The 51870-nt window shown below is 41.6% G+C and carries 43 protein-coding genes (1 of these 43 cut by a window edge); 26 read left to right on the top strand and 17 right to left on the bottom strand.

What is annotated here, in order from left to right:
- Positions 1-63 precede the first annotated feature (63 nt).
- The 3 genes from V7K45_RS05160 to V7K45_RS05150 form a co-directional block, all read right to left on the bottom strand.
- Positions 64-204, bottom strand: a complete 141-nt coding sequence (locus tag V7K45_RS05160; RefSeq protein WP_335001035.1) for a hypothetical protein — start codon at positions 202-204, stop codon at positions 64-66.
- 2 nt (positions 205-206) lie between these two features.
- On the bottom strand, positions 207-5759 hold the full coding sequence (locus tag V7K45_RS05155) for a PAS domain S-box protein (protein ID WP_335001033.1): 5553 nt from the start codon (positions 5757-5759) through the stop codon (positions 207-209).
- Between the two features lie 346 nt (positions 5760-6105).
- On the bottom strand, positions 6106-8496 hold the full coding sequence (locus V7K45_RS05150) for a response regulator (protein WP_335001031.1): 2391 nt from the start codon (positions 8494-8496) through the stop codon (positions 6106-6108).
- A 160-nt stretch (positions 8497-8656) separates the two neighbouring features.
- Here V7K45_RS05150 and V7K45_RS05145 point away from each other — a divergent pair, with 160 nt between their 5' ends.
- Entirely contained in the window at positions 8657-10003 is a 1347-nt protein-coding gene (locus tag V7K45_RS05145; RefSeq protein WP_335001029.1) for a DUF58 domain-containing protein, read from the top strand.
- Between the two features lie 630 nt (positions 10004-10633).
- On the opposite strand, the gene V7K45_RS05140 is transcribed toward V7K45_RS05145, so the two are convergent.
- Positions 10634-11038: a hypothetical protein gene (locus V7K45_RS05140; RefSeq protein ID WP_335001027.1), complete on the bottom strand. Its 405-nt coding sequence runs from the start codon at positions 11036-11038 to the stop codon at positions 10634-10636.
- Between the two features lie 1084 nt (positions 11039-12122).
- Between V7K45_RS05140 and V7K45_RS05135 the strand changes: the two genes are divergently transcribed.
- The 10 genes from V7K45_RS05135 (at position 12123) to V7K45_RS05090 (ending at position 21767) form a co-directional block, all read left to right on the top strand.
- Positions 12123-12386, top strand: coding sequence for a hypothetical protein (locus V7K45_RS05135; RefSeq protein ID WP_335001025.1), 264 nt, complete (start codon positions 12123-12125; stop codon positions 12384-12386).
- 942 nt (positions 12387-13328) lie between these two features.
- A complete protein-coding gene (locus tag V7K45_RS05130) occupies positions 13329-13592 on the top strand; it encodes a hypothetical protein (protein WP_335001023.1) in 264 nt (87 codons plus the stop codon).
- Positions 13593-13670: 78 nt separating this feature from the next.
- On the top strand, positions 13671-13922 hold the full coding sequence (locus tag V7K45_RS05125; RefSeq protein ID WP_335001021.1) for a hypothetical protein: 252 nt from the start codon (positions 13671-13673) through the stop codon (positions 13920-13922).
- Positions 13923-14070: 148 nt separating this feature from the next.
- Complete coding sequence (locus V7K45_RS05120) at positions 14071-14334, top strand: hypothetical protein (protein WP_335001019.1); 264 nt, start codon at positions 14071-14073, stop codon at positions 14332-14334.
- Positions 14335-14412: 78 nt separating this feature from the next.
- Positions 14413-14664, top strand: a complete 252-nt coding sequence (locus tag V7K45_RS05115) for a hypothetical protein (protein ID WP_335001017.1) — start codon at positions 14413-14415, stop codon at positions 14662-14664.
- 716 nt (positions 14665-15380) lie between these two features.
- A complete protein-coding gene (locus tag V7K45_RS05110; RefSeq protein WP_335001015.1) occupies positions 15381-16019 on the top strand; it encodes a hypothetical protein in 639 nt (212 codons plus the stop codon).
- 99 nt (positions 16020-16118) lie between these two features.
- A complete protein-coding gene (locus V7K45_RS05105) occupies positions 16119-17480 on the top strand; it encodes an HlyD family secretion protein (RefSeq protein ID WP_335001013.1) in 1362 nt (453 codons plus the stop codon).
- Entirely contained in the window at positions 17480-19489 is a 2010-nt protein-coding gene (locus V7K45_RS05100; RefSeq protein WP_335001011.1) for an ATP-binding cassette domain-containing protein, read from the top strand. The genes V7K45_RS05105 and V7K45_RS05100 overlap by 1 nt, the downstream gene beginning before the upstream one ends.
- Positions 19490-19504: 15 nt before the next feature.
- A complete protein-coding gene (locus V7K45_RS05095) occupies positions 19505-20611 on the top strand; it encodes an ABC transporter permease (protein WP_335001009.1) in 1107 nt (368 codons plus the stop codon).
- A 37-nt stretch (positions 20612-20648) separates the two neighbouring features.
- A complete protein-coding gene (locus V7K45_RS05090; protein ID WP_335001008.1) occupies positions 20649-21767 on the top strand; it encodes an ABC transporter permease in 1119 nt (372 codons plus the stop codon).
- 57 nt (positions 21768-21824) lie between these two features.
- Here the strand turns inward: V7K45_RS05090 and V7K45_RS05085 are convergent, their stop codons facing one another.
- Both V7K45_RS05085 and V7K45_RS05080 read right to left on the bottom strand, forming a co-directional pair.
- Complete coding sequence (locus V7K45_RS05085; protein ID WP_335001006.1) at positions 21825-23258, bottom strand: AtzE family amidohydrolase; 1434 nt, start codon at positions 23256-23258, stop codon at positions 21825-21827.
- A gap of 100 nt (positions 23259-23358) precedes the next feature.
- Positions 23359-23547, bottom strand: coding sequence for a DUF4089 domain-containing protein (locus V7K45_RS05080; protein WP_335001004.1), 189 nt, complete (start codon positions 23545-23547; stop codon positions 23359-23361).
- Positions 23548-24077: 530 nt separating this feature from the next.
- Here V7K45_RS05080 and V7K45_RS05075 point away from each other — a divergent pair.
- Entirely contained in the window at positions 24078-24551 is a 474-nt protein-coding gene (locus V7K45_RS05075; protein WP_335001002.1) for a hypothetical protein, read from the top strand.
- Between the two features lie 134 nt (positions 24552-24685).
- Here V7K45_RS05075 and V7K45_RS05070 read toward each other — a convergent pair whose 3' ends face one another.
- The 3 genes from V7K45_RS05070 to V7K45_RS05060 form a co-directional block, all read right to left on the bottom strand.
- On the bottom strand, positions 24686-25879 hold the full coding sequence (locus V7K45_RS05070; RefSeq protein ID WP_335001000.1) for an MFS transporter: 1194 nt from the start codon (positions 25877-25879) through the stop codon (positions 24686-24688).
- Between the two features lie 63 nt (positions 25880-25942).
- Positions 25943-27292 (bottom strand): MATE family efflux transporter, encoded by a 1350-nt coding sequence (locus V7K45_RS05065; protein WP_335000998.1) that lies wholly within the window; start codon positions 27290-27292, stop codon positions 25943-25945.
- 139 nt (positions 27293-27431) lie between these two features.
- Positions 27432-27593, bottom strand: coding sequence for a hypothetical protein (locus tag V7K45_RS05060; protein ID WP_335000996.1), 162 nt, complete (start codon positions 27591-27593; stop codon positions 27432-27434).
- Positions 27594-27640: 47 nt separating this feature from the next.
- Between V7K45_RS05060 and V7K45_RS05055 the strand changes: the two genes are divergently transcribed.
- Complete coding sequence (locus V7K45_RS05055) at positions 27641-28138, top strand: DUF6174 domain-containing protein (protein WP_335000994.1); 498 nt, start codon at positions 27641-27643, stop codon at positions 28136-28138.
- A 41-nt stretch (positions 28139-28179) separates the two neighbouring features.
- Here the strand turns inward: V7K45_RS05055 and V7K45_RS05050 are convergent, their stop codons facing one another.
- Entirely contained in the window at positions 28180-28356 is a 177-nt protein-coding gene (locus tag V7K45_RS05050) for a hypothetical protein (RefSeq protein ID WP_335000992.1), read from the bottom strand.
- A gap of 213 nt (positions 28357-28569) precedes the next feature.
- Between V7K45_RS05050 and V7K45_RS05045 the strand changes: the two genes are divergently transcribed.
- Positions 28570-28935, top strand: a complete 366-nt coding sequence (locus V7K45_RS05045; RefSeq protein ID WP_335000990.1) for a hypothetical protein — start codon at positions 28570-28572, stop codon at positions 28933-28935.
- A gap of 273 nt (positions 28936-29208) precedes the next feature.
- Positions 29209-31800 carry a chloride channel protein gene (locus tag V7K45_RS05040; RefSeq protein ID WP_335001047.1) on the top strand — a complete coding sequence of 864 codons (2592 nt, stop codon included), beginning with the start codon at positions 29209-29211 and terminating at the stop codon, positions 31798-31800.
- Between the two features lie 70 nt (positions 31801-31870).
- Here the strand turns inward: V7K45_RS05040 and V7K45_RS05035 are convergent, their stop codons facing one another.
- Together V7K45_RS05035 and V7K45_RS05030 are read right to left on the bottom strand one after the other, a co-directional pair.
- On the bottom strand, positions 31871-32329 hold the full coding sequence (locus V7K45_RS05035) for a cupin domain-containing protein (protein WP_335000988.1): 459 nt from the start codon (positions 32327-32329) through the stop codon (positions 31871-31873).
- 160 nt (positions 32330-32489) lie between these two features.
- Positions 32490-32870, bottom strand: a complete 381-nt coding sequence (locus V7K45_RS05030; protein WP_335000986.1) for a hypothetical protein — start codon at positions 32868-32870, stop codon at positions 32490-32492.
- A 424-nt stretch (positions 32871-33294) separates the two neighbouring features.
- On the opposite strand from V7K45_RS05030, the gene V7K45_RS05025 reads away from it, so the two are divergent.
- Positions 33295-34254, top strand: a complete 960-nt coding sequence (locus tag V7K45_RS05025; RefSeq protein WP_335000984.1) for a VOC family protein — start codon at positions 33295-33297, stop codon at positions 34252-34254.
- Positions 34255-34277: 23 nt separating this feature from the next.
- Here the strand turns inward: V7K45_RS05025 and V7K45_RS05020 are convergent, their stop codons facing one another.
- A complete protein-coding gene (locus V7K45_RS05020; protein ID WP_335000982.1) occupies positions 34278-34820 on the bottom strand; it encodes a DoxX family protein in 543 nt (180 codons plus the stop codon).
- Entirely contained in the window at positions 34817-35722 is a 906-nt protein-coding gene (locus V7K45_RS05015; protein WP_335000980.1) for an SMP-30/gluconolactonase/LRE family protein, read from the bottom strand. Before V7K45_RS05015 ends, V7K45_RS05020 begins: the two co-directional genes overlap by 4 nt.
- A 586-nt stretch (positions 35723-36308) precedes the next feature.
- Here V7K45_RS05015 and V7K45_RS05010 point away from each other — a divergent pair.
- The 4 genes from V7K45_RS05010 (at position 36309) to rppB (ending at position 41275) form a co-directional block, all read left to right on the top strand.
- Positions 36309-37883, top strand: coding sequence for a GMC family oxidoreductase (locus tag V7K45_RS05010; RefSeq protein WP_335000978.1), 1575 nt, complete (start codon positions 36309-36311; stop codon positions 37881-37883).
- 32 nt (positions 37884-37915) lie between these two features.
- Positions 37916-38281: a hypothetical protein gene (locus tag V7K45_RS05005; protein WP_335000976.1), complete on the top strand. Its 366-nt coding sequence runs from the start codon at positions 37916-37918 to the stop codon at positions 38279-38281.
- A gap of 871 nt (positions 38282-39152) precedes the next feature.
- On the top strand, positions 39153-39884 hold the full coding sequence (rppA, locus tag V7K45_RS05000; RefSeq protein ID WP_335000974.1) for a two-component system response regulator RppA: 732 nt from the start codon (positions 39153-39155) through the stop codon (positions 39882-39884).
- Between the two features lie 35 nt (positions 39885-39919).
- Positions 39920-41275: a two-component system sensor histidine kinase RppB gene (gene rppB / locus V7K45_RS04995; protein ID WP_335000972.1), complete on the top strand. Its 1356-nt coding sequence runs from the start codon at positions 39920-39922 to the stop codon at positions 41273-41275.
- A gap of 117 nt (positions 41276-41392) precedes the next feature.
- On the opposite strand, the gene V7K45_RS04990 is transcribed toward rppB, so the two are convergent.
- Positions 41393-41761 carry a nuclear transport factor 2 family protein gene (locus V7K45_RS04990; protein WP_335000970.1) on the bottom strand — a complete coding sequence of 123 codons (369 nt, stop codon included), beginning with the start codon at positions 41759-41761 and terminating at the stop codon, positions 41393-41395.
- 181 nt (positions 41762-41942) lie between these two features.
- On the opposite strand from V7K45_RS04990, the gene V7K45_RS04985 reads away from it, so the two are divergent.
- The gene (locus V7K45_RS04985; RefSeq protein ID WP_335000968.1) at positions 41943-42920 is read left to right on the top strand and encodes an aromatic ring-hydroxylating dioxygenase subunit alpha; all 978 of its coding nucleotides are present in this window, start codon (positions 41943-41945) and stop codon (positions 42918-42920) included.
- Between the two features lie 344 nt (positions 42921-43264).
- Here V7K45_RS04985 and V7K45_RS04980 read toward each other — a convergent pair whose 3' ends face one another.
- A complete protein-coding gene (locus V7K45_RS04980; RefSeq protein WP_335000966.1) occupies positions 43265-44017 on the bottom strand; it encodes a TspO/MBR family protein in 753 nt (250 codons plus the stop codon).
- A 156-nt stretch (positions 44018-44173) separates the two neighbouring features.
- On the opposite strand from V7K45_RS04980, the gene V7K45_RS04975 reads away from it, so the two are divergent.
- The 5 genes from V7K45_RS04975 to V7K45_RS04955 all read left to right on the top strand — a co-directional run bounded on the left by V7K45_RS04975 (position 44174) and on the right by V7K45_RS04955 (position 51300).
- On the top strand, positions 44174-44791 hold the full coding sequence (locus V7K45_RS04975) for a hypothetical protein (protein WP_335000964.1): 618 nt from the start codon (positions 44174-44176) through the stop codon (positions 44789-44791).
- 998 nt (positions 44792-45789) lie between these two features.
- Positions 45790-46071, top strand: coding sequence for a Nif11-like leader peptide family RiPP precursor (locus V7K45_RS04970; RefSeq protein WP_335000962.1), 282 nt, complete (start codon positions 45790-45792; stop codon positions 46069-46071).
- A 238-nt stretch (positions 46072-46309) separates the two neighbouring features.
- Complete coding sequence (locus V7K45_RS04965; RefSeq protein ID WP_335000960.1) at positions 46310-46600, top strand: Nif11-like leader peptide family natural product precursor; 291 nt, start codon at positions 46310-46312, stop codon at positions 46598-46600.
- A gap of 255 nt (positions 46601-46855) precedes the next feature.
- Positions 46856-50164 (top strand): type 2 lanthipeptide synthetase LanM family protein, encoded by a 3309-nt coding sequence (locus V7K45_RS04960; protein ID WP_335000958.1) that lies wholly within the window; start codon positions 46856-46858, stop codon positions 50162-50164.
- A gap of 467 nt (positions 50165-50631) precedes the next feature.
- Positions 50632-51300, top strand: a complete 669-nt coding sequence (locus V7K45_RS04955) for an HAD family hydrolase (protein WP_335001045.1) — start codon at positions 50632-50634, stop codon at positions 51298-51300.
- 261 nt (positions 51301-51561) lie between these two features.
- Here V7K45_RS04955 and V7K45_RS04950 read toward each other — a convergent pair whose 3' ends face one another.
- Positions 51562-51870: the 3' portion of a DUF6918 family protein gene (locus tag V7K45_RS04950; protein WP_335000956.1), read on the bottom strand. Its footprint extends 129 nt past the window's final position; the window shows 309 of its 438 coding nt (coding positions 130-438); the start codon falls outside the window, past its right edge; its stop codon occupies positions 51562-51564.

Raw genomic sequence — 51870 nt, 5'->3', positions numbered from 1 at the left:
TAAAAAGCCAAAACATAGAGGTACTGGACAACGAGTTGAAGCTCCTAAATTTCATATCACTAATCAGTCTTTCAGCCTTAACTGAACCGTATTGAGTTTTGATTGGTTCGTTAGTTTCGCCTTGGCGACAACTGTGCTAATAGTCAAAGAAGAAATTGTTACCATTACGGTGACAAAAGTCAAGAATTTAATTTTGTTATTCATAATTAGATATTTTCCTCAGTTAATTCGATAATTTCATCGAAGCAGAAGTTGCGGACTAAATTTGCCAATTTTTCTGCCAAAGCAGAATGAGTTTGGGGAATTTGCTCAATGAGTTGCAAAATCCTTTCCGCATCGACTTCAACGGCTGCCTGATTCAGTTCTGTTAGCCATTGGGCAGGCATAACGGTAATTGCAGAATGAAGATCCAAGATAGTAGATTGAGTATTCTCTAGGTTTTTATCTGTTGCATCTTCACTGCTTTCTTCTGAACATATATAACGTACTTGCAAAAATTCAGCGATCTTTTCAAAAATCACTTGCTCTCGGAATGGCTTACGAACCAAGTCGTCGCAACCTGCGGCTAAGATACTTGCCTGTTGTTCTTCAAAAGCACTAGCAGTTAGAGCAATAATTACGGTACGGAAATTTGTAGTTGTATTTTTTTCCCTGGCTCTAATCTCTTTAGTGGCATCGTAGCCGTTCATAACAGGCATCCGCATATCCATCCAAATTAAGTGAGGTTGCCAGGTTTGCCAAATAGCGATCGCTTCTTGTCCATTAGTCGCAGCCTGAATTTCAAAACCAATGCTACCAAGAAGTTGCACAATTAAATCGCGGTTTTCTTTACGGTCATCTACTACGAGAATACGGTAAGATGGTTGGTCTTCCGCTAGCTTCAGTACGCGTCCCTTATTTAATTTTGGTGCAGCTTTCAAAGCTGCGGCTAAATTCACTTGAATGTCAAAGCTAAAAGTAGATCCTTGTCCAAGGCTACTCGTTAAGTGAATATCGCCTCCCAACAACCGCACAAATTGACGGCTGATAGTCAGTCCGAGTCCAGTTCCCTCCTTAGTTTGAATACCGCTTGTTGTCTGGACAAAAGGCTGAAACAGATTATTCATTTCTTCTGCTGCTATTCCCCGTCCAGTGTCTTGGATTTCAAAAAATAAGGATTGGGAATTGGGCATTGGGCATTGGGCATGATTATTCTCCTTGTCCCCTTGTCCCCTTGTCTCCTTGTCCCCACTCCCCAAGCTCACCCGCAACGTTACTCCCCCAGTTTGAGTAAACTTGACGGCGTTACCCAAAAGGTTTATGAGAACTTGGCGGAGTTTACCTTCATCTGTTTGGATGTAGCGGGGGAGATTGGGAGCCATTTCAAATTTGAGAAACAATTGCTTTGCCTGTGTCCGCACTTGAAACATCTCTTGTAGTGTTTGCAACAACAGATAAAGGTCGAAGTCTTCGGGGTTGAAAATGATTTGTCCAGCTTCAATTTTGGACATTTCCAAGACATCGTTAATCAGGTTAAGCAAGTGTTCTCCACTGCGGTTAATGGTAGCTAATGATTCACGTTGGTTTGAGTTGAGGCTAGTGTCTCGCTCCATTAATTGGGAAAAACCCAAAATTGCATTCAAAGGGGTGCGGAGTTCGTGACTCATATTAGCCAAAAAAGCACTCTTGGCTCGGTTGGCAGTTTCGGCGGCTTCTTTGGCAATTCTCAGCGCTTCTTCTGCCTGATGTCTCGCGCGACCGATCGCAATTATTTCACCTACCAGTTTTAATAGATTAATATCTTCTTGGTTCCAGGTTTTTGAGTAGTGAATCATCGCTGCACCAACAAATCCAACGACTTTGCCAGCATGAACCATTGGCACAGCTAGTATAGATTGAAACGACATACTTTCAAAAAGTTTCCGCTCAGGTAGATGCAGGGGTAAATCTTCCACACAAGAGATTTGTCGATGTCTACCACGGAGAATCGGCTCGTAGAAATAGGGGAAAACTTCCACAGGCGAACCTCTGGCAATATCAATTAATGGTGCAACATCTTCACCACACCATTCATGGATCAGGTTGAATTCACTTTTATCTTGGGAGCATTCAAAGATGCAACTGTGTTCAGCATCAATAAATTCAGCGATCGCCTGAAGTGTAAAATTAATTGCTGTTGCTAAATCTTGGTCAATAAATTGCCGAGAAATACTGCTGATTAAACTTTCGGCTTGAGTCCGACGTTGCAAGGCTGCTTCTGCTTGTTTGCGATCGCTAATATCACGAGCTACGCCGACAATCTGAAAATTACCTTGGGCATCTTGTGTGCGGACTGCATTAGAAGTTAGCCAAACCCAGCCCCGACTGCGATGTTTAGCGCGGTACTCAGTCCCAGAAATTCCCTCGCCTGTTGCCAGGATAGTTTGGGCGACTTCTTGACATTTGGGCACATCATCGGGATGAGTAAAGAATGCTAAGGAATTACCCTCCATTTCGCTGGGGGCAAATCCGGTAGTTTTCAAGATATTTGGAGAAATATAGTTGAAAATCCCATCGGGATTGATGACAAATAGCACATCGTTGGCCTTTTCAACAATAGTGCGAAACTTTAACTCGCTTTCCTGTAAGGCTGCTTCTGCTTGTTTTCGTTCCAATTCAGCACCGGCACGGGCAGCAAAGATTTTCACAATCAGTTCCCGTCCCGGATCGGGCTTCATGGGTTTAACATCTATCACTGCTAGATGTCCGATGATTTCACCGGATGAACTGGTGAGAGGAACGCCAAAAAAACTTTCGGCATTCATCCTTACTAAATCTGCATCTTCTGGGAAAGTAGTTTGTACTGCTTGCGGGTAGTGACACATATTGCCTCGCAAGGTGTGTTCGCAAGGAGTACCCTGTAAATCATATTCCAAGTTATCGTTAATAGCCCCATTACACCAAAATGCCAAAGTGCGGACTCTCGTTTTTGGCTCGTCATCAAACTCAGTCACTAGGGCATATTGAACTTGTAATACTTCGGCAAGGTAACGAACGCAAGAATTGAAAAATTCATTGCCTGTTTTCGCGGCTGTACCCTCAACAATTAAGCGTAAAGCTTGTTCTTGCTGTTTGCGTTGGCTAATATCTGTAAAAACAGAATCCAAACAGGATTCTTCGGCGTTGAGGCGAAGTGATAACAGTACCCAAACAACAGATCCATCCAAGCGTCGCAGTGCTACTTCAAAATTGCGAACTTCGCCGGACTCTTTTAACTCTGCTAACATTTGCACCCGATCTTCTGGATTGACATATAAATCAGTTGTGAAATACTTGCCAATTAAGCCAGCAGCAGAGGTAAAACCTAATATCTCAGCACCACGTTGATTAGCATCGATAATCAATCCATCTTTTTGGCAGGTACGAAAAATCCCCACTTGGGAATTTTCAAAGATGTTGCGGTATTTCATTTCACTACGACGCAAGGCTTCTTCTGCTTGCTTGCGTTCTGTGATGTCGCGTCCCACACCGGCGATCGCAACACCGCTAGGAGTGTTAATTGTGGAAGTGTTAAAGTTGAACCATCGCCAGTTACCATCTTGGTGTCGCAATCGCACTTCAATATTAGTCAGCTTTTCACCAGTTATCGCCCTTTGTAAGGCACTGGCGCTAATTGCTAAGTCTTCCGGTTTGGTAAACTCCGCTACAGAATGACCTTCGATTTCCTCTAGGCTGTAGCCCATGATTGCAGTCACATTCGGCGAGTGATAAGTAAAAATTCCCTCTGGCGAGAGGACAAATATTAGATCGTTGGCATTTTCAACAATGCTACGGAATTTTAACTCGCTTTCCTGGAGAGCTGCTTCGGCGCGTTTGCGTTCTGTGGCATCTGTGCCGACTGAAAGAATTTCGATTAAGTTTCCTTGGGCATCTAAAATGGGTTTATTCGCCCAGACGATCCAGACGCGATCGCCATTTTTGCATAAGTTCTCGTTTTCGTTAAATAGATAGTTTTCTGGATGCTCACAAATATCAACCATTAATCTCTGCAAATCGCGCCCAGAAGTTTCCGTTTCTGGAACAATTGTACCAATAACATTGCTTCCTGTAATTTCATCTATATCGAAACCAAAAAGCCTTTGACCGTAGTCATTTAAAAATATAATGTCACCATTGCCATCCCAACGCAGAATGATACAGTTTGCTGTTTGCACCAAATCGCGGTACTGTGCTTCGCTTTGGCGTAAAGCCTCCTCGGTGCGTTTGCGAGCTGTGATATCCCGCACTATTGCTAAAATATGTCGCTTGCCATTGTAAATGCAAGTCGTTCCTTTGACTTCCACATCTATTAAACTGCCATCTTTGCAGACATCGACAGCTTGTCCATAAAATTGCTCGCCAGCTCGTGTTTTCTCAACAAACTCTAGAAAAACAGAATGTGAGTCTGGGTGAATATAAGCAGATGGATGTAAAGTGAGAAATTCTTCATAAGAGTAACCGTGCATCTGACAAGCAGCCGGATTAACTTCGGCGACTTTTTCAGTCTCTATTTCAGTAATAAATAGTCCATCATTAATTGCTTCAAAAATACTGCGGTATTGTAATTCACTTTGTCGCAGTGCTGCTTCTGCCCTTTGGCGCTGGGTGATGTCGCGGAAACTCCACACTCTACCAATAATTTGTTCGCCGATGCGCTGAGGACAAGAGTAGCGCTCAAATACTCTGCCATCTTCTAGTTCTAACCAGTCGTAACTAACTAATTCTGGTTGTGAATATAATTCTCGGACTCGTTGCAAAAACCCATCAGGATCTTTTAGTTGGTTTGCCAGATACGCTAGTCGCTGAGGATGATCTGGTTCCGTCAAAAGTTCTGGTGGAATTGACCACATTTCTAAGAACTTTTGATTATAACTAGCGATCTTACTTGAGCTATCGACTACTAATATACCATCTTGAATCGATTCAAAGATAGCGCTTAACAAAGATAGAGAGTTTTCTAAAGCTACTTGGGTTTGTTTGCGTTCGCTCAGATCCCGCCCTAAAACCACCAAGGCTTTGCGTCTACCATCTTGGTGAAATAGGGGAGCTTTAATCATATCTAAACTGCTCACTGTCCCATCAGGGCGAGGAACAGCTTCTTCTACTCGATGCACACATCCCAATTGCCAAGCTCGTTCATCTGTTTTATTGCAGTTGAGCAAAGCATCGCGATAAAAATTGCTAAATTCTGCCAGTTCTGAGTCTGTTTTGCCTTGATAATCAACGCCTTGTAGCTCTAAAAATTCTAGGTTAGCCTGGTTTGACAGCAGCCATTTGCCCTCGCCGTCTTTTAAACAGATAATATCGGGTGTAGCGTTAATTAATGTCTGCAATCGTTCTTCAATCTCTTGCAAGGATTCTTGAGTTCGTTGAGTCAGCGTGATATCCCGAATCACCAGTATGGCACAGCGATCGCTAGTCAATCCGGTACAGCTACCGGAAATTTGTAATGTTATTGGCTCATCTTGCTGCAACTGATAATTTGTTGTTTCATACTCCCCATTGAGTATCTGCACATCAGGATAGCAGGATAAAGCAACTGATTGTCCTAATTGTGTGAGGGGTAGCAAGTCAGTTAACTTCGCACCGCAGACAGTAGCGTGAGGTTGATTTACTAAAGACTCAAAGCGAGAATTGCACCATTGAATGAGTCGGTCTTCTCCTACCCAGACTACAGCATCAGCGATCGCACCCAGTGTTACTTCCATCTTCTTCACAGTGGCTTGCAATTGCTTTACCTGCTCTAGCTGTTGTGTACTCATTAACGACTCCTGTTAAATATATTCCTAATGACGCTCCTGCGTCGCTAACGTAATTCGTAATTATTATGAATTAGGTACTGTACAAACTAACAATCATGTGCTATAGATGATACTAATAAATCTGTATAGTGATTGTATCGTTAGTCCCTGACTGAAATATTCGACTACAGCAAAACTACATATTCTCTTCATTTTACAAAAATGCGAACGCCGAAATAACAAATGCGACCGCCAAATCAACAAATGCGAACGCCAAATCAACAAATGAGTTCGCCAAATTAACAAATGTAGTGGCTGAAATAGCAAATGCGCTTGCAAAATAAATAAAACCCTTGCAGTATGGTAATTACAAATTACGCCCAGCGGCTACTTGGTATAAAGATTGTATCGTTAGCCCATCATTGGGGTATTCGGCTACAGTGAAATTACATATTACCTGAAAGCGATCGCCATCGAAGGCTGTGAATATTTGCTGGCGGAGAGTAGTTAAAATCTCACTAAGGCGATGGTTTACTCCTGTTTTTGTTAACCCAGAAACTCCCACGACAAATTCACCATTACCCCAATAACCTACTACTTCACCACTGCAAAATACCGATTGGAATAAACGACTCCATCTTTGCAATACCTGGTTTCCAACCTGATGACCATACTTAATATTAATTTGACGCAAATCAGTCACGCTTAAGATCGCCAAGCAAACAGATTGCTGATTTTTCTCGGCTTGAGCAATTAGGTGTTGCAAGTCGCGGTTAGACTGAAACTGATTTGCTAGTCCAGTTAAGGGATCTTTAGTAGAAAGCGACTGGAGTAAACGACTACGTTCTAAGCGATGGGTAATACGTGCCAACAGTTCTGCCCCGACAACAGGTTTAACCACATAATCATCTGCCCCAACAGCAAACACTTGTTGCACAGTTTCCATCTCTCGATGAGCAGTCAGAAACACAATCGGTAATTCCTGCCATTGGGGATCGGTACGAACTGCTCGGCAAAGTTCGATACCATTGATGTGAGGCATTTCCACATCCAAAATCAACAAATCCGGTTTAGTAGATTGCAATACTTCCCAGAAGCGTAGCGGATTCTCCAATCCTGTCATCCGCATACCCCACGGCTCTAACATTGGGCGCAGTGCTGCTAAAATCAGCGGGTCGTCATCTACTGCCAGTATATTTACTCGTAAAGAACGAGTACGCTGTAATATTTGGGACGAAACATCCCAAACTTGAGCAGCTGTCACAGGCTTGACCAAAAAACCCCGCGCCCCGTACTGAGCAAAAGTTACGCGTTCTACTAATTCATCAGTTGCAGCCAGTACCAGAACGGGTACGGGTGGAGTACGCGTTGCTAAATCCGAAAGTAGTGCCAAACTTTCTTTACGCCAGCCGATATCATCTATATTTAGCACTACTAAATCTGGTGATGTGGTTTGGAGAAAGTTTTTTGCATCCTCTAAGTTGCTGATTTGCTGCCAGCATATTCCCATGCACTCAACCAGTTGTTGCAACTGAGAACCTAGTTGCAGATTGGGGTCAATTAAGATCAATCGGGTATTAATTTCGGGTGCGATCGCAGTAGAACTTTGGTTATCTACCTTTTCCCCCATCAGGTTGATTAAATTACCCAAATCTTCAATCAGCGTCAGCAATTGCCGCTTTTCACTTACTGACAAATCACCATCTTTCCCTAAAATCTGTTCAATTTCCCGCGCTAGCAGAGTGCCATTGTCTTGCTCAAACATTCCCAAGACACCAGCTAGTTTGTGCGCCTCTCGTTCTCCCGATTTACGTAACTCCCCAGTCAGTGTTTTACCAGATAGTGCTGCCGCCAATTCTTGCAATACCGTCAACCGCTGTACCATCAACCCCTGATATTGCTTCCACAAGCCACCCATCGCTTGCTGAAACTGCTGTTCAACATCACGATTAGGAATTCGAGATTTTTCTTCCTCCCCCTGCTCCCCTGCCCCTTGGCCACTGAGCGTAGCCGTTCGCGTAGCGTCTCGTAGAGAAGTGCTACCCCTCTGCCCCTCTGCCCTCCTGCTCCCCTGCCCCTCTGCCACTCTTCCAGGATTCAGCCGATATCCCAAACCATAAACATTTTCAATCCAGTCTACTGCTCCGGCTGCTTTCAACTTTTGTCGTAAGTATTTGATGTGAGATTTTACAGTCTCCTCTTGGGGTGGATCGTCAAAAGTCCACAAATGCTCAATGATATCTCCCCGACTAAAAACACGCGATGGATTCCGTAAAAATAACTCCAGCAAACTATATTCTTTGGCTGTTAATTCCAGTAGTTTGTTGTTATATGTGACTTCGCAACTACTGGGATCTAGTCGTAATGAGCCTACTTCCAGTATAGGAGTACAGGGGCGATCGCCTCGACGGATCAGCGCTCGTATCCGTGCTTGCAGTTCTTCTAAATCTAAAGGTTTGATCAGATAATCGTCTGCACCTGCATCAAGTCCCTGAATCCGCTCTCTATTACCATCTTTCGCCGTCATCAGCAAAATCGGAGTGAAGCAACCACCAGAACGCAATCGCTGACACAATGTAATACCGTCCAGTTTCGGTAATCCGACATCTATTAATAGCAAATCGTAGTTCGTACTTTGCGTGTATTCCCAACCCATTTGTCCGTCTTGTACGACATCAACAACATAATGTTGCTTAGTCAGAGACTTCAACAAGACACTTGCTAAAATTTCTTCATCTTCGATTAGCAAGATTCTCATACACCCGTCCAAAATATAATTTGCTACTTCACCCAAAAAAAATAGTACAGTAGGTGGCTATTTTTCTACAAGCAGAAAATAAAAGATTTTAGCAAGTCTTCTTATTTCGGTTACATTGAAATTCACTTTATACTTAACTCCTAACTTCTGGCTCTAAAACATGGTTCCTTCCAAACGAGTTTATTTATTATTGGTTTTGGGTATAGCGATGTCTACGACGGGCTACGCCTACGCCCCGATTCTATCCTTATTTATCAGCATTAAAGCAACCATTACCATCACTGTACTATTTGATGCCATTATTCTCGGACTGATGGTTGCAGATGGTTTGCGGGTGCGGCGTTCTCGCGTGCAAATTACCCGCGAATTACCGTCACGATTATCTATTGGGCGAGATAATCCCGTAGTGCTAAAGGTGACATCTCCCAATACCGACGCTCAAATTGAAATCCGCGACTATTACCCAACAGGATTTGGTGTGTCTGCACCTGCACTCAGCGCCATTATTCCCAGTAACAGCACTGAGGAATTGACGTATACCGTCCACCCAACACAAAGGGGAGAGTTTCCTTGGGGGAATATTCAAGTTCGACAACTGGGGCTTTGGGGATTAGCTTGGGATGATTGGCAAATTCCTCAAAGTCTGCCAGTGAAAGTTTATCCTGATTTAGTAGGATTGCGATCGCTCACAATTCGTCTGACACTGCAATCATCTGGCTCTATGCGCCAATCTCGCAAAACTGGTATTGGTACAGAGTTTGCCGAACTGCGGAACTATCGCACTGGTGACGATTTGCGGTTTATTGATTGGAAAGCTACTGCCCGTCGGGTTGGCGCTTATGGTAATGCCATGCCACTGGTGAGGGTTTTGGAACCAGAACAGGAACAAACGTTACTGATTTTACTCGATCGCGGACGGCTAATGACGGCAAAAGTGCAGAGTTTGCAGCGATTTGACTGGGGATTGAATGCAACTTTATCCTTAGCTTTGGCAGGTTTACATCGAGGCGATCGCGTCGGCGTTGGTGTATTTGACCGCCAAATGCATACGTGGATTCCCCCAGAACGCGGTCAACATCATTTGAATCAGCTAATCGATCGCTTAACTCCAATTCAACCAGTATTATTTGAATCGGATTATTTGGGGGCGGTGACAAATGTTTTGCAGCGACAAACTCGGAGGGCGCTGGTAGTAGTGATTACCGATTTAGTTGATGTCACTGCCTCTACAGAACTCCTAGCTGCACTCTCCAAACTAGCACCCCGCTACCTTCCATCTTGCGTAACTTTGCGAGATCCACAAGTCGATCGTCTAGCACACACTTTTACAGATGATGTCGCAAGTGCCTATACCCGTGCAGTAGCACTAGATTTATTAATGCAACGACAAGTAGCTTTTGCCCAACTGAAACAAAAAGGTGTATTGGTGCTAGATGCACCAGCAAATCAAATTGCCGATCAGTTGGTTGAGCGATATCTGCAACTCAAAGCGCGAAATCAACTTTAGTAACTATCCAGATATAAAGGACTTCCGAAAAATAAATTAGACATCTCCAGAAATTAAATATGCGTTATCCATAACCCTTGTAGAGACGTGGCTGTGCTATGTCTCTACATTCTTTTTCGGAGATATCTCTGGTTAAAGATTTATCATTAATATCATGTCCGCCTGATTAGTTATGATTCGGTGCATCTGTGCAAGAAGCTGAAAACTCTTTTTCCCCCTGCCCCTCCCCGCCGGTCTATGGTGTACACACAAGTTGAATTACCCCCCTTAATCCCCCCGATGTATTAGGGGGAAACAGGAAATTTAGTCCCCTCCCCTTTATAAGGGGAGGGTTAGGGTGGGGTAAAACCTTGGTTAATCAGCTATTTCAGACTTGTGTGTACACCGTAGCCCCGCCGGCGGGGTGGGGTTCTTGGGGTTTAGTAAGTAATCAAGCAGACATGATATAACTCCCCCTTAGCAAGGAGAATAACCGGATATTTTCCCCAAGGCATTATAGGGATTAAAAGAGGTAAATCCAGGGTTTGGGCTTCATGACCAAGTATTCTAAATTCTGGTGTATATATTACTCCTGACTTTTTACAAAATGTGGACAAGGGGAATGGTTCGCGAATATTATTCGCGAACCCACTACTCATCTTTGTTGTATTTAGAAGTTTCTTGGATTAAATCTTTCAAACCTTGATTTAGAGTTTCAATTGAACGATCTAATGCTTCAATTTTGGCTCTGAGAAAAATTTGTTCTACAGCTTCTAAGTACGCTTGACTACCTGCTTTGCCTAAGTGCTTATAACGAGAAGTCTTACCATCAATCTTTGTTGGAAATATTGCCGCACTAGCCTGTAATTTATAATACCAATAGACTGACTTCCTCCCTTTAGCGAGATAGCGAACAATCCAACAGGAAGATGCAGCTACCTCCCCCGAAGCACTTATTGCTTGGATTTCTTTCTCCAGATGCTCTTTAGCTTGAACTACGCAATGTATGCGTGCATATAAATCTTCTTGGGATGACGGTTTTGAATTATTGGGCATAAAACAAAAAATATACGGTTCGCGAATAACTTATACGAACCATTCGTGGCTCTACAAAGCTTTTAAACAATTAAAATTAAACCATTAATTTCAAAATGTAATAAGCAGTACAACAAAATGTAATAAAGAGTACAAGAAAATGTAATAAAGAATACAACAAGCAAGTTTGGCACAAAGTTTCCAACTCTAACTAACTCTTCACCAATCTTGTATCCCAATCACACTATTTTTTATATATTCTAAGTATTCTCCTAGCCCAACTATTGCGCGTATTGTCCAATCAATAGTTAATTCCACATTATTTTCCGCTTTGGAGATGTACTAGCAAGCAGCAGATACATCTGTAATTTAGTTAACATCTATGATGTAATGATTTATAGTTTAGTTCAGTACAAATAAGTCATTCTTAATAATTTTGTCGATATAAATAAGTCATTCTTAATAGTTGCGTGGTAATCAGAGTCAAAAACCTATTATCAAATACATCTCTCATCCACCAAGCGATCGCTTTCTGCTTTACAGCCTAATTTTAGAACTTTGCAATATTCTTCTATCTGCTAACGATACGTATACTAACTAATAATCAAGGTAAGTATTTTGGTGTGTTATAACAGACTCGCTTGTTAATACCTGAAATCGAAAAATCATTTTATATGTTTATGGTTCGCGAATGATATTCGCGAACCACTTCTATTCTCAACATCGCGTAAAAGCCGCTAAATATTCTCCGCAGAAATGGTAATAGTTCCATAGCAATTTCTCAACTATGAATCATCTTGCTATTCTTGTCCTTATGGGCTGAAATGTATGTGTGACTGGGGTTAGACGGATATCAAAGTACTTAAAATCAGTTACAGTAAAACGCTTTTCAAACAACCTGTAAATACAAAGGGAGGTAAATAGCTTGACAGTGCAAGGGTTTGTCTGATGTAAGCAAAAAAATTATGTAAAACTACTATTTATTAATTTCTAATAGTGCTATTCTTTTTTGTGGCACGAAAAAGCAATCAAGAGATTGTACTCAGACAATAATCCTAAATAGGAAGTTAATCAAAGGTAAACAGGAAGTTAACAAGGGAGAAGTATGCTTAAAATTCGTGATTTAGACTGCCAGCAGAGTTATTTAGAATCTCTAAATGATGAGAAAGCCGAAAACTTAGTTGTGGGCGCTGGTACTACGGCTTTCATACTGACAACTGGAACGGCGGCTGTTTACGACGACACAGGAGCTAGTATAGACGCTAGTACTATTAGTACTGCTGCAATAACAGTAGACCCTTCCGGTAAAAAAATACTAACGGGTGGAACTTTAATTCAAGTAACAGTAAAACCATTCAAGAAAAACTAACACTACGTTAGCCTCAAAGACTTTTTTTCAAGTTTCGCAATAGAATATAACGGAAGTACTCTGACCGTTAGAGTATGTTTGCAAATTCAAACATACTCTAAACTCGACTTGATCCAAAATTAAAAACTCTGTTTTCTTTATCCGGCAATAACCCTGGCTTTTTGGCAAATACTTTTTCAACTTCACAGATTCTTGATGGAGTTAAAAAAGTAAAATGATTGTTACACAAAGCTTTTAGGGATAGTGTTCACTTTGCTAAAAAATGGATAAAGTCGAGCTAACTCTAGAGTCAAATAAAATAACAATTCGCTTGTTTGACATTTTGGCTTTAAGTGTTTGCTTTTGCTTTAAACATTTTTAGTTAGAGAAGAATTCAGAAGTCATAATCAATTCATTTGGGGATTCAGATCCGCAACTAATTGTTCGCATAGTGTTCCGTAGGGAAGACTACTAAATCTACGATTTGGTGGGGGTCTTAAACCCGCTTATATCAGACGTTAGCAGACTCGCTCTAAAGGTACTCTTGCAGAAAAGCAAGCTACGCGTAGCGTCTCTAAGAGTTGCTATGCCGCAGGCTTTACGCTGCGCTATCCGCTTTTTCGGTCAGAATACAAGAAGGGTATTCTGACTCCTGTCTCCTGAATTTTGTTTCGATAAATCATGGTGTGAAAAGTGCTGGTGTTCAAGATAATTCCTTTAAAAGTGAATTATCAACCCAGTTATAATTTACATATTAATTATTCTGATAATTAAAAACTAAAACAACAATTTAGGTGGCGTTATACTCCATCTAAATTGTTGTTTTTTAGCAAATATATCAAAAATAAATTTACAAAATTTAAGGAAAAAAGTGTTGCAAAACTATCTGAATTGTTGAATATTTATTGTGTTGAACTAAAGCAGTTCAAATTTCAATTAATCTCTTTTGAATAGATAGAATCTATGGCTACGATAAAAATATCTGAATTGCAGCCAGAAAGCCAATTCGAGAAACTTTCTGATGCTGATTTACGGTTAATTAATGGAGGAGGCAATGATTTCCAAGTGACTACAGGTGGAACTTCTCTTGCCACAGGTATAAATGTTGGATCGGGAAGTATTACGAACGATACTCGAGCAATTGGTACCATTCAAGCAGGGGTTGGATCGCCATCTTTCACTATTACTTTTAATGCTGATGCTTTCTCACGGTCTTTCCCTTCTTAAGAGTTGTCAGGGAAAATTTTAGAAGCATAGTAAATCAGATACGTCAACGTACTACCAAGAAAACTCAAAGAGGAAATTATGGCTAATATCAAAATCGCTGAATTACAATCTAGCTTGCTTGAAGAAGTATCAGTTATAGATTTGGACGCTGTTCATGGGGGTGCAACTGGTATTCAAGCTGTTGGAGGAAGCTCAGGAGGTGCCTTAGGTATTGCTATTGGTGGATCAACGATTAGCAATTCAAGCAGTTTTACTTTCGCTAATGGTCAACTAGGAAATGCCTTCGTAACGTTTGGATCAGTAGCCCAAGGTGTTACTTTACCCACCTAGACAACTTAATGCTTTAGACATTACCTAAAGTTTTTTCAAGTTTTGTAATAGAATTTAACGGAAGTACTCTGACCGTTAGAGTTATGTTTGCAAATTCAAACATACACAGCACAAATTTCAATTAATCTCTTTTGAATAGGTAGAATCTATGGCTACGATAAAAATATCTGAATTGCAGCCAGAAAGCCAATTCGAGAAACTTTCTGATGCTGATTTACGGTTAATTAATGGAAGAGGCAGTGATTTCCAAGTGACTACAGGTGGAACTTCTCTTGCCACAGGTATAAATGTTGGATCGGGAAGGATTACGAACGATACTCAAGCAATTGGTACCATTCAAGCAGGGGTTGGATCGCCATCTTTCACTATTACTTTTAATGCTGATGCTTTCTCACGGTCTTTCCCTTCTTAAGAGTTGTCAGGGAAAATTTTAGAAGCATAGTAAATCAGATACGTCAACGTACTACCAAGAAAACTCAAAGAGGAAATTATGGCTAATATCAAAATCGCTGAATTACAATCTAGCTTGCTTGAAGAAGTATCAGCTACAGATTTGGACGCTGTTCATGGGGGTGCAGCTGGTGTTCAAATTACTGCAGCAACCTCACAAGTATTCATAGGTTTTACTAATGGTGGAAGATCGCTTGCCAATGGAACCAGTCAAAGTGTCCTTCAAGGTACGGTAAACAATTTCCGCTTAGATGTTGGATCAGCCACCTTTGGTGTGACTTCACCCACTTAGACAAATTAATGCTTTAGGCATTACCTAAAGCTGTATATTTAGGGCTGGAGTTAAAGTTTAACTCTAGCCTTTCATTTTTTCACGTCGTGCTTATAATGTCGCTAATGGCGCGATGCAAATGCATATTCATTTCAGTTAAGGCTTTAAAATTTTATTTAGATGTGTTTGCCTTAGCCTGACTCATATCTTGTATTATTTCACCCTGACTAGAAAAATTGCGTTTTTAGACTAAAAAACTCAGAAGTTAAGGTTAAATCAATGGTATTTAATCTATTTTTTCATGCTAATTTAAACATTTGAATAAATTTTTTACAGAGTTATTTAAAAATTAAAAATTAAAAATTAAAACTAATTATTTCTTTACAATATTTTAAATAGAGTGATGATAAAGTATAAAACATTGCTTTTCCAAGAAGGCAATCATTAGCTCATACCTAATTTCTTAAAAGCTTCAGTTGATTAGCTGAACCTAATAAGAATATATAAAAGTTAACTGTGTAATCTAAGAGGATGTTTGAAAAGTCAGGATTGATGGATCGCATATTTTTTACCCCACCCTAACCCTCCCCTTATAAAGGGGAAAGAACCAGATTTTTCTTGTTTCCCCCCTTATAAAGGGGGGATTAAGGGGGGTAATAATGTAATTAAAATTACAGCCAACTATTTTTCAAACATCCTCTAAGTTTTCGTTCTCTAAAAATACTAGGAATTAAATTATGGGGGCTATCTTATATCCACTCTATACGGTAGCTAATTTGGTCTTAGCTACATGGAGCATAAGTTTATGGCAACACTCACACCATGCCAACATATTGTTGCTGCTATTAGTGGTAGCTGGAATGACCTATGACAATCTCATTATTTCGCTAGGTCGCTTGATTAATGAAGGTAGTTTCTTAAAATTCCTTAATCGTCTGCGCTTCTTATTACATGATTTATTGATTCCATTGTTGGTGGTAGTAGCCATAAAACTAGCTAGTGCTGCTGGTGTATTCTGGGCAAGTAAACCCATTTTGTTCTCTGGTTGCTGGACGATTACATTTGGTTTGATTGGATTGGGATTGTTTACTAATCTTAAGCACTTGGAACTAGCACCAATAAATGTTGCTGGCAGTCTGCGATATAAACCGAAAAACACTCAAGCGCCAATTTCGACAATTTTAATCGCTTTATTAGTTGGTGTGGCAGGATTCTACATTTGGCGTGAAATCCAATGGCCTTGGATGTTTGTGGGAACAGTGGTAATGTTGTTTGGCAATGCTTTACCTACAAAGTTTTTTGGTTCTCTAGTTGGTTCGGCAGTTGATTTTCTATTTATCTTAGCTCTGGTGACAACACATATCGTGTTGTCTTAGTTAGGGATAATTTCGCGCCTCTATGGGGTATAAACTTTAGTTTAAGCCTTGCGGCAAGATGGGAATCCAATCCATAAACTAGTAATCAAGGGTAATAGCATGGCTCAGACTGTCTCTAAATACACAGAAAGTCTTCCTGCTCCGCTAGAACCAGCAAAGCAGCATCGCACCAAAGCGGTTCCTTTGATGTTGGCAATGGTGACGATCGCAGGTATTGGTTATCTATTTTGGAGCTTACAGCCGCAACCGAGAGCAGACATACTCAAGGTAAGTGGACGCATTGAAGGTTATGAGACTGAAATTGGTGTCAAGCATTCGGGGCGAATTGAGTCGATTGCAGTACGCGAAGGGGCAGCGGTTAAAAAGGGTCAGAAGTTAATTAAATTAGATAACAGCAACAACCAACTGCTGCAAGGACAACTGCAATCTGCAAACGCACAGATTGCGTCTGCTGAATCTGACGAACAACAGGCTCGTTCAGATGTAGAGCGAGTACAGGGTGAGATAGAAGAAGTCAACAGCCAAATCCTTGAAGCACAACTTAATTTACAGCAGTCGCAAGGTGATACGCTAGGTCAAGTTAATCAAGCACGAGCTAACACTGCGGCAGCTAAGGCGCAAGTGGTACAAGCGCAAGCAGTACTCAAACAGGCAGCAGCAGAAGTTAAGCTAGCTAAAATAAATCGCGATCGCTATGTTAAATTGCTCAATGATGGAGCAGTTACCCAACAGCAATTTGACCAAACTCAAACTACCTTCGACACTGCGATCGCAACTTTACAGGCACGACAGGCAGCAGTAAATGCGGCTTCTGAGCAGTTAAGCGCTACCCAAGCGGCGCTCACCCAAGCCCAATCAACCGGTTTCAACCCCGGTATTAGGAACGCCCAGTTAGAAGCCCTAAGGAGAAAGCGCGCTCAAACATCCGCTCAAATGAAATCTGCTTGGGCGCAAGTGAAATCTGCTCAGGCAAAGGTGAAAGTTGCGTTGGCATTAAAACAACAACTCCTTACCCAAATTCAAGATTCCAATAAAGACCTAAATGTTCTCAGTCCTCTAGACGGTGTTGTAACTGCCCGCAGTGTCGAACCAGGTGCAGTGGTGGATAGTCAAACGAACATTCTGAGAGTAATTGACCCCTATACAATTTATTTGAGGGGTTTTATCCCGGAAGGGGATATTGGCAAAGTGCGCCAAGGACAGGTAGCGAAAATCTTATTAGATTCTGCGCCTAACAAACCCCTCAAAGGTAAAATAATTGCCATCGATCCCCAAGCCTCCTTTACACCTGAGAATATCTATTTTCAGAAGGATCGGGTCAGGCAAGTTGTCGGTATTCGCATAAATGTTGAAAACCCTGCCAGCTGCTTTAACCCCAAACAACCCTACACTGGTGCAGATTTACCCTGTGCCAAGATTGGGATGCCAGCTGATGCAGAGATTCTATTGAAGGGTGAATAATGGATCGCAAAATCACAAGTGGCGCTCAAATTTTATCCCAAACCCCAAGTCTTGCAACCCAAAGCATTTACATTCGAGGCTTGCACAAGCACTATGGTCGTTTAGCCGCAGTGCGGGGGATTGATTTGACAGTGCAGCAGGGTGAGATGTTTGGGCTGATTGGCCCTGATGGTGCAGGGAAAACCACAACCTTTCATATTCTTGGTGGCGTGATGGAACCCACCGCCGGAGAAGTGCAGATATTTGGTCAGCTTGCACGGGATGCTCGCTCAATAACGGGGTATTTGACGCAGCAGTTTTCTCTGTATTTGGATCTCAACATTAATGAAAATTTACGTTATGCAGCTGGCTTGCGACAAGTGCCAAATGATTTATTTTGGATGCGTCGCGATCGCTTGCTACGCTTGATGAACTTAGAGCAGTTTGCAAAGAGGCAGGCTGGACAACTCTCAGGCGGTATGAAACAAAAATTAGCACTTTGCTGTGTTTTGATTTCACAGCCCCAAGTCTTGTTACTGGATGAACCTACCACAGGTGTTGACCCGGTTTCACGGCGAGAGTTCTGGGATGTGCTAGCGCAACTATCAGCAGAAGGTATGACTATTGTCGTTGCTACACCTTACTTGGATGAAGCAGAACGCTGCCATCGTGTAGCTTTGATGTATGAAGGTCAAATTCAAAAAATTGGTACTCCTGCTTCTTTACGCTCCAGTTTAGGCTTACATCGCCTAGAAGTTCATACCTCAAATCTGCAATTAAGCGAGCAAGTATTATTACAGACAGCACAAGCAAACATTGTAGATGTGCAAACATTTGGCGATCGCCTTGATGTTCTTGTCAAAGATATAACTTTAGGTCGCAGACAGGTGCACGATCTGCTACAACAGCAACAATTATCAGACTTTAGTATTGAGTCTAATAGCCCCACATTAGAAAACGTCTTCGTTACCCATTTACGGCAACAGGGGGTAGCAACGCAATTTTTTCCATTTCCGAGAGCTAAGGCAACAAACCAGCAATGGAAATTGGAGAATTACAAGTTAACCGTAGCAGCAGGCGATAGAGAAATTAACCCTAGTTCCTCATCTATTGCCATATACGCTCACAACCTCAACCGCTTTTTTGGCAATTTTCAAGCAGTCAAAAGCGTCAATCTTGAGGTACGCTATGGTGAAATCTTCGGACTCTTGGGTGCTAATGGATCTGGGAAAACCACCACAATTAAAATGTTGTGTGGATTGCTTAAAGCCAGTGGTGGTGTCATTTCTCTTGGGGGCGAAACAAGTAACCTCCGTAGTACCCAATTGCGGCGGCGTATTGGCTACATGAGTCAGAAATTCACCCTTTACGATGACTTAACAATTTTGGAAAATCTGGAGTTTTATTGCGGTGTTTATGGTGTACCCCGCAAGCTACGCCAGGAGAAAATTGATTGGGTGATTGCCATCTGTGGGTTAGAAGGACAGGAAAAGATGCTTACCGGACAGCTACCAGGTGGTTGGAAGCAGCGAGTTGCTTTTGGTGCTTCGGTAATGCACGAACCAGATATTTTATTCCTTGATGAGCCAACATCAGGGGTCGATCCGCTTGCACGCCGTCAGTTTTGGAAGTTGATTAATGACTTTGCTCGCAATGGCACAGCTATTTTAGTAACCACGCACTACCTTGAAGAAGCTGAACAGTGTAACCGCATGAGTTTTATGGTTGCGGGAGAAACCGTCATCTCTGGTTCTTCCAGTTCGATTAAAGCCAGTCAACCAGGAAAACTTATGGAGGTTATCGTCAACCAAAACCAAGCTGCTGCCGATCTACTCAAACAACACCTCGATCCTTGGCGTGTCTCCATCTTTGCCGATAGTTTACATATTGTCCTTGACGACCCCGATCGAGAACTTCCTCAACTACTAAAACTTATAGAATCTGCTAAAATCACCATTTCCCGCGTCCGCCCCATTTCTTTTTCCCTAGAAGACGCTTTCATCGGTATAGTACAACGATCGCAAAACTAGAATGTTTTTATTTTTATGAAACGGATTTTCGCTCAGTTTACCAAAGAACTAGTACAGTTTCAGCGCGATCGCCTGACATTAGCGTTGGCATTTATACTGCCATTTGTAACGTTACTCATTTTTGGGTTTGCAATCCGATTAGAAAGTAAAAATATTCCCTTAATCGTGCAAGATTTTAATCGCACAAACATTAGCAATAGTTATATTGAGCGACTATACGCCACCAATCAGTTTATGCCCACCCAATGGTCGGGAAACGACCCAGTGCGTGATGCGATCGACCGTGGCATTGCGAAGGCAGCAGTCATTATCCCTCCTCAATTTAGTCGAGATGTGCAAGCTGGTAGAAATACTACAGTGCAAGTGCTGATTGATGCTACTGATGCCAATAATGCTCGTGTCATAAAAAACAGCATTCAAAGAGTGACAACTTTTTTTATGCAGGAGCAAGGACTGATAACATTTAATAACAGCGTCACACCTCAAATTCGTTTATGGTTTAACCCCGGTAGATTAGAGTCTTTGTATATTGTACCGGGAGTCTACGCCGTCGTTTTATGGATTTTTCCGTCTTTACTGACAGCAATCTCAATGGTGAGAGAAAAGGAAAAAGGCACTATCTTACAACTTTACGCTTCTAGTATTAGTGCAACCGAACTGTTACTTGGTAAAGGACTGGCTTACCTGCTGATAGCTATCCTTCAAGCATTCATAGTCATGGGTCTAGGTTCGCTAATTTTCCAGGTTAGCTTAGTAGGCAATTCTATCACCTTGTTAATAGGAACTCTGCTTTTTCTCACAGACAGTGTTTTGTTTGGTTTGCTATTTGGGGTACGAAGCAGTAACCAGAATGCTGCTGTACAAAGTGTCTCTGTGATCGGTTTTGTTACCTCTCTATTACTGTCTGGTTTTATTTATCCTATTAGCAACATTCCCTTTCCCCTCTCACTTATGCCTAATATAGTTCCCGCCCGCTATTTTATAGATATCACTCGTGATGCATTTGTCAGGGGTACTGGATGGGCAGGAGTTTGGTTTGATCTACTCGTACTGATTGTTTTTGGAGTGGTGTTTTTTGATATAACCCGTCGTGCTTTAGGTAGGATGCAATTACCTTATTAAATTATATTATTCTTAGCTGTAACAGCTACTAAACAATATGTTTTTTTCACGACTATTTAATAGTTCATTTTGGGCATTACTTCGCAAAGAAATCAATCAAATTTTGCGAGATAAGCAGTTAATTATCCTGTTGATTATACCACCAACGATGCAATTATTACTTTATGGATTTGCACTTAATCCCGATGTACATAATTTGAAATTGGGTGTTATTGATTATGCGAATGTAAGTGCTAGTCGGGAACTGGTTCAGGCAATGACCTCTAATAGCATTTTTACCATCGAATCTGTACCAACAACTGAAAAAGATTTGAGCCGTCAAGTAGAAGAAGGCAAACTCAATCTAGGAGTGATTATTCCACCAGAATTCCCTAGAAAGCTGGCAACAAAAGAAGCTGAGATTCAAGTATTTATTGATGGAGTGGATGCAAACGCCGCAGGCATTGCTAGTGGCTACATGACTCAGATTATTCAAAATTATAATCGTAACTTTGGGCAAACCCAGTTAAATTTTCCGGTATCGCTCCAAGTGGTATTTTTGTATAATCCAGGACTAATAAGTAGCTGGTATTTTGTGCCGGGAGTCATGGGTCTGGTGTTAACGCTTGTTGGAACACTAGTTTCATCAGTCGCTGTTGTGCGAGAGAAAGATAGCGGAACTTTGGAGCAATTACTTATGACACCAGCCGCAAACTGGGAAATTGTGGCAAGCAAAATTTTGCCTTTAGCGTTTTTGCTCATGGGAGATATTCTGCTAGCTTTGACTTTAGGACAATTGGTCTTTGGTTTACCGTTGCGTGGAAATTTTCTACTATTTTTTGGGCTATCAATTATCTATCTGCTGGTTGGGATCAGTATAGGTATTATGTTGGCGATGTTTGCCAGCTCGCAACAACAGGTGGTATTGATGTCATTTTTCGTCAATATGCCGATATTGCAGACTTCTGGGGTGCTTGCCCCTATCGAAGCCATGCCCCCCTTCTTTCAAGTCCTATCTCTACTGAATCCCTTACGTCATTACATTGCCATTGTTCGAGGGATTTTACTTAAAGGGGTTGGTTTAGATGTGTTATGGATGCATATTCTAGCATTGCTTAGTATTGCTGTTGTGTTATTAACTATTAGTCTTAGCAAGTTTCGCAATCAATTAAGTTAGAAGAGACTATTGTAGAGCGATTTATCGCGTCTTTGTGTAATAAATTAGATAGATTTTTCAAACAGCCTCTGAGTTGAGAGCGTTTAAAATTACTGGCGCTGAAACTACACCCTTTGCCTCTAACGCAGCTGCAACCCGTAAAATTAAGGCTTCATTATATGGTGCTGCAATCAATTGCACACCTAAAGGTAATGCATTTTGGCACTGAATTGGTACTGATAAAACGGGTAAACCAATAAAAGATAATGGTTGAGTAAATAGCCCTAAATGAGGACGGACAAGAATTTCTTCGCCATCTAAAATCATAGTTTGTTGAGCAATTAATGGTGCAGAAATTGGTGTAGTTGGGGCAAGAATGACATCGACATTTTGAAAAACTTCCCGAACGCGATCGCGATACCATCTTCTAAACCGTTGTGCTTGGAGATACCAACTACTTGGAATGAACGCCCCAGCCAAAAAGCGATCGCGTGTTGCTGGATCAAAATCTTCAGGACGCAATCGCAACTTATCCAAATGCAGATTTGCACCCTCGCTAGCTGTAATCACAAAGGCTGCTGCACGGGCGCGGTCTGCTTCTGGTATGATTACGTATTCAGTGACTTCTATTGCATCAGCTACTTTTTGCACTGCTGCTAAAGCTGCCGGTTCTGCACCTTTGGTAAAATAATCAGCTGCGATGCCTTCGGCGGACTTCGTCAACGCAATTCTAATATCAGAAATATCTTGTTTGAGTTGTGGTAAACATAATTCAGGTGGACGCTTTGTACAAATGGGATCGCGATCGTCTTCTCCCTGAAGCACATCAAACACCGTAGCGATATCCTGCACCGAACGCGCCAAAGGGCCAATGTGGTCAAAACTGCTAGAAAATAAAGCTACTCCAGCACGTGATAATCTTCCATAAGTTGGCTTGAAACCAAAAACGCCACACAACGCTGCCGGAACGCGAATTGAACCATTAGTATCAGAACCCAGCGTCAGCGGTACTAACCCACCTGCAACCGCCGCCGCCGAACCACCCGATGAACCACCAGCAACTCGCTGTAAATCATGGGGGTTGTGAGTAGCACCGTAATGGGAGTTTTCTGTTACAAACCCATAAGCGTACTCATCCATATTCAAAGCACCAAGCAGAACAGCACCCGCTTGCTTCAACTTCACTACTGCGGTTGCATCTTGAGTAGCTTCTGGGTTTTCTGCATTGATTTTCGATCCTGCTAAAGTCGTAAAACCAGCGATATCGAAGAGATTTTTCACCGCAAAAGGCACACCAGCAAGCACTCCAGGATGATTACCTTGGGCAATTTCCCTGTCAATCAGTGCTGCATCTGTTAAAGCTGTCTCAGCAGTTATAGTGGTAAAACAATTGAAGAGATGATTTCGCGTTGCTATTCGTGCTAACGCAGCTTTCGTAACCTCTACAGCGCTAGTTTTACCTTCGCGTACAGCAGTTGATATGGTTATGGCATCGGCTGAATCAAAATTCATGCTGAAATATTAAGAGATAGCGCGTTTAGCTTTTTGAGTAATAGCAGTCAGCAATAGTTTTTGCTTCACTAAAACATCAAGATAGCTATTCTTGAAGCAATTATGGTTCAAAAACTGGTGCAACTTCAATTTCCTCTGGTAAAGGGAAAGAATTTACCAGATTAGCGATCGCCCTAATTCTCTCAAAATTTGCCACCACACCATCACGATATTCATCTTTGATCTCTAAATCCAACAACAACCCCATCAGATCGACATACTCACCCACATCAAACTCTTTTCTTCTCATCTCTCTTCCTTCGCGGTAGCCTGCGCCAAGCCAAAGCGTCTACGTTATCTTAAACTTATAACTTCTTGCGACAACAGCGATACCCAGGTAGAAATATCCAATTCTGTAGAAAATGCAACGTCCTTATATTAATTAATTTGGTTTTCCATAGTAGATTCCTTTATCGTCAGTGTCAATTAAGACTAGCCCATGCGGATATGATGATTTGACAAGACTGAAGTATGCAGCTCCATCCTTACTGCGGTAGACTTTGCCACCGTTGTAGTATTATCACCGGATTTAGGTGCGTTAGAAAATCTCACATTCCTCCAGCAATTTAATTAAGTATTTTTTGAAAGATGAAAAATACCTCTAAAGTCAGAGATATATTCTGTGCTGTGGTAGAGGGTTTTTTGATTCTACTTCAGTATATTAGTGTACAAATCAATTTTCCTGCTATTTACTCAAATTAGTTTCTTTAGCTAGAGAAATAAACAATTTTAAAAATGATATCTACAGCAAATAAATAGTCTAGAATAACAAAATAAAATATGAATAACAAAAACAAAACAGAGAGTAATAAGAATTTAAACCGGGATAAAAAAGTGGATGAAACTAACATAAATTCACTATCTAATGAACCTCAAAAGTCAGCGAAAACAATTAATGTAGATGGTCATCGTCCAGTCGATCCAAGTAACATTCAGATTAAGGAAACAATTGATATAGATGGTCAACGCCCAATTGCAAAAGATAAAAATCATAGCGATCAAACAATTGATATAGACGGTCAACGCCCGATCGCTAAGAGCAATTTAGAAGAACATGAGATGCTACGTGTAGATGGTCAGCGTCCAATTGACCCTAGTGATTTAGAGGTTGAGGAAATTCTTGACATAGATGGTCAACGTCCAATCGCCAAGAGTAATTTTCAAGTTCAGGATACCCTAGAGATAGATGGTAGCCGCCCAATAGTTTCAAATAACACTGCTGATTCGCAAATACCAACAGATTATGTAGACTAAAATCACAACCTTTCTTCACACTGTAAAGTGGTGAAGATAAAACAAGGAGACTCAGTAATCTACGTTGTTAGCATAGAGCAAGGCTAGAGGTTAAATGTGAGTGTTGAATCGCAAATGTTATAGCATTGCCATAATTATTTATTATTTATGCTTGCTGTAGTGATTTTGGGTCTGACTATAACAATAAATCCAAGCAAAGTAAAAACTAACATCTGCCAAGTCACCAAATTCCAGCCACCAAAATGCCAGCATAATAGACCAATGCTAGTACCTACAGCACCACCGATAAAATAAGTAGTCATGTACACTGTGTTGATGCGACTATTCGATTGAGCATCAAGAGTGTATATCCTTGCCACATTGGTGACTTGAATTGCCTGTACGCCTACATCTAGTAACAATACGGCAAAAGCGATCGCCAGCGCTGAACTAGAAGCAATTTTAGCAATTACTAAACTTACAATCACCAGAGATACAGAAATAGTTAAGGAGCGTTGGGAGTTACCTCGATCGGCTAATTTACCAAAAATTGGTGCCATTAATGCACCTGCGATCGCCACAAAGCCATACATCCCAATTGTGTCAGATTGAAAATTAAAAGGCGCTCCGCTTAAATGGAAAGTCAACGTTGTCCAAAATGAGCAAAAGACACCAAACATTAATCCTCCAATTAAAGATGCTTCTCTCAATAATGAAAAACGTTTTAATTGTTGAAGCGTTGATTTTAATAAATCAAAATAATCACCAGTGTATTCATTATTCACATTAGGTAAATAAATCTTTAGCAAGACAGTAACAATTAAAATCATTACTCCTGAAAATCCATATACATAACGCCAACTCAAACATTCAGCAATATATCCACTAAAAACCCTTGCCCCTAATACACCAATCAATATACCAGTAAAAATACTACCTACAGTTTGACCTGTAGTTACTCTATCTATACTTGCTGCTAAAGGAAGAATAACCTGAGCGGAGACTGTTGTAATTCCAATTGCTACGCTCAATATCCAAACCTGGACGATATTTTGTGAAAACGTCATGGCTATCAACAAACAAAACAAACATAGAAGTAAGGAAATAATTAATGTTTTTTTGTTGATTTTATCGCCCAAGGGGATTAAAAAGAAAAGCCCAAAACCGTAACCAACTTGCGAAAGCACAGAGATGCTACCCGCTTCACTTTCGCTAACTTGAAAAGAAGATGCAATATCTTTGAGAATTGGCTGATTATAATAAACGTTAGCAACACACACCCCAGATGCGATCGCCATAATCAGTACTTGAAATTTAGTTAATCCGTTACCTGAGATTTGTTTTTTCATTCAACCTAATTCACTATAATTTAGTTGCTTGAGGACTTTTCCTTTTAGCTTCATCTGTGTTTATCAGTTATTAGTTTTCCTGGTGCTAAACCGCCAAGTTAGGATGATTGCAGCGCTGGCTAAACCAATAGCCAATCCCCACCAAAGACCAATAGCTCCAGACCCCAACGAGATCCCAAAAGTATAACCAGTGCATAAACCAACACACCAATAAGCAAAAATGCCAATCAACATCGGGATTCGAGTGTCTTTGAGTCCGCGTAATGCTCCTGCGGCAGTAACTTGCACGCCGTCAACTATTTGAAAAATTGCCGCGACTGCTAGCAATTTCACCGCGAGGGCAACCACATCTGCATTGTTCTGATTGTTGATGTCAATATAAAGAGAAATAATCGACTTTGGTACTAGCCAAAATGCAATGGCTACTACACCCATAGATAAAGCTGCAATGGCAATGCCTATATATCCAGCTAAACGAGTGCCAACTAGGTCATTCTGTCCGGCTAACAGTCCAACACGAATTGTTGTCGCTAGAGAAATGCCTAGTGCCATCTGAAATGACATCGAAATTGTTTGTAAAGCAATTTGATGGGCAGCTAGGGCATTTGTTCCCAGTTGTCCGACCAATAAAGTGACAACGGTGAACAGTCCGGCTTCGACCGCAATCAGCCCCCCGATGGGCAATCCAACCTGAAAAATCTCGCCAACGATCCGGCGATGCTCTAGAGGAAAGGCTTCGTCAGACGAAGGTCGAAAAATACCGTAAACTGCAAAGCGAGGCTGATTACATATATAAACTGTCAAACCAACAAACATGCTCCAAAGTGAAAACGTGCTTGCCCAACCGATACCAGCTAAACCCAGCGCCGGGAATCCCAGTTTGCCAAACATCAGCACATAGTTAGCTGTGATGTTGAACAGAGTACCCAAAACCACAGTCACTATCACTAATTGCGGTTGCAACAGAGCAGAAAGAAAACTTTTAAGTACTGCAAAGCCCAAACCAGGAATAAAACCCAGTGCGATCGCCCTTAAAAAAATCTCTGCTAGTGCTACTGTGTTAGCATCCTGTCCTAGTAAAAGTAGTAAAGCACCTCCATTGTAAAGCAGCAATGTAATTGGTATTCCTAGCACCAGAGATATCCCTAGTCCAACTTGGACAATTGTGCCAACTTTTTCTTTATTTCCGGCTCCGTATGCTTGGGCAGCTAACGGACTGACAGCAGAAACGATACCAGCAACAATCAACAGACAAAAAGTAAAGATAGCAGTTCCCAAACCTCCAGATGCAATGGTTTGACTTCCTAACCAACCCATCATTACCGTATCGACAAAACCAGTTGCAGATTGAGCCAGTTGTGCCACTGCCAAAGGTACGGCTAACATGAGACATTTTTTAACTTCAGAAAACATATACAGCTGATAACCCAATGTGAAGAACAAAGGGTTTTTGCAAAATCTAAACCCATGTTCAGGAGATATTCTCCTGGGAACTTGAATCCATCTTAATGGAATCAGAGGATGACCGTCAGAGGTTATACCATTTTGGATTTTAGATTTTAGATTTTGGATTGTGAAACATCCATTGGATAAATGTTTCAGTTTCCCATAGTTTATCCCCGGAAGTAGCCTTCAAGCCGCGATCGCCAATGAAGCTCAAAATCTGCATACCAGCTTTGAGTGTCACAAATAATTTCAATGTTTTGGCAATCATCTTAAAGCTACGTTAAAGTGAGCAGTTGGAGTTAAGAATGGATTTATATGCGCTTACCAATTGCAATTAGTGGTGTTTTAGTGGCATCTTTAGGTTTTAGTGCACCTGTAATATCTCAACCTCCTCCTATACAGGTAGCGAAAACGCCCGCGCCTAGTAGTTTAGCCTTGCAACAATTTAAGATTAATTACCAATTATGGAGACGGCAAAAAATCTCTAAATATCGCTATGAATTCACTAGAAGTTGCAATTGTTTACCTAAAGCCACAGAACCAGTGATTATTAAAGTACGTAATGGAGTCACAATTTCTATTACTTATAAAGCAACTCAAAAGCCAGCTGAGGCAGAATTGTTTAAACAATATAATACAATTCCTAAACTCTTTGATATCATCAGGGATGCGCTGATTCGTAAAGCGGCAAAGTTGACTGTACAATACGATCCAAAACTTGGTTATCCAACTCAAATTAACATTGATTATAATAGCCAGATCGCTGATGATGAAATATTTTTTACAATTAGCAATCTGCAAAAAACTAATTAACTATGGCTAGCGATCGCATTTTTTGCTACAGCAATGCTTAATTATAAAAGTTTAGGATGGCGAATACATTGTTGGGTTGCGCTTTGCTTAACCCAACCTACAATTTTTCTTAACTGAACTGTATTGGATTTTAACGGATGAAAGATAGCTAGCTGAGATTTTGGAGTCAGCATTTGTTGTAATTCGCTTTCACGCATACCAATTTTTTCTTCAAACATCAGTGTATCTTCACATTTAATATATAGCAGTTCTCGTTGACGTGACGCACCCCTACACCTTGCGATCTAACGTTGTACTGCATCTGAATGAGAACTGTTATATGTACTTGCAATTACATTTGCGTTCCTCAAATTTGTGAATTTTGAACTATATAATTACTAAACTTAAGTATTAAATAAAATGATTACCAATAGTTTAGGAAAAGCAAAGACGTGAACCGTTTCAAAAAGCTATCCTCAATTGTGTTACTGTTATTAGCCTTCATGTATCCACCTACTTTGGTTGAAGCCAAAGAGAACACTCTCAACAGTGTTCTCAATGAACAGAGTATTGACGCACAGACAAAATTAGTTGGAGAGCAAAGTGAAGAGTTTTTGTTAGCTCACCGACGGACTCGACGACGTTATCATAGACGGCAACGGACTGGAAGATATTATTATCAACGCCAGCGAAATCGACGACATTATTATAGACGGCGCTATCGCTCTATACGTTATCACGGACAACGATATCGTCATGGAGAATGGGAACTTGTGCGCGATCGTCATGGACGATTAATGTATGATTGGCAGCGTTAATAGTAAATTCACACTCAATTTTTCTAGACAATCTTTATGCGTAAATCCTAACGCAAACCCCAAAGACTTTACCCAGTTTTGAAGCGAGAATGGTTCTTCAATAATTCTAAGTATAAAACATTATAAATTTACCCCTACTGCACATATCTATCTTTAGGCATAGAAAAATTTCATTCTGATTTCATTTTTTTACGAAAAGCTATGAATAGGGTGAACGGTAAGACATTTCAGACATTTATATACCTTCATTGATGACAAGTGATTGCTAAAAATATGTTAGCCAGGGGTAAAATTCTCTGGTTGAGGCTTTCCCGTCAGTTGGTTCAACCCAGGCGCTTGGCTTTCGTGGAAGCTTGCCTGATTGGTCTAGTTTCTGGGTTAGCGGCAGTTCTGTTAGGACAGGCAGTGGATTGGGCAGGCGCATTGCGAGTTCGTGTTTCTTACCTTTTACCTGCCTACTTGGTGCTACCAGGTATTGGACTAATAGGGGGACTTTTAGCTGGTTGGCTAGTAGAGCGCTTCGCACCGGAAGCATCAGGTAGTGGAATGTCTGAAGTCAAAGCCGTATTGGCTCGCGTGCCGATGCCGTTAAATCTGCGGATTGCTTTGGTCAAGTTGATCGGCGCTACATTAGTGTTGGGTTCTGGAATGCCTTTGGGGCGGGAAGGGCCAACTGTCCAAATTGGGGCAGCTTTGGCAAATCAACTTAGTAACTGGGCACCGACTTCACCAGAGCATCGTCGCCAACTAATCGCTGCCGGAGCCGGGGCTGGGTTAGCAGCGGCTTTTAATGCACCGATCGCAGGTGTGCTTTTTGTAGTGGAAGAATTACTCCAAGATGTCTCAGGTATCACTCTTGGTACTGCGATTTTGGCTTCTTTCATCGCTTCAGTCATTTCCCGGCTCTATGGTAGTCACAGCCTGGATCTGAATCATCTAAATTTAGGTCTTCCCGATACAACTTTCTTCGCTCAAGAAATCCCTTTCTACTTGATTTTGGGAGTGCTGGCGGGACTTCTAGGTATTCTGTTTAATAAAGGTATTCTTGAGAGTCTAGCAATTAACCGCCGCCTGGTAAGGTTGAGTTTATCCTGGCGAATTGGAATCGCAGGGTTAATCAGTGGTGGGGCGATCGCCTTTTTACCTGCTGCCTTTCGGGATCATGCTGGGCTAAGAGAAATTTTGCTTGTGGGTAGTGCTAATTGGTCATTTGCAGCGATCGCTCTTTTAGTTCAGTTTACCCTAATTATTTTTACCTACGGCTCTGGAGCGCCAGGGGGTTTACTAGTTCCCACCTTAGCCTTGGGAGCTGCCCTTGGTTACTTAGTGGGTGCTGTCGAACACAGTTTACTGGGAATGAGTGCTGCAACAGTCTATGCTCATGTCGGCATGGCTGCCTTTTTTAGCGCCGTCTCCAAAGTACCAATTACAGCAGTCGTCATTGTATTTGAGATGACAACAGATTTCAATCTGGTGCTACCGCTAATGATTGCGTCTGTGGTTGCCTATTTAGTAGCAGAAAAAATTGATCCGCGATCGCTCTACGACCTTCTACTAGAGTGGAAAGGGATTCACATCACCAAAGAGCCAAGCACAGAGGGGCTTCTGGCGCAACTGAGTGCCGTAGATGTGATGCAACGGCGTGTGGAAACCCTCTCTAGCCAAATGAGTACTGATGAAGCAGTACAGGCATTTTCCCACTCTCACCATCGCAACTTCCCGGTTTTAGAGAATGGTAAAGTTGTTGGTATTGTCACTCAGAAAGATTTAGTTAATATTGCTTCGCAACAGTTAGGCAAAGATACAACTATTAGCGAGATTATGACACCAGAGCCAGTGACAGTAACTCCCACAGCTACACTAGCTCATGTACTGCATATACTCAATCGTTATCACCTCAGCTGCTTACCCGTTACAGAAGGTCGCAAGCTCATAGGAATTATTACTCGTAGTGATATTATCCGTGTAGAAGCAGAGCAACTAAGTGGTAATAGCGAACAAATAGAACGTAAATCAGCACCTTCTTATGTGGTTTACCAAACTCGCGCTCCAGCTACAGGCAAAGGAAGGTTATTAGTACCGCTTTCACATCCCCAGACAGCCGAGACTTTATTAGAAATGGCAGTTGCGATCGCCAAAGATCGCAATTACGAAATAGAATGCCTACAAGTGATTATCGTTTCGTCTAGCCGCATCCCATCGGAAACACCAGTACAAATCAGCAAAAGTCTGCAACTGTTGCAACGGGCAATACTTTTAGGAGAGAATTCGCGGATTCCCGTTCACACCCAGATCCGAGTTGCCCATAATGTTGCTGGAGCAATTTTAGAGACTGTCAAAGAACGACACATTGACTTAGTGCTGATGGGATGGAAAGGCACTACATCAACTCCAGGTAGAGTTTTTAGCCGAGTGGTTGATACCATAATTCGACAGGCAGGTTGTGATGTTATCTTGGCTAAATTAGATGATAAAAGATCCTTTGACCGTTGGTTGTTGCCAATGGCAGGCGGCCCTAACTCCAGCCAAGCAATTAAGTTATTACCTGCTCTGGCTTCTTTAAGTACATCACCCGAAATCAAGCTATGTCAGGTTTTCCAGCCGACTAACTCGATTCCTGACACAACATTATTAGATAAATCTGTTCGCTTTCTGCAACGCCGAGTTAGTGGTAAAGTGATGGCTACTCCCGTTCGCGCCAATTCTGTTTCTGATGCTGTTCTTAATTGTGCAAAACTTGACAACAGTGATGTGATTGTCCTGGGAGCTAGCCGTGAAAGTCTACTGCAACAAGCGATTCAAGGAAATATTGCCGAGAATATTTCTCGCAAGAGTAATTGTACGGTTATCATGGTCAAAACTTAATTACGTAGGCGCAAGCCTATTTTTAACAGGATGATGGTTAATAGCGAGCGCTACTAATCCAAATTGCTAGTTACCTAAATCGACACGATTGCTCTATAATGGGAGTCTCTTCGAGTTGTACCATTATCAGAACAGCTGGTGCATCGCCTACTGTTCCAGATAAGTGACCCTTATGACCTTGCGCGTCTGCTTTTGTACCCTGGTCTTCTCCAAATGAAATTTCGCCAGGGCCCATCTCGACTCGCTGGCCATCCATAGTCTCTACAAACCAGCGTCCCGACAGTGGGATGATCCACTGAGGTTTCGGGTTCTCATGCCAGTTGCCAACCCATCCTACGGGTAGCACAGTAAAGGTGATTGTGGCACCGGACTGCTTTAGCTTAGAAAGCCATTGAGGTGAGGTATCCGGCGCTATACCTTTCTCGATGAAGTCCTCAATTTGACAACGAGACTGGTGACTTATACCGTTGTGGTCAGTCCAGACATGCCAGTAGTCAATTTTTGGCTTATGTGATGAGTTATTCTGCATAAAAATGGCTCTCTTAGATTGTGCGGTTATGTTACGACATTGCTACATTGATGTATTTTCGAGTAGAAATTCTTAACAACGAATTATGAAACTGCAACCATGTAATTGCGTCCTTATCATTTGCTACCGTTAATCCAGAAAAAGGGAAAACTAATTGACTCTAGCTTGTTCCGTAGTAGGGATGATATGGAAGTAGGTTTAATGTAGTTAACTCATCGCGGCGCATTTCGTGCAACATTTTGCCCAGTTGGGCATCGTGCCAATCATCCAACTCAGTTGCCTGGAGTTGAGCCAGTTTCAGTAAGGTGCTACGGGCAAATTCATGATAAACTGCGATCGCTTGCAAGCTAGCAATTATTGAGTCACGTCCAAAAACGGCAACAAACCAGGGAATACCAGCAGCAGGCATCCAAAATTGATGTCCATTATCATCCACTTCAATGCGTAGCGCTCCCATATCTGCGATCGCTTCACCAATCCCAGAACTGCCACCTGTCACAAGTGCTTTTTGACCTTTAAGCAGATAAGGGGAATAACTCATAATACTTTTTCATAATTTTTGCTATGTATTTTCATTTGCAAAGTTTGAGGATAGCTGAATTAAAAACTTATGATTGAATCCAAATTGAAACAAGCTGTCCTACGTTGAAATTTTTATACTAATTACACATTTTGCTTATGTGTTTAATTTTTGACAGCTATTTTGGTGATTCTGGCATTACTTTAGAGGTTTGCAAGAATGAACGCTTCTAGCCATTGGAATAATAAATATCTCTACCGAAAGAACTATAAAAATTTCATCACGATTTCATTATTGGATTAAATCTTTAAAGGATGAAGTCAGTTGAATGTATTTCTTAAGCTAGAGATAAATTTTATAATATTTTTTATATTGATTGATTTATACAAGACTCATATTGAATTTTTGCGAAGCTAGTACAGAATAACTACAAAGTCTGTTGAATATGTCTAGTCAAACCGATGTACAAGTACAAAGAATTAGAGCTATTGGCTTAACAGTGACAAACTGCAATCGCTCTTTGGATTTCTATACACAAGCACTTGCTTTTGAACTCGTTTCTGACATTACTGTTGAAGGACAGGATTACAGCGACTTAGAAGGTGTGATTGGGGCAAAAATTCGCATTATAACTTTACGATTAGGTGACGAACTTATCGAGCTGATGGAGTATCTTAATATTCAGGGTAAACCCATCCCCAACGATTCACAAAGTAATGACCTGTCGTTTCAACATCTGGCAATTGTAGTGAGTGATATGGATCGCGCTTATGCACAAGTGCGTTCATTTCCTATTGAACCAATTTCAGTTGCTCCCCAGACAATACCACCTGAAAATGAAGCATCTGGTGGTGTCCGCGCTTTTAAGTTTAAAGACCCTGATGGTCATGATTTAGAGTTAATTTGGTTTCCGCCTGATAAAGGACAAGATAAATGGCATCAAAATAGCCATAGCTTGTTTTTGGGAATCGATCATAGTGCGATCGCTATTTCCAATACCGAGCAGAGTCTACACTTTTACCGCTACCTCCTGGGAATGCAAATTGATAGCCGCAGTCTCAACTGGCGTGCAACCCAATCTCGCTTGGATAATTTACCAGGAGCCGAAGTCAAAATTACAGCACTGCGACCTGTTCAAGATGGCGTGGGAATTGAATTGTTGGACTATATTGTGCCTGGAAAAGGCCGCCCAATGCCGAGTGACTGGAAAAGTTGCGATATTGCACATATCCAAATTGAGCTGGTTGTAAATAATCTTGAGCAGTTAGCGGATAAGCTACGGCGTAAGGGGGTTCAGTTTGTATCGTTGCGGGTTGTACAGTTTGCAGATAGTACAAGTCCTTACCGCCAAGGTTGTTTAGTTAAAGATCCTGACGGACACGGAGTCTTGCTGATTGTGGAATGAGTCAATCGAAAGTTAAAAGCCTTTTATCGTCCAAAAATCAAAGCATCAAGCGAATAAGCACCAGGGCCTAAAACTGCGATCGCAATCAGCATCACGCAGTACATGAAGGCTTTTTCCCAACTTGGCGGTTCGCCTTGTCCTAAAGGCCCTTGATACTGATCTTCTGGAATTAAGTATGGATCTTGGGCTACAAAAGGTTTACTTCCAGAAATGTGTAAATATATTGCAAAAATCATTGAGCAGAGAATGGGCAATGTCGCTAAGAGTGTCAGAAATCCCACAATCAGAAAAATTCCGCCACCTAACATCGATGCAGCTGATAATAAGCAAAGAAAGATAGGCATTTTTAGAGACTCAGCCCACTGCTGAAGATGCGTTATCTTTGGATAGCCGTGTAGTATGAATAACGCACCAATGCTAACTCTTAGTAGTAAAAGTGCTAATCCTGGGAATCCGTCAGGATAAATGTTATAAAGCGAACTTAATAAATATGGCCCAAGCTGTGGAAAATTAAATGAACCTAGAAAAAAGGCGATCGCTACACCAATCGCAAATTTATAAATCATTGTTGTACACCACGGGTATTAAGGTCGATAGCATATAAGGAATGACCTGCTGTGATAAATAGGCGATCGCCTTCCTTACCACCAAAAGTCAGGTTAGCGGATGTCTCCGGTACGAGAATTTTTCCTAAGCGAGTTCCATCGGGAGCGTATATCTGCACGCTATCCTGAGAACTAGTAAAAACATTGCCATGTTCGTCAACCCGCAGCCCATCCGGTTGTCCTGGTTCAATGACTGCAAATACACGCCCATTTTTTACATAGCGATCGCCCACAACCTCATAGACACGAATATGGTGAGGTCCCCCAGGAATATTAAACGCAGCTGTATCTGAAACATACAGCATGCTTTCGTCTGGACTGAAAGCTAACCCATTCGGGCGCACCATGTCTGTTACTACAGGATAAATCTCACCTGTTGCTGGATCAAAGCGATAGACGTAACTTCCAGGTTGTTCCTGTTCGCCGCCGTAACCTTGGTTTGGCTCGGTAATCCCATAAGGCGGATCGGTGAACCAAATCGTGCCGTCACTTTTGACTACTAAATCATTTGGACTGTTCAGGCGTTTGCCTTGGTAGCGATCGACTAAAACCTTCCATTCACCATTGTCTTCGCGTCGGATGATAGCACGCAAACCAGATGAACACGCAACCAGACGACCTTCTAAGTCTCGATAATTACCGCTTTGGTAATCAGATGGATCTCGTAGGACAGTCACATTGTCAGTGGGACTCCACCGCAACAGGCGGTTGCCGTGAGCATCGCTCCACACAACACTGTCATCTTCATGAAAGTAAACAGGCCCCTCGCTATGGACTGCACCATTGGCTAGCTTTTGAAGTGAGGCTTCTGGACGTATAATAGCACGCAGGCGATCGTCATAAATCTCAATGGCTTCCGGCATAGAAATCTCCTGTTATTTAACTTGGCTACTGACGATAAATAGCAGGTTTAAATTAATACTAAAATACTGAAGATATATATTTAACATTGAACCATAGATATAGATTGCACCAAAAGACTATTTTTGTTCAAAACAAAATTATTTTTGTTCAAAATTAAATATTTTTTATTACTTTTTTTGTAAAGAGATTATATAGCTAATTCATACAATAAAAATAAAAAATGAAATTAAAATGAAATACTAACCTGTCTTTAAGCATAAATAAATATTAATCCATTAGAGAGAAGCAATATTGTAATTAAAGTTTTAGTCTAAGCATAAGAATCTATCTTTAGAGCTATTTAAATTTTGATAAAACTTATAAATTCACAGGACTTCCGTACAGTCTACCAATTCTCGGCGCTCTTGGCATCTTCTCTACGAAAGGCTGCGCGTTGGCGAAGCCTCTCGCAGAGAAGACGGTTCGATAAATTAAGCTTTTTAGCAATTTTCGCGTAAGTCAAGATTAACTTAAAATATTGCAAAATTACTTTGTGGCATCAAAGAAATTAAACCGTAATTAATATGAAACTACCAATTATCAATTATGGCTAGCATCACAGAACATTACGACATCATTATTATCGGTACAGGAGCAGGTGGAGGTACATTAGCCCACCGCCTTGCACCTACAGGTAAAAAAATTCTAGTACTGGAAAGAGGCGACTTTTTACCGAGAGAGAAAGCTAACTGGAATCCAGAGGAAGTCTATCAAAAACACCGTTACCATACAGATGAACAATGGTATAACAAAGAAGGTAAAGCCTTTCAACCTCAGACAGGCTACTGGGTTGGCGGCAATACCAAACTCTACGGTGCAGCCTTAATTCGATTCCGAGAACGAGATTTTGAAAGGGTAATTCATAAAGGAGGAATTTCTCCAGAATGGCCTTTGAAGTATCAAGACCTTGAGCCATACTACACCCAAGCAGAAAAGCTATATGACGTGCATGGACAGGAAGGAGAAGACCCCACCGAACCACCTCGCAGCGAACCATATCCCTATCCGCCAGTCAGTCATGAGCCAGATATGCAGTCTCTTGCTGATGGCATTCGGGAACTGGGTTACTACCCATTTCACCTACCACTAGGATTAAAGCTCAATGAAAGCGATCGCACCAAGAGTCCCTGCATTCGCTGCGATACTTTTGATGGATATCCCTGTCTAGTACAGGCAAAAGCCGATGCTGAAGTCAACGCCATTCGTCCGGCTCGTGAAAAGTATGCTAATCTCACCCTTTTAACTAACGCCAAAGTTTTGCGGCTGCATACCAGTGAGTCGGGGCGAGAAGTGACGAAGGTAGAAACTGAAATTGGAGGTGAGCAACATTGGTTTACCAGCGATATTGTGGTTGTTGCCTGTGGTTCTGTCAACTCAGCTGCTTTGCTGTTACGCTCTGCTAATGACAAACATCCTAACGGATTAGCAAACAGTTCCGATCAAGTGGGGCGGAATTTCATGAAGCAACTGGAAACGGCCATAGTTTCCATACACCTAGAGGTGAATCACGCCAACTTTCAAAAAACCATCGCTGTCAACGATTTTTACTGGGGAGAGCCAGATTTTCCTTATCCGATGGGCATGGTGCAGAATACAGGTAATGTCCTTGCCGATATGATTCCTGGAGAAGCACCCCCACTAATGGCTCCATTTGTCAAGCTGATTCCTCATTTTGAGCGCCATTTGCTGGCCGAGCGATCGGTTGGCTGGTGGTTGCAAACAGAAGACTTACCAGACCCAAATAATCGGATTCGGATGGTGGGCGACAAGATTCATGTTGACTATACACTGAACAATATCGAAGCAAGCGATCGCTTAATTCACCGTTGGACATCTGTACTCAAGTCAATCCCTGGTTCTGCTAAACACGTCCTGCCATTTAGTCTTTATCCACGCACTCAGCTACCAGAACAAGCAGTTGCTCATCAATGCGGTAGTTGTCGATTTGGCACAGATCCCAAAACCTCAGTCCTGGATCTAAATTGTCGTACCCATGATGTCGATAATCTTTATGTTATAGATAGTAGTTTCTTTCCGTCAAATTCCGGTGCTAACCCAACACTCACAATTATGGCAAATGCTTTGCGCGTAGGCGCTTATCTAGCTGAACGTTTGAAGTAGAAAGTTTATTATTTCTTAGGATGGACAAATTTATGAACGAGCAACAGACTGATTTAGAAACGCAAAATCAAAACTCAACAGAAACATCATCCTCTAATACTCATCCTATTACGACGGGATTGGGAGTTGTAGGAGGCGGGATTGCTGGAGCCGCACTAGGTCGCTCAATTGGTGGTAAAGTTGGTGCTGCAATTGGTGGAGTTGCAGGTGCGATCGCAGTTGGAGTTGCAGCCAATGAACTGGTAGGATACACCGAGCAATTCATTGAAGAACTCCAACCAACAGTAGGCTTAGGATTAGGAGCCGATCGTAAACCCGTTGAACTACCCTCTCACTATTCTTGGGAAGAATTACAAGCACTATCAAAACCTCAAGGTGAAAAAATGCAAGCTACCTAAGCCAAGAAATTTATAGGACTTACGCAATAACTCTCTGAAACTCTTATTCCTAACCTTCGGGAACGCCAATGTTCACTATTACGATCGTGAATACAATTTTTAACGTATCCCGGGAGTCCCCACCTTTAATGTACTCATAAGGTGGGGATAGGATTGCATCTGATATTGATTTAATGCAAGATTGCTATTTCTACTTTATTATACCTCTTGCAAAAATCGTTGAGTCACCCCTCCCCAACCCTCCCCGATGTGTTGGGGAGGGAGCAAGATTTCAAGTTTCCCCCCTTTATAAGGGGGGATTAAGGGGGGTAGATTCGACTTATGCAAGAGGTCTATTATCCAGGGAAACCAGAGGTTTACCGTTGACGAATTCGCGCAAAATTGGGAAGTCATCACGGACTTACTCGGCAAGTGTTTTTTCTTTATTAACGATCATTTTTTCAAGTGAGCGTTATGAAAACCTATGGACTATCAAGTAAGATAATGTTGTACACCCTTCATGCTGCTAAAAGCCCTATCAGCAATGGTCACAACTACAACGGTAAAAAGTAAACTTCTTATAGTTTAATAACCTTCGTCAGAGAGTTGAAAAAATACAGTAAAATACTCATTCAACAGCTTTAGTTTTTCCTCTGTCTAGTTGTAGAAGCAATTAAATAATTAAGTGTTGTAAAATATCTCTCCCTAAAACCAATCTTTTAGAAAGGAACAGACAGTCAAAACTCTTTTGAAGAATAGCGAAAGCTGAGTTGGTGTGCCTCCTACTATTGAAAGAAAAAGTGTCTCTAGCCCAAGAAATAGAAAAATTTCATAACAATTTCACTTTTTCGTGAAAGCGTAATTAAAGGAGGCTCTTAGCACTGGGTTGACTATGCGACTTATATTAGTTGAGGATGAAGTAGATTTAGGTGCAGCAATCAAACAAGTCCTGAGCCATGAGGCGTATATAGTGGACTGGTTTCTAGATGGTAATCAGGCATGGCAATATCTAGAAACTGGCTGGACTGAGTATACACTGGCGATTTTTGATTGGATGCTGCCTGGAGTTTCGGGGATAGAGTTGTGTAAATGGTTGCGCGATCGCCAATTAACTCTACCTGTATTAATGCTAACGGCTAAAGACCGGATGGAAGAGAAGATTATTGGTCTAGATAGCGGTGCGGATGATTATTTGGTTAAACCCTTTGATATGGCAGAACTGTTGGCAAGATTGCGAGCATTACAACGGCGAGCCTCTTATGTCGGAGCAACGCTGACACCTCAAGTCCAACCCCGACGCTTACAAGTAGGTTGTCTGACGCTCAATTACAGCACTCATCAACTTATTCGTGAGTATGCTCATGGTGAAAAGCAAGTATTTTCACTAACTACCAAAGAATTTCAATTATTGGAATATTTCATCAGGCATCCTAACCAAATTATCAGCCGCGACCAAATTATCAATCAACTTTGGGAAATTGGTGCAGAACCAGTTAGCAATGTCGTAGCAGCACAAATTCGCTTATTGAGACGCAAATTAGGAGAAGAAGACAGCGAATCTTTAATTGAAACTATTTATGGTGTAGGCTATCGCCTCAACATTCATGCTGCTGATTTTTGCTAACTTGACAGCAATACTTTCAGCAAGGGTTTAAAAATATGGAACGCAATCCCATTTTCCACCAAACTCGGTTGCGGCTTGCGGCTTGGTATACCCTTGTCATGGGCGGTATTTTAGGGCTATCTAGTTTGGGAGTTTATAGTGTGGTTGCCCATACCTACTATGAAACCATAGACCAGGGATTGCAATCAGTCGCAAACGCACTCCATAAAAGTATTGAACCGGCTTGGCAACAACCCGGACAATTACAACGCCTGAATAAAGAATTTTCTTTAGAATTATGTGTGGCTCAGACTAATTGTTTGCCTAAAACAACATCCATTAAAAAATCGATCGCATCAGCGGCGAATCCAGTTAATTACTATATCCGTTTATTGGATCGCTCAGGAAAACTTTTTGCTAGTGGAGGCATGGAGTTTGACAAGTTACCGATTACCTCAACATTACATAATTGGCAGATATTAACAGATTACTCTGGCACTCGATACCGCGAAATCACTTTACCTTTGTATACTCAAAACCAGGTTTCGGGTTATCTACAAGTAGCGCGTAGCATCACTGATTTAGACCAACATCTTACTTATTTAAGATTAACTTTGGTGTTGGGATTACCAATTTCCATGATTTTCGTTGGTTTGTCTAGTTGGTGGTTGGCAGGAAGGGCAATGCAACCTGTATATCTTTCCTACCAACAAATGCAACAATTTACTGCTGATGCTGCCCATGAGTTTCGCACACCTTTAGCAGCAATGTACTCTACTATTGAAGCTGCTATCAAGTTACAGCAAGAACCAAAAGCCAATGGTGGAATTTTAGATGTACTCAAACGCCAAAATCGGCGACTATCACAATTAGTTGGAGATTTGCTGTTATTAACGAGGATAGATCAAAAACAACTAACAGGAGAATATCAGCCTTGCTGTTTGAATGATATCATTAGCGATTTAATTGAGGAATTAGCATTTTTGGCGGTAGAGACTCAGGTGAATCTCTCTAAGCAGGTGCAAGTCTCAGAAAAATTGTATGTGATGGGAAATGAAGATCAGCTTTATCGTTTAATTTCTAACTTAATTGTCAATGCAATTCAAGCAACATCTAGCGGTGGAAAAGTCACGGTTTTTTGGGAAAAAAGTGAGCTTTACGCCATAATTAAAGTTCAAGATACAGGAATTGGTATTGCCCCAGAACATCAACAGCGAATTTTCGATCGCTTCTACCGAGTAGATCGCGATGCCTACGGCGGGCTGCGCTTACGCTCTCGCACTTCTGGCGGTTCGGGATTGGGATTAGCGATCGCAATGGCGATCGCCCAAGCACACAAAGGTAATATTCACGTTCAGAGTCAACCTGGGCTAGGTAGTACATTTACCGTTCGACTTCCTCTTTCACCGTGATTTATAAAAATAAATGTTGCTATTTGCAAATTTGTGCCAGCCAAATAACCATCTGTTGTAACCAGATAAATATGGTTGTTGAAAAACTGCACAAGATTAAAACTAAGGCTTTTTAATTCACAAAACCTGAATATCCATTTGTCGGATTAATCCATTCTCGATAGTGTAAATATGCTGAACCATTTGCTCGTGTATCAAGTTTCCATCTAGATCGTGTACTACTTGATGAACAAGAACCACTATCCGCTCACTTTCATCAAGTTGAAAACCTTGAGGTTCAACATGAGGATCGATTAAGCTCCACTGGCGAGTCCAATAATCACGCACCGCCGCATGGCCGCGAACATATCCGCCTTCCATACCATTCGCCCATTCCACATCAGAGTGCATCAATGCGAGAACGGAATCAATATGACGGGCGTTGAAAGCAGCATAGGCTTTTATCAGTAAATCCTGCTGTATTTGAGTTGGGGTTTGCTGCTCCATTGTTTTGTTTTCCATCGCTTTGATATAGGACTTATACATTAACCTAAATTTTCCGCCACTTTGAGTTTTTGCATACATGGGGATCGCACATTTATCTGTTAACAAATCCTAAAAGTGCTTTAATAGTTTTTCCACAGGATGATTAAGATATAGGTATTTGACCTGACGGGTGTCGATACTCATGGTGCAAGACCAGATTTTGCTGAATGATTGGCATGTAATAGCGCGATCGCAAGACCTCCAACCTGGAACAGTTCTGCACAAGCGCTTATTAGGCTCAAATATAGTGCTTTGGCATAATGGCGACAAAGTTTTAGCTTGGCAAGACGTTTGTCCTCATCGTGGCGCTCGTCTTTCTCTAGGATATGTCAACAAAGATACTCTTGTTTGTCCTTACCACGGTTTAGCCTTTAATAGCGAGGGAAAATGCGTACTAGTTCCGGCTAATCCCGAACAATCGCCCCCCGCCCAAGCTTGTGTTAAAACTTACCAAGTTCAAGAGCGTTACGATCTGCTCTGGGTTTGTTTAGGGACGCCAAAACAAGACATAGCTCCGTTTTCTGAGTGGTACGATCCGGTCTATCAGAAGATTTTCTGTGGCCCTTACTACTATCACTCTAGCCCTTTGCGGGTGCTGGAAAATTTCATCGATCCGGCACACTTCCCAATTATGCATTCGGGATTATTTGCCCACGCCAGTCGTCCTGAGTTGACGCACTATGAATTAGAGTCTCTTCCAGATGGGATTAGTTTCAAATGTGGTTTGTGGGAACTAGATTTTAATTCCGGTAATCCTCTGTCAGCACCAATGATTTTCAACACTTACGATTACCGGATTTTCCGTCCGCTCGTAGCATACTTTAAACTTGGGCCTGGAGATCGGCGTTTAAATATCTTCTATACAATTACACCAGTCGATGAAGATGAGTGCGTGGCGCAATATTGGTTAATGGTAAAGAGCGATCGCGAACTAAAAGTGGAAGTCTATCTAGATATTCAAAATCAAGTTGCTAGTCAAGATATTGCCATTGTCGAGTCCCAGCAACCCCGACGCTTACCTTTGGATTTGCAATCAGAAGTACATTTACCGAGCGATCGCTATTCTATAGCATACCGAAAGTGGCTCAAACAACAGGGTGTTACTTTCGGCACTATTTAGAACTTGGCGATGCTTGTCACGATTTATGATTAAGAAAAAATATTTAGATAAAATTGCTTTAGAAGCTAACTTCTTAAAGAGTTAAAAAAACGGTAAATTGTTAATTACTCTACCGTTTTTTATGTATGTTAAATGCGTTATATCATGTCCGCTTGATTACTTATTAAACCTGAATAACCCCACCCCACCAAAGCTATGCTTTGTCTGCACTCCCCGCTCTTCGGGAGGGGTTGGAAGTGGGGTGCAATGACTGTGGAAATCATAACTATTTATCCGTAGATGATATTAATCCAAAGTCAAGTAATATTTTTCCTAGCTTTCATTTCAAGATTAATGTTGGATATTTATTGATCCACAAGTGTGAGTTTTAAAGGATACAATGGCTCAGATCCATTTAATTGCCAAATTCTCAAGACCAAGACAGCAGCTACAGTTAACCACACACAAGAAAACGATAAAGTCATTCCTGCTATAGGATTAGTTTGCCAATAAATTGCCGTCACCACCACAGCAGATAACCAAGGGCCTAAAATAACTACAGGTACAGCAGCACCTAATCTCCGTTCTACAGTAAAAATCGTATTCCAAGTATCCCCTAAAGCCAGATGTACCACAAACAAAATTAAAGGCAACACTAAAAACTGGTGATTCATTTGCTGCCAAACCAAGACAGAAGAAATCACCCGCAAAACAGCAATTATCATCCAAACTATGGGAAATGCTAAAGGTGGAGGAGACCATCTTGGTCTGATTACCTGGTCATAGGTCTGACGAGAACGGGTATTATCTAAAAGGGAAAAAATTCGAGAACGGATACTTAATAGAGCAAAAAATAATCCAGCCAATAAAGTGCTAACCCAATTGGGAAAAGAAGAATAATCGATGAGCATTACTAATTTTTCCATTCCCAATAACACGAGAATCATGACTAATATTTGTAGAATAGTCCCTAGTGTATAAACTAAAACTGCCCTGATATCTAGTTCTTGTGTAGTAGCTATTGATGTGTTTGGAGACTGTGGTTTATTCCCAGGTTTTACTCCCATCACTGTATTAACAAACTGTTCAACTATTCCACTATTCTGGGATTTATTCATAATTAAGAGATGGTGCGTAGTTGGTAATTAGTAGTAAGAAGTCATTATATGATATTCTCATAGTTAAAAATAATTTGGTTAAGCTCTTTTAATATCAGAGTTGATAAGTTCCGAATCTAATGTACAGTTTTTCGTAAGTGATATTGAGGAAAAAACGTGGAATTTCAGAATTTATTGTATATTTTTACTCTAGTAAATATTGCCACATTTGCTCTGAGTGCACCTGTATTTGCTCAAATCACACAGGCTCCTTTTAATTCTTCACAGTCAAGTTGTCGTGCAACTAAAGTAAGTACTCCAGTTTTCAAAGAACCTTCAACATCATCCAACGCTATCAGAATATTGTCGGCAAAAACAAGGATTACTTTAGCATATATACCAGTTAGTGGAGATAGATTTGTCAGAATTAAAGCTCCGACTTCAGGGTTTATTCAAACTGCTGCGCTGAGATTTTGTCAGCCGAATAACAACGCTCAAAATATATCGAGTAAACCTACTATTGGCAGTGTATGTCGGAAAATTGTCCGACAGGAAACTATACGTCGCCAACCAAGTACAAGAGAACCTTTTATTACAACACTTTCTCCAAATACAGTTGTGTTTGTGAACTTGGTTACAGGTAATATAGTTAAGTCATACAAATCTGAGAATTACATTTGGGTAGAAATCGACCTTTCTAGAAGTTTCCCTGGAGAATTATCTGGTAATGGTTGGATAGTCAACACTGACTTAGTAAATACTCCTGGATTAAGTAGTTTGGCTTATTGTAGTTAAGTATCTAGGCATAAATAAATTTATTAGACTTCTTGCAGAAGTAGGGAAAAGGGTAAGGGGGAAAGGGAAAAGGAATAAAAAAACCTTTCCCCTTTGACCTTCCCCTTTTACCGCCTCTTGCAAAAGTTACTTTTGCAAGAGGTCTATTGTTTGTAGTAAGGACTTTAGTCCTGATAATCCTTGCTCTGAGCGATAAATTGCTTACTACAAACTAGGAGTTTATTTTATATTTAATTATGTCTATCTACTTCAGAGAATCACAACATCATCTAATCCGGCAGATGCTAGTAGTGTGCCTCTAGTTTTAGTAGCAGGATAAAATGCAACATCTAACGCTCGTTCTTCATGTCCTTCCAGAGTAGTGAGTAGAGTATTATCCAGTTTCCAGAGTTTCTCCTGACTGTCTAATCGGTATATTTAAGCTTATCGACTAAGAATTTTGTTAGGATTCAAGCTTTCAAATTTGTTTTATATACCAATCAGACAGTCAGATATTCTAAACCCTTAATCTTAAGGTCTGTTGCCCACTTCTACCTTAATCTTCTGGCTAGGACAGCGCCAACTCGCACCACCAAGACCAACGTTTGTGCAACCTTGGGCTTGCATTGCATCCTCTGGACAATCAATTGTGAGGCAGAAATAAACCTCGTCTACCTTGAGAACCGTAGTTTTGTAGGTTGGGTGCAGCGATAGCGTAACCCAACATAAAATTTGGTGGTAATGTTGGGTTGCGTTTCACTCCACCCAACTTACATAAACATATCTTTTAAAAAACTCTAGGTTTCAACATAGATGAGGTTTACATCGTACATTGCGATAGATATCGATGTCATTCCCGAATTAATCTGTGCTGAAAAATTTTTCCGCAATCGTAACTATTTCCCCTAGTTCTCCCCTATTTATTTCTAAATTCAAATCAGAAAAGCAGAGAACACCGCCCCAAACAAGCGCGCAATCTCTGCCGTATAAATAAGTCAATAAAAATGGAGAACAAACCTATGCTACACCAAATTAAAGAATTGCTGCAAAACGCACAATTACAACAGCAAGTAAAAGCAGCAGCTAACCAAGCAGAAGCTATCAAAGTGATAGCGATCGCGAGTGCAGAAAAAGGTTATAACTTCACAGTCGAAGCTATTTCTCAAATGCTGGCAGAATTAACATTTGTGGATTCCAACGAACTGAGTGAAGAAGAATTACTTAGTGTTAGTGGTGGAATGATGGCTGATAGTGCGCCTAAGCTATGCCACACAGAAGGCTGTGGTGGCGGACACTGCTAAAAAAGGTATGTAGCTTCTCTTTCTCTTTGGCATTGTAACCTCCAAGGTCAGGTTGTTTTTCTAAAAGAGCTTTTTAGATCCAACTTTTCCAATATTTTAATTTGGATAATTTCCATACCTGGTACAGAGGCTCAACTCAGAAAGAGATGCTGCATAACAAATTCCCTCTTTGCTTTTTTCAGTAAGGGGGAGAGGAAATCTCATCAATAATTATTACCACCAATAGGAGAATCTAATTATGTTGTCAGAAATTAAAAACCTACTCCAAAACACCCAGTTACGTGAGAACATGCAAGCAGCAGTTACCCAAGCAGAAGCCATCAAACTGTTGTTAATTGCCAGTACAGAAAAAGGTTATAACTTCACGGTTGAAAGCGTAGCTCAAATACTGGCAGAGTTGACCTTTGTGGACTCCAACGAACTGAGTGAAGAGGAATTACTCAGTGTTAGCGGCGGGATGATGGCTGATAGTGCGCCCAAACTATGTCATACAGATTCCTGCGGTGGTGGACACGCTGGTTGCTGCTAAAAAAGTATAGACCTCTTGCAAAAAGCACTTTTGCAAGAGGGGGGTAAAGGGTAAAGGTTAAAGGGTAAAGGTTTTTTCTTTTCCCTTTCCTCTTAACCGACAAGTATTGAATTCCTTCTTTGCTTTTTTATGAAGGTAAAGAGGGAATTCCATTCATAATTCTCACTAACTTTAAAAAAATATAATTCTTACTCCTAATTTCTGCCTTATCCCATTGATTCCTCTGTTTTAACTCCCACTATGAGAAATCCAGCTATGGTTCAACAAGTTGTTCGCTTATCCCAACAGAAAACATCAGACGATTTAAGGGCGATCGCTGCCAATGCTAGCTTTCTCTGGGAACGTCTTGATGAAAACAGATTTGCAATTAATGGCGATCGAGTCAACGAACAAGAAATTAACCGTCGGCGCGATCGCTGGTGTCAAGTTGCAGCAGAAGGTAAATTGGATACTTTGCACAAACGCTTACAGTGGGAAGGGCTAGACCTCGATACTGTTAGTTCCAAATTGGGAAGTATCGAGTTGCTTGCCGATCGACCTTTGCCTGAGTGGGCAGAAACGTTGCAGCAAATCATCCAAACCGCTACAGGATTCAATTCTGCAACCGAAATATTTCTACCAATCGATTCACAAAATCCGATCGCTTTTGAAGATATCCTTTTGCCTGCTATCTTGGTAGCCAGGCAGCAATTACTGACTCGCTGCGACAGTCAATTCACCCAAGAGTCTCTTCCCTTATCGATTCTTTCTCAAGCTGCTTACACCTCTTTGGAACGTAGTCTACTGCAACGATTAGCAGGACTTTGCACTAAGACATTAGATTTTGAATTTTCTCAAGTGCGTCCCTTTGGTCAAAGCTTGCTCGGCTTACTAGGACTGGAGACAGAAAGCAATAACACTCACTACACCAAGTTCGTCAATCAACTCCTAGAAGATGGAATGCTGACGTTCTTCCAGAAGTATCCAGTTCTCGGTCGGTTAGTGGCAACAGCAGTCAATTTTTGGGTTGAGTTCACTGCTGAATTTCTCGAACGTTTAGTTGCAGATAGGACAGATATTCAACGAACTTTTGATGAAGCGATCGCCCCATTTTCTCAAAACAAAGTTACCGAAATTCAAGCCTCTATTTCCGATCCGCATAAGCGCGGACGAACGGTGATTTTGCTCACCTTTGAGTCTGGACTTAAACTTGTTTATAAACCCAAAGATTTAGGACTAGAGGTTGTCTTTAACCAATTTTTGAATTGGTGCAATCAACACAGCAATCTCTTAGATTTTAAAGTCATTCAAGTACTTGAACGCAACGGTTACGGTTGGGTGGAACATGTTGAACAGTTACCTTGTGTTGATGAAGCAGCGGCGAAACGATTCTATAAGCGTTCTGGGATGTTGTTGTGTGTGCTTTATGCCCTTAGAGCCACAGATTGCCATTACGAAAATTTAATTGCCAATGGCGAACATCTGGTGCTGATTGACATGGAAACCCTGCTGCACCACGAACCGAATCTCATTGAAGACTCACCGCTTACCCAAGATTTGGAAACAACCGCCACACAACAATTTTGGGATTCCGTACTCCGCACCGGACTTTTACCGCGTTGGGACTTTAGTGGCGATCGCAGTGTTGCTTATGATATTAGCGGGCTAGGCAGCACAGATCCCCGATTATCTCCCCGCAAAGTGCCGCGCTGGCAGAACATTAACACAGATAATATGCATCTGTTATCTGAGCCTGTAACCTTGCCGATTGGGAAAAATGTGCCGTTTTTGGGTGAAGTTCCTCTGTCTCCAAACGATTATCAACTGCAAATCACTACTGGGTTTGAGCAGATGTATCGCTTTTTGATGGCGCACAAAGATTTCTTGATCTCAAGCCAAAGTTTGCTATCTGCTATGCAAAATCAGCAGGTGCGCTTTATCTTCCGCAACACCCGCATCTATGGCATCATTCTCCAAAAAGCTTTAGCACCCGATTACCTCAAACATGGCGTAGATTACAGTATTCAACTCGATGTTCTCAGTCGTGCTTTTCTAGTGGCTCAAAATAGACCGAACGCTTTTCCTATCTTGAGCGCAGAACTCCGAGCAATGGAACAATTGGATATTCCCTTCTTCACGGCTAGCGCGGTAGTTGATGAACTGAGTTTAAATGGTTCTTCTTCCATTCCCAACTACTTCAAGCAATCCAGTTACCAAGACCTACTCAACCAGTTACAATCTCTAGATGAAACCGACTTAGCTCGACAAGTCGCGATTATTCAAGGCTCCTTCGATGCCAAGATTGCAACCACTTACAGCCGCCAAGGTGGGCAATGGCAAGGGGAATCGTTACCGTTGCTGAGTTCAGAACAATTGATTGCCGAAGCCAAAGAAATCGCCACCCAACTGGAAACTAGAGCCATTTCTGACCCTGATGGTAGCGTTAACTGGATTGGCTTAGACTTTGTGCCTCGCGCCGAACGATATCAACTGCAAGTATTAAACAATTCTCTTTGTGATGGACGCTCTGGAGTTGCCTTGTTTTTAGCTGCACTGAGTCAAGTAACTGGTGATTCCCGTTACCGCGATCTAGCATTTAGAACATTGCAATCTCTGCGTCGCCAAATCCACACCATCGATCCCGAAACTTGGGAACGCATGGCTCGTTTCATGGGCGTTGGGGGTGCAACAGGTTTAGGATCGATGATCTATAGCCTGGTGAAAATTAGTCAATTACTCAACGATGCAATGCTGTTGGCAGACGCTCAAGTATTAGCCGATTTGATGACGCCAGAATTAATTGCTGCCGACGAACACTTAGATATTATGAGCGGAGCAGCTGGGGCAATTTTAGGGCTATTGTCTCTGCATCAAGCCACAGGAGAAGTAACCGTTTTAGAAAAAGCGATCGCCTGTGGACAACATTTAATTAACCGTCAAGTTAGCCACAACGGTGCGCCCAAAGCTTGGCATACTTATTGGGATAAGCCCTTAACTGGCTTCTCTCATGGAGCCGCAGGCATCTCCTATGCCTTGCTCAGACTTTATGCCGCTACCTTGGAGGGCAAGTACTTAGAAGCAGGTTTAGCAGGAATTGAGTATGAGCGTAGCGTCTTTTGCCAGTCCACCGCCAACTGGCCCGACTTCCGCAGAATGGGACAACCAGGACAACCTGACTTTGCAAATAAGTGGTGTCATGGTGCAGCCGGCATTGGTTTAGGACGCTTAGGCAGTTTGAGAATCGTGGAAACGCCGGAAATTCAACAAGAAATTGAGATTGCTCTCCAAACTACTCAGAATTTTGGCTTACAGGCGATCGATCACTTGTGCTGTGGCAACTTCGGTCGGGCGGAAGTGCTGTTAGTCGGTGCAAAAATCTGTTCCCGTCCTGATTGGCATCAAATTGCTCACCAGAATGTAACAAATGTTGTGGCTAGAGCCAAGCAAACTGGAGCTTATCAACTGTTCCCCAACTTACCCAATTCTGTATTTAATCCTGGCTTTTTACCCGGTATATCTGGAATTGGTTATCAATTGCTGCGTCTGGCTAACAATGATTTGCCTTCAATATTGTTATGGGATTGAGCTAGAGACGCGGTAAATCGCCGTCTCTACAATAGACCTGCCTTGAAAATAAGCCAGGAGGCAGTGTTTCGACTACGCAGCAGTTGAGCGTAGTCGAAACTCAACAACCAGGCAGGAGAGGAGGCAGGAGGAAAAGACATTTTCATTGTTCCTTGTGAGCGAGTCTCTTGCAAAAGTGCTTTTTGCAAGAGGGGAAAAGGGTAAAGGTTAAAGGGGAAGGGGACAATACAGAATTTTTTCCCCTTCCCCTTTTCCCGACTTTTGCAAGAAGTCTAATAATCAGTCTTTCCTCTTGACGGCGATTTCTCTCGTCCTTGCGATCTATAAATTTTCATCAAAAAACCTTAACCGAACCGTATTGGAACCAATCTCTTCTCTAACCCCCTTCTCCTCTCATAGGATGATGAAGTAAACTATTTGCCATGCCATCATCAGCTAGTGAAACAAAACGTCAGCCGAGGTTTTTCATGGCATTAGAAGGGGTGATTTTAGATATTGATGGCACACTGGTTTTAAGTAATGATGCTCATGCAAATACCTGGGTAGAGGCATTTGCAGCTTATGATTTGGAAGTGCCATTTGAAACAGTTAGACCACTCATGGGCATGGGTGGAGATCAACTGATTCCCAAAGTAGTGCCAGAATTAAATGGTGAAGAAGGAACTGGCAAAGCGATCGCTCAACTACGCAAAAAACTATTATTTGACAAATATATACCGCAAATCACTGCTGCCAATGGTAGCAGAAACTTAATATTAAAGATGCAAAAATCGGGATTGCATCTGGTTGTCGCTAGTTCAGCAAGTTCTGAAGAACTTGATATTATGCTCAAAATTGCCCAAGTAGATGATTTGCTAACGGAAGTCACTACATCCGATGATGCCGAAGCATCTAAACCTGCTCCTGACATTGTAGAAGCTGCCTTGAACAAAGGGCAAATGACACCTGAAAAAGTAGTGATGCTAGGAGATTCGCCCTACGATATTGAGTCTGCCGGCAAAGCAGGGGTAGCTGTGATTGCTTTGCGTTGCGGTGGTTTTAGCGATGAACAACTGTCGCAAGCGATCGCAATTTACAACGATCCAGAAGATTTACTACAGCACTATGACTCTTCGATTCTGGACGCAAATGCTTAAATACTACTAAAAGGGGAAGCGATTCTCCAGAGGAGAGGCTACGCCAACGCAATCGATTCATTAACAAAGCTGTGCAATATTATACTAATCAAAAAGCCTTAATCAATCTTGGAGAGCACTTAAAAGAAGGAGCCATCCAACGGGCGGGAATTGATTTGGAGTTGGTGAAGTTTTGAGGCGATATCTGATTAAAAGCTACTTTGCATCTGCGCTTCCCACTTTTCTAGAAGACGCGATTAATCGCGTCTCTAACCCTTTGGTTCAGACCTTAGTGTAATTGTCGATTACCTTGGCTAAATCTGGCACTGCTTCCTCTACGTGCTTTTTGGCTGAACCGCGAAGTTTTTCATAGGTTCCTCGCACGATTTGGCGGTTTGAGTTCTTGACTCTCGCATCGGTAACACCCAGTAGCGCGTCTGCTGTATCAGAGCGATTCGCACTCAAATATTCAACTGGATCGCCTTTCTCTACGCCTTTACTCCAGATGGGATCGAGAGCTGTAAAGCATTGCGGTAATATCTGCTCAACGACATGGGGAATATACCCTGGCTTAACCCCTTTCAAAGCAGC

It is taken from the genome of Nostoc sp., from assembly GCF_036917375.1.
Lineage (GTDB): Bacteria > Cyanobacteriota > Cyanobacteriia > Cyanobacteriales > Nostocaceae > Nostoc.
The sequence above is the reverse complement of the archived record's forward strand: the minus strand, read 5'-3'. Positions and strand labels throughout refer to the sequence as shown.

What these genes read in the sequence shown, in the direction of transcription:
- V7K45_RS05005 (WP_335000976.1), top strand. Translation starts at nt 37,916, where the DNA reads ATGAACGAGCAACAGACTGATTTAGAAACGCAAAATCAAAACTCAACA.
- V7K45_RS05075 (WP_335001002.1), top strand. Translation starts at nt 24,078, where the DNA reads ATGAATAACAAAAACAAAACAGAGAGTAATAAGAATTTAAACCGGGAT.
- rppA (WP_335000974.1), top strand. Translation starts at nt 39,153, where the DNA reads ATGCGACTTATATTAGTTGAGGATGAAGTAGATTTAGGTGCAGCAATC.
- V7K45_RS05015 (WP_335000980.1), bottom strand. Translation starts at nt 35,722, where the DNA reads ATGCCGGAAGCCATTGAGATTTATGACGATCGCCTGCGTGCTATTATA.
- V7K45_RS05105 (WP_335001013.1), top strand. Translation starts at nt 16,119, where the DNA reads ATGGCTCAGACTGTCTCTAAATACACAGAAAGTCTTCCTGCTCCGCTA.
- V7K45_RS05035 (WP_335000988.1), bottom strand. Translation starts at nt 32,329, where the DNA reads ATGCAGAATAACTCATCACATAAGCCAAAAATTGACTACTGGCATGTC.
- V7K45_RS04970 (WP_335000962.1), top strand. Translation starts at nt 45,790, where the DNA reads ATGCTACACCAAATTAAAGAATTGCTGCAAAACGCACAATTACAACAG.
- V7K45_RS05100 (WP_335001011.1), top strand. Translation starts at nt 17,480, where the DNA reads ATGGATCGCAAAATCACAAGTGGCGCTCAAATTTTATCCCAAACCCCA.
- V7K45_RS05055 (WP_335000994.1), top strand. Translation starts at nt 27,641, where the DNA reads ATGCGCTTACCAATTGCAATTAGTGGTGTTTTAGTGGCATCTTTAGGT.
- rppB (WP_335000972.1), top strand. Translation starts at nt 39,920, where the DNA reads ATGGAACGCAATCCCATTTTCCACCAAACTCGGTTGCGGCTTGCGGCT.
- V7K45_RS04960 (WP_335000958.1), top strand. Translation starts at nt 46,856, where the DNA reads ATGGTTCAACAAGTTGTTCGCTTATCCCAACAGAAAACATCAGACGAT.
- V7K45_RS05135 (WP_335001025.1), top strand. Translation starts at nt 12,123, where the DNA reads ATGCTTAAAATTCGTGATTTAGACTGCCAGCAGAGTTATTTAGAATCT.
- V7K45_RS05080 (WP_335001004.1), bottom strand. Translation starts at nt 23,547, where the DNA reads ATGAGAAGAAAAGAGTTTGATGTGGGTGAGTATGTCGATCTGATGGGG.
- V7K45_RS05160 (WP_335001035.1), bottom strand. Translation starts at nt 204, where the DNA reads ATGAATAACAAAATTAAATTCTTGACTTTTGTCACCGTAATGGTAACA.
- V7K45_RS05085 (WP_335001006.1), bottom strand. Translation starts at nt 23,258, where the DNA reads ATGAATTTTGATTCAGCCGATGCCATAACCATATCAACTGCTGTACGC.
- V7K45_RS05010 (WP_335000978.1), top strand. Translation starts at nt 36,309, where the DNA reads ATGGCTAGCATCACAGAACATTACGACATCATTATTATCGGTACAGGA.
- V7K45_RS05120 (WP_335001019.1), top strand. Translation starts at nt 14,071, where the DNA reads ATGGCTACGATAAAAATATCTGAATTGCAGCCAGAAAGCCAATTCGAG.
- V7K45_RS05070 (WP_335001000.1), bottom strand. Translation starts at nt 25,879, where the DNA reads ATGAAAAAACAAATCTCAGGTAACGGATTAACTAAATTTCAAGTACTG.
- V7K45_RS05065 (WP_335000998.1), bottom strand. Translation starts at nt 27,292, where the DNA reads ATGTTTTCTGAAGTTAAAAAATGTCTCATGTTAGCCGTACCTTTGGCA.
- V7K45_RS05030 (WP_335000986.1), bottom strand. Translation starts at nt 32,870, where the DNA reads ATGAGTTATTCCCCTTATCTGCTTAAAGGTCAAAAAGCACTTGTGACA.
- V7K45_RS04985 (WP_335000968.1), top strand. Translation starts at nt 41,943, where the DNA reads ATGGTGCAAGACCAGATTTTGCTGAATGATTGGCATGTAATAGCGCGA.
- V7K45_RS05025 (WP_335000984.1), top strand. Translation starts at nt 33,295, where the DNA reads ATGTCTAGTCAAACCGATGTACAAGTACAAAGAATTAGAGCTATTGGC.
- V7K45_RS04965 (WP_335000960.1), top strand. Translation starts at nt 46,310, where the DNA reads ATGTTGTCAGAAATTAAAAACCTACTCCAAAACACCCAGTTACGTGAG.
- V7K45_RS05150 (WP_335001031.1), bottom strand. Translation starts at nt 8,496, where the DNA reads ATGAGAATCTTGCTAATCGAAGATGAAGAAATTTTAGCAAGTGTCTTG.
- V7K45_RS05115 (WP_335001017.1), top strand. Translation starts at nt 14,413, where the DNA reads ATGGCTAATATCAAAATCGCTGAATTACAATCTAGCTTGCTTGAAGAA.
- V7K45_RS05020 (WP_335000982.1), bottom strand. Translation starts at nt 34,820, where the DNA reads ATGATTTATAAATTTGCGATTGGTGTAGCGATCGCCTTTTTTCTAGGT.
- V7K45_RS05145 (WP_335001029.1), top strand. Translation starts at nt 8,657, where the DNA reads ATGGTTCCTTCCAAACGAGTTTATTTATTATTGGTTTTGGGTATAGCG.
- V7K45_RS05040 (WP_335001047.1), top strand. Translation starts at nt 29,209, where the DNA reads ATGTTAGCCAGGGGTAAAATTCTCTGGTTGAGGCTTTCCCGTCAGTTG.
- V7K45_RS05130 (WP_335001023.1), top strand. Translation starts at nt 13,329, where the DNA reads ATGGCTACGATAAAAATATCTGAATTGCAGCCAGAAAGCCAATTCGAG.
- V7K45_RS05155 (WP_335001033.1), bottom strand. Translation starts at nt 5,759, where the DNA reads ATGAGTACACAACAGCTAGAGCAGGTAAAGCAATTGCAAGCCACTGTG.
- V7K45_RS05060 (WP_335000996.1), bottom strand. Translation starts at nt 27,593, where the DNA reads ATGATTGCCAAAACATTGAAATTATTTGTGACACTCAAAGCTGGTATG.
- V7K45_RS05050 (WP_335000992.1), bottom strand. Translation starts at nt 28,356, where the DNA reads ATGTTTGAAGAAAAAATTGGTATGCGTGAAAGCGAATTACAACAAATG.
- V7K45_RS04955 (WP_335001045.1), top strand. Translation starts at nt 50,632, where the DNA reads ATGGCATTAGAAGGGGTGATTTTAGATATTGATGGCACACTGGTTTTA.
- V7K45_RS05095 (WP_335001009.1), top strand. Translation starts at nt 19,505, where the DNA reads ATGAAACGGATTTTCGCTCAGTTTACCAAAGAACTAGTACAGTTTCAG.
- V7K45_RS05140 (WP_335001027.1), bottom strand. Translation starts at nt 11,038, where the DNA reads ATGCCCAATAATTCAAAACCGTCATCCCAAGAAGATTTATATGCACGC.
- V7K45_RS04990 (WP_335000970.1), bottom strand. Translation starts at nt 41,761, where the DNA reads ATGGAGCAGCAAACCCCAACTCAAATACAGCAGGATTTACTGATAAAA.
- V7K45_RS05125 (WP_335001021.1), top strand. Translation starts at nt 13,671, where the DNA reads ATGGCTAATATCAAAATCGCTGAATTACAATCTAGCTTGCTTGAAGAA.
- V7K45_RS04980 (WP_335000966.1), bottom strand. Translation starts at nt 44,017, where the DNA reads ATGAATAAATCCCAGAATAGTGGAATAGTTGAACAGTTTGTTAATACA.
- V7K45_RS05110 (WP_335001015.1), top strand. Translation starts at nt 15,381, where the DNA reads ATGGGGGCTATCTTATATCCACTCTATACGGTAGCTAATTTGGTCTTA.
- V7K45_RS05090 (WP_335001008.1), top strand. Translation starts at nt 20,649, where the DNA reads ATGTTTTTTTCACGACTATTTAATAGTTCATTTTGGGCATTACTTCGC.